At 62.5% G+C, this 56725-nt stretch carries 53 protein-coding genes, 1 tRNA gene and 1 pseudogene (2 of these 55 only partly in view); 22 read left to right on the forward strand and 33 right to left on the reverse strand.

From position 1 onward, the window contains the following. The 8 genes from FSO04_RS10720 to FSO04_RS10755 form a co-directional block, all read left to right on the forward strand. Positions 1-1278 carry the 3' portion of a sensor histidine kinase gene (locus FSO04_RS10720; RefSeq protein ID WP_168435635.1) on the forward strand. It extends 1137 nt beyond the left edge of the window, so the window shows 1278 of its 2415 coding nt (coding positions 1138-2415); its start codon lies beyond the left edge, outside the window; its stop codon occupies positions 1276-1278. Next, positions 1279-1968, forward strand: coding sequence for a response regulator transcription factor EsaR (gene esaR, locus FSO04_RS10725; RefSeq protein ID WP_054037109.1), 690 nt, complete (start codon positions 1279-1281; stop codon positions 1966-1968). A 97-nt stretch (positions 1969-2065) separates the two neighbouring features. Continuing rightward, a tRNA-Phe gene (locus tag FSO04_RS10730) sits at positions 2066-2141 on the forward strand. Between the two features lie 436 nt (positions 2142-2577). Next, positions 2578-3309, forward strand: coding sequence for a 7-cyano-7-deazaguanine synthase QueC (gene queC / locus FSO04_RS10735; RefSeq protein WP_168435636.1), 732 nt, complete (start codon positions 2578-2580; stop codon positions 3307-3309). Between the two features lie 85 nt (positions 3310-3394). Then, complete coding sequence (gene queE / locus FSO04_RS10740; protein WP_154559671.1) at positions 3395-4027, forward strand: 7-carboxy-7-deazaguanine synthase; 633 nt, start codon at positions 3395-3397, stop codon at positions 4025-4027. 9 nt (positions 4028-4036) lie between these two features. Next, positions 4037-4480, forward strand: a complete 444-nt coding sequence (gene queD / locus FSO04_RS10745) for a 6-carboxytetrahydropterin synthase QueD (protein WP_093634683.1) — start codon at positions 4037-4039, stop codon at positions 4478-4480. 215 nt (positions 4481-4695) lie between these two features. Beyond that, a complete protein-coding gene (locus FSO04_RS10750) occupies positions 4696-5478 on the forward strand; it encodes an HpcH/HpaI aldolase family protein (RefSeq protein WP_154559672.1) in 783 nt (260 codons plus the stop codon). Beyond that, positions 5475-6179: a tetratricopeptide repeat protein gene (locus tag FSO04_RS10755; protein ID WP_154559673.1), complete on the forward strand. Its 705-nt coding sequence runs from the start codon at positions 5475-5477 to the stop codon at positions 6177-6179. Before FSO04_RS10750 ends, FSO04_RS10755 begins: the two co-directional genes overlap by 4 nt. Before the next feature lie 175 nt (positions 6180-6354). Here FSO04_RS10755 and rodA read toward each other — a convergent pair whose 3' ends face one another. The 6 genes from rodA to FSO04_RS47060 form a co-directional block, all read right to left on the reverse strand. Continuing rightward, entirely contained in the window at positions 6355-7503 is a 1149-nt protein-coding gene (rodA, locus tag FSO04_RS10760; RefSeq protein ID WP_054037121.1) for a rod shape-determining protein RodA, read from the reverse strand. A 10-nt stretch (positions 7504-7513) separates the two neighbouring features. Continuing rightward, positions 7514-9907 (reverse strand): penicillin-binding protein 2, encoded by a 2394-nt coding sequence (mrdA, locus tag FSO04_RS10765; protein ID WP_154559674.1) that lies wholly within the window; start codon positions 9905-9907, stop codon positions 7514-7516. 141 nt (positions 9908-10048) lie between these two features. Continuing rightward, the gene (gene mreD / locus FSO04_RS10770; RefSeq protein ID WP_054037125.1) at positions 10049-10561 is read right to left on the reverse strand and encodes a rod shape-determining protein MreD; all 513 of its coding nucleotides are present in this window, start codon (positions 10559-10561) and stop codon (positions 10049-10051) included. Further along, complete coding sequence (mreC, locus tag FSO04_RS10775; protein ID WP_154559675.1) at positions 10558-11658, reverse strand: rod shape-determining protein MreC; 1101 nt, start codon at positions 11656-11658, stop codon at positions 10558-10560. The genes mreD and mreC overlap by 4 nt, the downstream gene beginning before the upstream one ends. A gap of 153 nt (positions 11659-11811) precedes the next feature. Further along, positions 11812-12855 (reverse strand): rod shape-determining protein, encoded by a 1044-nt coding sequence (locus FSO04_RS10780; RefSeq protein ID WP_004189550.1) that lies wholly within the window; start codon positions 12853-12855, stop codon positions 11812-11814. A gap of 232 nt (positions 12856-13087) precedes the next feature. After that, positions 13088-13237 (reverse strand): hypothetical protein, encoded by a 150-nt coding sequence (locus FSO04_RS47060; RefSeq protein WP_167378381.1) that lies wholly within the window; start codon positions 13235-13237, stop codon positions 13088-13090. Here FSO04_RS47060 and gatC point away from each other — a divergent pair. The 5 genes from gatC to FSO04_RS10805 all read left to right on the forward strand — a co-directional run bounded on the left by gatC (position 13236) and on the right by FSO04_RS10805 (position 18353). Next, positions 13236-13535, forward strand: a complete 300-nt coding sequence (gene gatC / locus FSO04_RS10785; RefSeq protein ID WP_097390900.1) for an Asp-tRNA(Asn)/Glu-tRNA(Gln) amidotransferase subunit GatC — start codon at positions 13236-13238, stop codon at positions 13533-13535. The two genes, FSO04_RS47060 and gatC, sit on opposite strands and share 2 nt — an antisense overlap. 43 nt (positions 13536-13578) lie before the next feature. Continuing rightward, positions 13579-15066: an Asp-tRNA(Asn)/Glu-tRNA(Gln) amidotransferase subunit GatA gene (gene gatA, locus FSO04_RS10790; protein WP_154559676.1), complete on the forward strand. Its 1488-nt coding sequence runs from the start codon at positions 13579-13581 to the stop codon at positions 15064-15066. A gap of 5 nt (positions 15067-15071) precedes the next feature. Beyond that, positions 15072-16547 carry an Asp-tRNA(Asn)/Glu-tRNA(Gln) amidotransferase subunit GatB gene (gene gatB / locus FSO04_RS10795; protein ID WP_154559677.1) on the forward strand — a complete coding sequence of 492 codons (1476 nt, stop codon included), beginning with the start codon at positions 15072-15074 and terminating at the stop codon, positions 16545-16547. A 132-nt stretch (positions 16548-16679) separates the two neighbouring features. Continuing rightward, positions 16680-17519 (forward strand): PPK2 family polyphosphate kinase, encoded by an 840-nt coding sequence (locus FSO04_RS10800; RefSeq protein ID WP_154559678.1) that lies wholly within the window; start codon positions 16680-16682, stop codon positions 17517-17519. Between the two features lie 54 nt (positions 17520-17573). Next, complete coding sequence (locus FSO04_RS10805; protein ID WP_154559679.1) at positions 17574-18353, forward strand: exodeoxyribonuclease III; 780 nt, start codon at positions 17574-17576, stop codon at positions 18351-18353. A 66-nt stretch (positions 18354-18419) separates the two neighbouring features. Here FSO04_RS10805 and FSO04_RS46310 read toward each other — a convergent pair whose 3' ends face one another. The 7 genes from FSO04_RS46310 to argB form a co-directional block, all read right to left on the reverse strand. Continuing rightward, positions 18420-19676, reverse strand: a complete 1257-nt coding sequence (locus FSO04_RS46310; protein ID WP_168435641.1) for a M48 family metallopeptidase — start codon at positions 19674-19676, stop codon at positions 18420-18422. A 50-nt stretch (positions 19677-19726) separates the two neighbouring features. After that, entirely contained in the window at positions 19727-21121 is a 1395-nt protein-coding gene (locus tag FSO04_RS10815; RefSeq protein WP_154559680.1) for an AmpG family muropeptide MFS transporter, read from the reverse strand. 14 nt (positions 21122-21135) lie between these two features. Continuing rightward, a complete protein-coding gene (gene metW, locus FSO04_RS10820; protein WP_054037137.1) occupies positions 21136-21744 on the reverse strand; it encodes a methionine biosynthesis protein MetW in 609 nt (202 codons plus the stop codon). Continuing rightward, a complete protein-coding gene (gene metX / locus FSO04_RS10825) occupies positions 21741-22886 on the reverse strand; it encodes a homoserine O-succinyltransferase MetX (RefSeq protein WP_154559681.1) in 1146 nt (381 codons plus the stop codon). Before metX ends, metW begins: the two co-directional genes overlap by 4 nt. 301 nt (positions 22887-23187) lie before the next feature. Next, positions 23188-23886, reverse strand: a complete 699-nt coding sequence (gene slmA, locus FSO04_RS10830; RefSeq protein WP_154559682.1) for a nucleoid occlusion factor SlmA — start codon at positions 23884-23886, stop codon at positions 23188-23190. A 17-nt stretch (positions 23887-23903) separates the two neighbouring features. Further along, on the reverse strand, positions 23904-24656 hold the full coding sequence (locus FSO04_RS10835) for a pyrimidine 5'-nucleotidase (RefSeq protein WP_154559683.1): 753 nt from the start codon (positions 24654-24656) through the stop codon (positions 23904-23906). Positions 24657-24865: 209 nt separating this feature from the next. Further along, positions 24866-25765 (reverse strand): acetylglutamate kinase, encoded by a 900-nt coding sequence (gene argB / locus FSO04_RS10840; protein WP_063494482.1) that lies wholly within the window; start codon positions 25763-25765, stop codon positions 24866-24868. A gap of 265 nt (positions 25766-26030) precedes the next feature. Here argB and FSO04_RS10845 point away from each other — a divergent pair, with 265 nt between their 5' ends. After that, on the forward strand, positions 26031-26255 hold the full coding sequence (locus tag FSO04_RS10845; protein WP_154559684.1) for a cysteine-rich CWC family protein: 225 nt from the start codon (positions 26031-26033) through the stop codon (positions 26253-26255). 42 nt (positions 26256-26297) lie between these two features. Here FSO04_RS10845 and FSO04_RS10850 read toward each other — a convergent pair. Continuing rightward, positions 26298-27943, reverse strand: a pseudogene (locus FSO04_RS10850) (hypothetical protein). 128 nt (positions 27944-28071) lie between these two features. On the opposite strand from FSO04_RS10850, the gene FSO04_RS10855 reads away from it, so the two are divergent. Beyond that, complete coding sequence (locus FSO04_RS10855; protein WP_154559685.1) at positions 28072-29382, forward strand: ATP-binding protein; 1311 nt, start codon at positions 28072-28074, stop codon at positions 29380-29382. Then, positions 29379-29921, forward strand: a complete 543-nt coding sequence (locus tag FSO04_RS10860) for a response regulator transcription factor (protein ID WP_028197735.1) — start codon at positions 29379-29381, stop codon at positions 29919-29921. The genes FSO04_RS10855 and FSO04_RS10860 overlap by 4 nt, the downstream gene beginning before the upstream one ends. 154 nt (positions 29922-30075) lie before the next feature. Here FSO04_RS10860 and hslU read toward each other — a convergent pair whose 3' ends face one another. The 9 genes from hslU to FSO04_RS10905 form a co-directional block, all read right to left on the reverse strand. Then, positions 30076-31422: an ATP-dependent protease ATPase subunit HslU gene (gene hslU / locus FSO04_RS10865; protein WP_154559686.1), complete on the reverse strand. Its 1347-nt coding sequence runs from the start codon at positions 31420-31422 to the stop codon at positions 30076-30078. Between the two features lie 9 nt (positions 31423-31431). Then, on the reverse strand, positions 31432-31968 hold the full coding sequence (hslV, locus tag FSO04_RS10870; RefSeq protein ID WP_028197737.1) for an ATP-dependent protease subunit HslV: 537 nt from the start codon (positions 31966-31968) through the stop codon (positions 31432-31434). 316 nt (positions 31969-32284) lie between these two features. Further along, a complete protein-coding gene (gene dksA, locus FSO04_RS10875) occupies positions 32285-32704 on the reverse strand; it encodes an RNA polymerase-binding protein DksA (RefSeq protein ID WP_054037155.1) in 420 nt (139 codons plus the stop codon). A gap of 659 nt (positions 32705-33363) precedes the next feature. Then, positions 33364-34467 (reverse strand): CobW family GTP-binding protein, encoded by a 1104-nt coding sequence (locus tag FSO04_RS10880; RefSeq protein ID WP_153134252.1) that lies wholly within the window; start codon positions 34465-34467, stop codon positions 33364-33366. Positions 34468-34697: 230 nt separating this feature from the next. Continuing rightward, positions 34698-35900, reverse strand: a complete 1203-nt coding sequence (locus FSO04_RS10885) for a class I SAM-dependent rRNA methyltransferase (protein ID WP_154559687.1) — start codon at positions 35898-35900, stop codon at positions 34698-34700. Between the two features lie 110 nt (positions 35901-36010). Next, positions 36011-36934 carry a tyrosine recombinase XerC gene (gene xerC, locus FSO04_RS10890; protein WP_168435637.1) on the reverse strand — a complete coding sequence of 308 codons (924 nt, stop codon included), beginning with the start codon at positions 36932-36934 and terminating at the stop codon, positions 36011-36013. Positions 36935-36968: 34 nt separating this feature from the next. Beyond that, the gene (locus tag FSO04_RS10895; protein WP_154559688.1) at positions 36969-37688 is read right to left on the reverse strand and encodes a DUF484 family protein; all 720 of its coding nucleotides are present in this window, start codon (positions 37686-37688) and stop codon (positions 36969-36971) included. A gap of 188 nt (positions 37689-37876) precedes the next feature. Beyond that, entirely contained in the window at positions 37877-38752 is an 876-nt protein-coding gene (gene dapF / locus FSO04_RS10900) for a diaminopimelate epimerase (RefSeq protein ID WP_154559689.1), read from the reverse strand. Positions 38753-38834: 82 nt separating this feature from the next. Next, on the reverse strand, positions 38835-39719 hold the full coding sequence (locus FSO04_RS10905; RefSeq protein ID WP_154559690.1) for a lipid A biosynthesis lauroyl acyltransferase: 885 nt from the start codon (positions 39717-39719) through the stop codon (positions 38835-38837). 278 nt (positions 39720-39997) lie between these two features. Here FSO04_RS10905 and metK point away from each other — a divergent pair, with 278 nt between their 5' ends. Then, positions 39998-41188: a methionine adenosyltransferase gene (gene metK / locus FSO04_RS10910; protein WP_168435638.1), complete on the forward strand. Its 1191-nt coding sequence runs from the start codon at positions 39998-40000 to the stop codon at positions 41186-41188. Positions 41189-41389: 201 nt separating this feature from the next. Here metK and FSO04_RS10915 read toward each other — a convergent pair whose 3' ends face one another. After that, entirely contained in the window at positions 41390-41758 is a 369-nt protein-coding gene (locus FSO04_RS10915; RefSeq protein WP_154559691.1) for a hypothetical protein, read from the reverse strand. Positions 41759-42220: 462 nt separating this feature from the next. Between FSO04_RS10915 and FSO04_RS10920 the strand changes: the two genes are divergently transcribed. Next, positions 42221-42982 carry a phytanoyl-CoA dioxygenase family protein gene (locus FSO04_RS10920; protein WP_154559692.1) on the forward strand — a complete coding sequence of 254 codons (762 nt, stop codon included), beginning with the start codon at positions 42221-42223 and terminating at the stop codon, positions 42980-42982. Positions 42983-43043: 61 nt separating this feature from the next. Here FSO04_RS10920 and FSO04_RS10925 read toward each other — a convergent pair whose 3' ends face one another. After that, positions 43044-43250 carry a DUF3185 family protein gene (locus FSO04_RS10925; protein WP_154559693.1) on the reverse strand — a complete coding sequence of 69 codons (207 nt, stop codon included), beginning with the start codon at positions 43248-43250 and terminating at the stop codon, positions 43044-43046. Positions 43251-43469: 219 nt separating this feature from the next. Here FSO04_RS10925 and mgrA point away from each other — a divergent pair, with 219 nt between their 5' ends. Continuing rightward, the gene (gene mgrA, locus FSO04_RS10930) at positions 43470-44513 is read left to right on the forward strand and encodes an L-glyceraldehyde 3-phosphate reductase (protein ID WP_154559694.1); all 1044 of its coding nucleotides are present in this window, start codon (positions 43470-43472) and stop codon (positions 44511-44513) included. 179 nt (positions 44514-44692) lie between these two features. Here the strand turns inward: mgrA and FSO04_RS10935 are convergent, their stop codons facing one another. Next, the gene (locus FSO04_RS10935) at positions 44693-44878 is read right to left on the reverse strand and encodes a hypothetical protein (RefSeq protein ID WP_097390922.1); all 186 of its coding nucleotides are present in this window, start codon (positions 44876-44878) and stop codon (positions 44693-44695) included. Positions 44879-45228: 350 nt separating this feature from the next. Then, positions 45229-46518 (reverse strand): MFS transporter, encoded by a 1290-nt coding sequence (locus FSO04_RS10940; protein ID WP_372342465.1) that lies wholly within the window; start codon positions 46516-46518, stop codon positions 45229-45231. A 415-nt stretch (positions 46519-46933) separates the two neighbouring features. Here FSO04_RS10940 and FSO04_RS10945 point away from each other — a divergent pair, with 415 nt between their 5' ends. Further along, positions 46934-47146: a hypothetical protein gene (locus tag FSO04_RS10945; RefSeq protein ID WP_035554043.1), complete on the forward strand. Its 213-nt coding sequence runs from the start codon at positions 46934-46936 to the stop codon at positions 47144-47146. Between the two features lie 100 nt (positions 47147-47246). Continuing rightward, positions 47247-48275, forward strand: coding sequence for a serine/threonine protein kinase (locus FSO04_RS10950; protein WP_154559695.1), 1029 nt, complete (start codon positions 47247-47249; stop codon positions 48273-48275). A 12-nt stretch (positions 48276-48287) separates the two neighbouring features. On the opposite strand, the gene FSO04_RS10955 is transcribed toward FSO04_RS10950, so the two are convergent. Further along, complete coding sequence (locus FSO04_RS10955) at positions 48288-50189, reverse strand: DUF3857 domain-containing transglutaminase family protein (RefSeq protein ID WP_154559696.1); 1902 nt, start codon at positions 50187-50189, stop codon at positions 48288-48290. Between the two features lie 331 nt (positions 50190-50520). On the opposite strand from FSO04_RS10955, the gene FSO04_RS10960 reads away from it, so the two are divergent. Further along, complete coding sequence (locus FSO04_RS10960) at positions 50521-51261, forward strand: PepSY-associated TM helix domain-containing protein (RefSeq protein WP_168435639.1); 741 nt, start codon at positions 50521-50523, stop codon at positions 51259-51261. Positions 51262-52106: 845 nt separating this feature from the next. Here FSO04_RS10960 and FSO04_RS10965 read toward each other — a convergent pair. From FSO04_RS10965 to FSO04_RS10985, 5 genes are all read right to left on the reverse strand, one after another. After that, the gene (locus tag FSO04_RS10965) at positions 52107-53132 is read right to left on the reverse strand and encodes an XdhC family protein (protein ID WP_154559698.1); all 1026 of its coding nucleotides are present in this window, start codon (positions 53130-53132) and stop codon (positions 52107-52109) included. Then, positions 53105-53701: an SRPBCC family protein gene (locus tag FSO04_RS10970; RefSeq protein ID WP_154559699.1), complete on the reverse strand. Its 597-nt coding sequence runs from the start codon at positions 53699-53701 to the stop codon at positions 53105-53107. Before FSO04_RS10970 ends, FSO04_RS10965 begins: the two co-directional genes overlap by 28 nt. After that, a complete protein-coding gene (locus FSO04_RS10975) occupies positions 53692-54954 on the reverse strand; it encodes a vWA domain-containing protein (protein ID WP_154559712.1) in 1263 nt (420 codons plus the stop codon). The genes FSO04_RS10970 and FSO04_RS10975 overlap by 10 nt, the downstream gene beginning before the upstream one ends. A 5-nt stretch (positions 54955-54959) precedes the next feature. Further along, positions 54960-55847, reverse strand: coding sequence for an AAA family ATPase (locus tag FSO04_RS10980; RefSeq protein ID WP_154559700.1), 888 nt, complete (start codon positions 55845-55847; stop codon positions 54960-54962). A gap of 170 nt (positions 55848-56017) precedes the next feature. Beyond that, positions 56018-56725, reverse strand: partial view of an FAD binding domain-containing protein gene (locus FSO04_RS10985; RefSeq protein ID WP_154559701.1) — the 3' portion only. 90 nt of this gene lie beyond the right edge of the window; 708 of the gene's 798 nt are visible here — the last part of the coding sequence; the start codon falls outside the window, past its right edge; it ends in the stop codon at positions 56018-56020.

Here is a 56725-nt window from a genome sequence, read left to right on the forward strand (position 1 = left end):
CGGCAGCTCTCCGAAGCGCGCGCGGCGGTCGAGAACAACCGGATCGCGCTCGAGCATTCGAAAGCCTATCTGGAAAGCATTCTCGCGAACCTGACCGCGGGTGTGTTCGTGTTCGACCGGCAGTTCCGTCTCACCACCGCAAACCGCGGCGCCGAGCGGATTTTCCGTCAGCAGTTCCAGGAGGTGCTGGGTTCGGCGCTCGAGCAGATTGGCGTGTTGAGCGAATTCGGCGGCATGGTGCGCAAGGCCTTCGCCGATCGCGAGGCCGCAAGCGGCGACGGTCACGACGACCGCGGCCACTGGCAGCAGCAGTTCTCGGTGCAGGTGGCGGGCGAAACCGAGCCGCTCACCTTGCTCGTGCGCGGCGCGCGTCTTGTGTCCGCCACCGATCGCGATGCGGAAGACATGCAGACCTCCGGCTACGTCGTCGTGTTCGACGATATTTCGGATGTGATCTCCGCGCAGCGTTCGATCGCCTGGGGCGAAGTCGCGCGGCGTCTCGCACACGAAATCAAGAACCCGCTCACGCCGATCCAGTTGTCCGCCGAGCGTTTGCAGATGAAACTCGCCGACAAGCTGTCGCCATCGGATGCCGATGTGCTGAAGCGCGGCGCGACCACCATCGTCAATCAGGTCGCGGCGATGAAGCAGATGGTCGACAATTTCCGCGACTATGCACGCACGCCCCCTGCAGTGCTCGCGCATCTGCAACTGAACGAACTGGTCAGCGAGGTGCTCACGCTGTACGGTATCGAAGAAGGCAAGGGCGCAATTCAGGTAGAGCTCGCGGATTTGCCGGCGATTCGCGGCGACGCGACACAATTGCGACAGGTGATTCACAACCTGCTGCAGAATGCACAGGATGCCGTGGCCGACGTCGAACAACCGCGTGTGTTGCTCGAGACGAGGACAGTAGAATACGGAGACCCCGACGCGGAAGGCAAAGTACACGTCGCGGTGCGTCTGACAGTGTCGGATAACGGACCGGGCTTCCCCGCGCGTATCCTGACACGTGCATTCGAACCTTACGTGACGACCAAGGCCAAAGGTACGGGTCTCGGTCTTGCGATGGTCAAGAAGATCGTCGACGAACACGGCGCGCGCATCGACATTCGCAACCGCATGAAAGCGGGCGATGTGATTGAAGGCGCGCAGATATCGATCCTCTTCCTTCAACTGGCAGAAGATGCCGCGGCACCTGGAGCAGGGTCGCGGCCGGCGCATGGCAATGCGTCGCAGGGAACGACAAAAGCAACAGTGCAGACAAGGGCAGCGTAAATGGCAACCATCCTGGTGGTAGATGATGAAATGGGCATCCGGGAATTGCTCTCGGAGATCCTGAGCGACGAGGGGCATGTCGTGGAGGCCGCGGAAAACGCGCAGGAAGCGCGCGAATTCCGCTTGCGCCAGGCGCCGGACCTGGTGCTGCTCGACATCTGGATGCCCGATACGGACGGCGTCACCTTGCTCAAAGAATGGGCCGCGCAGGGGCAGCTGACCATGCCGGTGATCATGATGTCCGGTCACGCAACCATCGATACGGCGGTTGAAGCAACCAAGATCGGCGCACTCAATTTCCTCGAGAAGCCGATTGCGTTGCAGAAGCTGCTGAAGGCAGTCGAGCAGGGCCTCGCCCGTGGCAATGCGGTCGGTGCACCGGGCGGCGCGGTCGCCAAGCCGGCGTTGCCGGTCAGCGCTTCGGCCGTGGCTTCGGCGGCTGCGTTGCCGATGCTGTCGTCGGATGGCATGGGCAGCGGCGCGTTGGCTGCGCAAACGGCGTCGATCTCGTTCGACATCCCGTTGCGCGATGCGCGCGATGCGTTCGAGCGTGCTTACTTCGAATATCACCTCGCGCGCGAGAATGGCAGCATGACGCGCGTCGCGGAAAAGACGGGTCTCGAGCGCACGCACTTGTATCGCAAGCTCAAGCAGCTCGGTGTCGATCTCGGTAAGAACAAAGGGGAGTGAAGGGCCTGCGCAATGCGTGCAGGTTCGGGCGCGGCAGATTTTTTCGAGAAGGGGCTTGTCGTGCTGCTGACCCTTTGATATCATTTCGTTCTTCGTTGGCCCGGTAGCTCAGTTGGTAGAGCAGCGGATTGAAAATCCGCGTGTCGATGGTTCGATTCCGTCCCAGGCCACCAGGATTCAGCCCCAGGAAATCGCAAGATTCCTGGGGCTTTTCCTTTTTTGGCGGGCTTTGTGGCGGCATGGCTTGCTTGCCCCACGGCGGGTGTGCTCGGCGGCATTGGGCGTCGCGTGATAAAATTGCGCCAGTTCAAGGACTTGCATGCGAGGGTGCTGTAGGCGTTCCACTTGCGCGCCACCGCACCAAACGCGTCTTTTCGTATCCTGAAGCGGCGCCTTTTGCGCACTCTGCCGCAACACGGCAAGGCCGCGACAGGTGCCAAACCCTTCGCCCGACGATTAACGGTATAAGCGCCCAGCGACTCTGCATGCGGAAGGCGCGGCCTATACTGCTTTGGGCCGGCAGCAGTGCCGGCACGCGTCGCGCCGCGTTGCTTGCATGGCGCACCTCGCGCAGCGCGACGTGGCACTCATCATTCACGGAGTTTCACGGTGATCCGCAAAGACGCTAAACGTAGCGCTCTGGTGCTGTTTTCCGGCGGCCAGGATTCCGCCACATGCCTCGCCTGGGCCCTCGAACGTTATGAAACGGTCGAGACGCTGGGCTTCGATTATGGCCAGCGGCACCGAGTCGAACTCGAATGCCGCGAAGGGTTTCGTAACGCGGTGACGCGGACATTTCCGGCGTGGGCCGACCGCCTCGGCGAAGATCACATGATCGATCTGTCGGTGCTCGGCTCGATCAGCGATACCGCGATGACGCGCGAAATCGAGATTCACGCCACGGCGAACGGTTTGCCGAATACGTTCGTGCCGGGCCGCAATCTGATGTTCATGACGATCGCCGCGGCCATCGCCTATCGGCGTGGTTTGCAGGTGCTGGTCGGCGGCATGTGCGAGACGGACTTCTCGGGCTACCCCGATTGCCGCGACGACACAATGAAGGCATTGCAGGTCGCGCTGAACCTCGGCATGGATACGCGCTTCCTGCTCGAAACGCCGCTGATGTGGCTCGATAAGGCCGATACGTGGCGTCTCGCGCACGAGTTGGGCGGCGACGAACTGGTCGAACTGGTGCGCGTCGAAACGCACACCTGCTATGTCGGCGAGCGCGCGGAACTGCATGCATGGGGTTTCGGCTGCGGCGAATGCCCGGCGTGCCGCTTGCGCAAGCGCGGTTTCGAAGCGTATCTGGCCGGTGAGAAGGTGACCGAGCCGGTCTGACGCTCACCGAAGTTTTACGCTGGCGCACCGTGCGAACGGGCGCGGCGCAGGCAATTATTTTCAGGAACACAAGGCAGAAAGCAGCATGACTTACGCGGTCAAGGAAATCTTCTACACATTGCAGGGCGAGGGTGCGAATGCCGGGCGTCCGGCCGTGTTCTGCCGGTTCGCCGGTTGCAATCTGTGGTCGGGCCGCGAAGAAGATCGTGCGGATGCGGTCTGCCGTTTCTGCGATACGGACTTCGTCGGGACCGATGGTGAGAACGGCGGCAAGTACCGTACGCCTGAAGATCTGGTGCAGATGATCGCGTCGCAATGGCCGGAAGGCGAGGGCGAACGCTTCGTGGTCTGCACGGGCGGTGAGCCGATGTTGCAGATCGATCAGCCGTTTGTCGACGCGCTGCATGCCGCCGGCTTCGAAATCGCCATCGAAACCAACGGCTCGCTGCCGGTGCTCGAGACGATCGACTGGATCTGCGTGAGCCCGAAGGCCGATGCGCCGCTCGTCGTCACCAAGGGCAACGAACTGAAGGTCGTGATTCCGCAGGACAACCAGCGTTTGTCCGAGTATGCGAAGCTCGACTTCGAGTATTTCCTCGTCCAGCCGATGGACGGCCCGTCGCGCGACCTCAACACCAAGCTCGCGATCGACTGGTGCAAACGCCATCCGCAATGGCGCCTGTCGATGCAGACCCACAAGTATCTGAACATTCCCTGATTTGCCGTGCTGACGATTACACGAAAACTCGAATTTGACGCGGGCCACCGCATCCCCGATCACCGCAGCCAGTGCCGTAATCTGCACGGCCATCGCTATGTGCTCGAAATCACGCTGCAAGGCGACCTGGTCGATACCGAAGGCGCGCCGGATCGCGGCATGGTGATGGACTTCGCCGACGTGAAGTCGCTCGCGGTCGAGCATCTGGTCGACAAGTGGGACCATGCGTTCCTCGTCTACGAAGGCGATACACAGGTGCGCGGTTTTCTGGAAACCATGGCGGGACACAAGACGGTCGTGCTCGATCGCATCCCGACCGTTGAAAATCTCGCCGCCGTCGCGTTCGATATCCTCGCGAACGTCTACGACGCGCATTACGGCGTGAATCTGCGTTTGCATAAGGTGCGTCTGTTCGAGACGCCGAACTGCTGGGCCGACGTGGTCCGCGATTAAGTTCAGGGCCGCACGACTCAAGCCCGCGGCCCAACCCCCGCGTTATTGTCACGGTATGATCGCTCCGATAACCACATGGAGCGAGACATGCCGGTCACCGCATTGCGTCGCAGCAGGCATTCAGGCCGTCACGGCCCGGGCGTTGGTCTTTTCGGCCACGCCAGCATTCTCACCAGCGCTTCAGGCGATGTATCCCATCGCCAGGGAGCGCGGCAATGAGCACCTTCACGAATCCCCTCAAGCAACGTCTGAAAGAAGCCGATACGCAGTTCGGGCTGTGGCTTTCGCTCGGTAGCGATTCTGCAGCCGAGGCGCTCGCGCACGCCGGTTTCGACTGGTTGCTGATCGACATGGAGCATGCGCCGAACGATAGCGGCGACGTCACGTCGCAATTGCGCGCGATCGCCGCGGCGCATCTGCCGAGCGAGCCGGTCGTACGCGTGCCTGCCAGCGAGGCGTGGCTCGTCAAGCGCGTGCTCGACGCAGGCGCCCGCACGCTGATGTTCCCGAATATCGAAACCGCGGAAGAGGCAGCACAGGCCGTGCGTCTGACGCAGTATCCGACCGCCGATGCACTCGACGGTCAGCGCGGTGTGGCCGGCGCGGTGCGGGCGGCTGCGTATGGCATGCGGCGCGACTACGTGCAATCCGCCAACGCGCAGATCGCGACCATCGTGCAGATCGAGTCGGCGCGCGGCCTGCAGGAAGTGGAGAAGATCGCGGCTACGCCGGGCGTCGATTGCCTGTTCGTCGGACCGGCCGATCTCGCCGCGAGCCTCGGCCACCTCGGCGATTCGAAGCATGCCGACGTGCAGACGGCGATGGCGCGTATTGTCAGCGCCGCCGACAAGGCCGGTATCGCCGCAGGAATTTTTGCTATGGATGTCGCGAGCGCAAAGCAGCATCGCGATGCCGGTTTTCGTTTTATCGCCCTGGCCGCCGACGTCATGTGGATGTTGCGCGCGACCCGCCAGGCGTTGCAGGAGGTGAGGACATGAAGGGGATGGTGCAGTGCGTCGTGGTGCGTCTGGCGGTTACCGCGGCGTTGATGACGAATGTGACGGCGTTTGCGCAGGACAATCGCGTCGCGAAGTCGAGCGATCCGGAGACGCAAACCGCGGTCGCCGATTACAACGCCGGCAATATGGGCGCGGCGCTTGCTGAGTTCCGTAAAGCGGCGGAGCATGGCAGCCGGCTGGCCGAGTTCAACTACGCGATGATGTTGCTCAACGGTGAAGGCACGACAGCCAATGTCGACGAAGGCAAGAAGTGGTTGCGCAAAGCCGCCGACGCCAACATGTCGCACGCGCAGTACGTGTACGGCAAGATGTACGACGACGGCGAGTTCGTCGGGCGTGATCCGGTCGAAGCGCACCGGTGGTTCCTGAAGGCCGCGCAGCAGGGGCACGTGCAGGCGGAACTCGCGTTGGCCAACCAGTTTCTCGATGGCCGTGGCACGACTCGCGATAACCAGCAGGCGTTTGTCTGGTACAAGAAGGCCGCGCAAGGCGGCGACATGACCGCGCAGTACGTGACCGGCTCGTTCTACGAACGTGGCGGCGACGGCGTGGACAAGAACCTGAACGTGGCGCGTGCGTACTACGCGGCAGCGGCGGCACAGGGCGATCCGGCGGCCAAGCTCAAGTATCAGCAACTGAGCGCGCAATTGCGGGATCAGAAAGAAGTGAAACCGCAGTAGATGAGACCGCATTAAATGAAAAAGGGGCGCTCCTGACGGTGCGCCCCTTTTCTTTATCGGGCCTGCTGTGGTCTGCTTCGACTTTGCCTCATTTGGCTCGGCATCCCTCGGTTTTGCTGCCTTCGGCTGCGCAGTCTGCACCTTGGGACCTTTGGGACCTACGCCCAGCCCCGCTCTAACTCTGCATCAACCGCTTCTGCCGCGCGACGCTCATGATGAGCCCGATCGCGACCCCCAGCGTAGTCAGCGCAGTGCCGCCGTAACTCATGAACGGCAAGGGCACGCCCACCACCGGCAAGATCCCGCTCACCATACCGATGTTGACGAACGCATAGGTGAAGAACGCCATCGTCAGCGATCCGGCCAGCAGCCGCCCAAACAGCGTCGCCCCATTGGCGGCGATATACAAACCGCGCGCGATCAACAGCATATAAAGCGTGAGCAGCACGATCCCGCCCGCCAGCCCGAACTCCTCGGAAAACACCGCGAAGATGAAGTCAGTGTGCTTCTCGGGGATGAACTCCAAGTGCGCCTGGGTACCCTTCAGCCAGCCCTTCCCGAGCGGGCCGCCCGAGCCGATTGCAATCACCGCCTGGATCGTGTGGAAACCCTTGCCAAGCGGATCGGACGTCGGATCCAGCAGCGTACAGATACGGTGCTTCTGATAATCGTGCATCAGCGGCCACTGCACTTCCGGCTGACAGATCTTGTCCTGGAACGCCGCGATCGAGCCGACCGCGATCACGCCGGCAATCAGCACCGGCACGATCAGCTTGAAACTCAGCCCCGCGAAGTAAATCACGAAGAGGCCGGCCGCGAACACCAGCACGGCGGTGCCCAGGTCAGGCTGCTTGGCGATCAAACCGACCGGCACGATCAGGATCAGGAAGCCGACCAGAAAGTCGTACCAGCGCATCACGCCTTCGCGGCGCTGGTAGTACCAGGCGAGCATCAGCGGCGTGGCGATCTTCAGAATTTCCGATGGCTGGATCACCACGCCGACGTTGATCCAGCGCTTCGCGCCCTTGCGCGTGAGGCCGAACAGCGCCACGGCCACCAGTAACGCGATCCCGAACGTATAAAGCGGAACCGCGAAGCGCATCAGTGTGGTGGGCGGCACATTGGCCAGCGCCCACATCAGCACGAACGTCAGCATGATGTTGCGCAGTTGGTCTTCCACGCGGCCGGGCATGTCCAGCGTCGCGCTGTAAAGCGTGATGATGCCGACGCACAGCAGCAGAAACACGATCAGGGCGAGCGGACGGTCGAAGCCCACGAACATCCGCTTGATGCGGTCGAGCCAGGCGCGCTTGTCGAATTGCATGCCTTTCTCCTTACTCGTCGATGCCGCCGGAAACCGGCTGGCGTGGCGACGTAGGCTGAATGCTGTCATCCCGCGACGGGGCGGCGGCAGTCGGTACCGACTCGCTGCTCGGGCGGGGTTTGTGCGGGACGCCGGATTTACGCGGCGCCGGAATCTTTGCGGCGGCGGACGCGGATGCAGCGACGGCCGCCGACGCGCTGGTTGCACCGGATGCGGAAGCAGTCGCCTTAGCCGGCGATGTCGCAGCCGAAGGCGCCGATGCCGATGCAGCAGCCGAAGCCGATGCAGCAGCCGAAGCCGATGCAGCAGCCGAAGCCGAAGCCGAAGCAGCCGCCGCTGCAGAAGCTGCCGCAGCGGCCGAAGCGGCACCCGGCATCGGCAATGCCGTGAAGCCCGCCGCGATCTTGACCGGCTGCGCCACGTCCTGCGGCGTCGGTGCGTCACCCACTTCTGGTGCGGACGCATCCTCCGTCGCCGAGGCCGCTGCTGCGACAGCCGCCGCTTCAGCGCCTGGCTTGTTCTTGCCGACCAGGTAGTAATCGAGCACGCGCCGCGCGATCGGACCGGCCGCTTCCGCGCCCCAGCCGCCGTTTTCGACGATCAGCGCGAGTGCGATCTTCGGTTGCTCGGCCGGCGCGAACGCGATGAAGAGCGCGTGGTCGCGCAGATGCTCGGCGATCGCGTGGCCCTTGTAGTTCGCGCCTTGCAGCGAGTAGACCTGCGCCGTACCGGTCTTGCCGGCGGCCAGATAGGGCGCGCCGATGAACAGCTTCGACGCCGTACCGTTGGTCACGACGCCTTCCATCGCGCGCTTGATGATGTCGATGTCCGATTGCTTCACCGCGATCTTGTCGCTCGGATCGCGCACGACCGGGCGCGTATCTTTGGTGATCGGATTTTCGATGTCGCGCACGAGGTGCGGCTTCATCACGACACCGTTGTTCGCGAGCGTGGCCGTGGCGTGGGCGAGTTGGAGAATGGTGAACGAGTTATAGCCCTGGCCGATGCCCAGACTGATCGTTTCGCCTTCATACCAGCGCTGCTGCTCCGGCTTGCGGTACGCCTTGCGCTTCCAGTCCGTCGACGGCAGGATGCCGCGCGCTTCGCCTGAAATGTCGATGCCGGTGATCTGGCCGAAGCCCCACGGCTTCATGAAGCCGGCGATCGCATTGACGCCGAGATCGTGTGCGAGCATGTAGAAATACGTGTCGTTCGACACCACGATCGCGCGGTTCATGTCGACCCAGCCCTGGCCCGAGCGCACGTCGTTGCGGAAGGTATGGCCGCCGAATGTGTACGAGCCCGGATCCTGGAAGCCCCAGCCCGGCGTGCGCTTATGCAGCGTCAGCGCGGCGAGCGCCATGAACGGCTTGTAGGTCGAGCCCGGCGGGTAGGTGCCGTGCAGCGGACGGTTCAGCAGCGGATGGTCCGGCGAGTTGTTGAGCTCGTCCCAGGTCTGCTGATCGATGCCGTCGACAAACGAATTCGGATCGAAGCTCGGCGCCGAGACGAACGCGAGCACATCGCCGGTTGCCGGTTCGATCGCGACCAGTGCCCCGCGGCGGCCCGCGAAGGCTTGCTCGGCGACCTGCTGCAGGCCGATGTCGATCGACAGTTCGAGGTTGTTGCCCGGCGTTGCCTGGGTGCGCGACAGCGTGCGCACGGGCCGGCCACCGGCGGTGACTTCGACTTCCTCAAAACCGGTCTGGCCGTGCAGTTCCGTCTCGTAGCTCTGCTCGACGCCGATCTTGCCGATGTAGTCGGTGCCCTTGTAGTTGTTCGCGTCGAGGCGCGGATCGTAGTGATCCGGATCGCTGTCGTTCTGATCGCTGGCGTCGTCGATGCGGTCCTGATCGCGCTGCGAAATCCGGCCGATATAGCCGATCACGTGTGCCGCAGTCGGCCCGAGCGGATATTGGCGGAACAGGCGCGCGCGCACTTCCACGCCCGGAAAGCGGAAGCGTTGCGCGGTGAAGCGCGCGACTTCGTCGTCGGTGAGGCGGGTGCGGATCGGCAGGCTCTCGAAGTTTTTCGAATCTTCCTGCAGTTTCTTGAAGCGGCGCCGGTCGCGTGCGTCGATCGAGACCACGGTGGCCAGGTTGTCGATTACGTTTTCGAGCGTGTCGTTCAGCTTCGACGGGGTGATTTCGAGCGTATAAGCCGAGTAGTTCTTGGCCAGCACCACGCCGTTACGGTCGGTGATGATGCCCCGGTTCGGCACGATCGGCGCGACCGAGATGCGGTTTTCGTCGGCTTGCAGCGAGTACTTGCTGTAGTGCCAGACCTGCAGGACCAGGAAACGGAAACCGATCAGCCCGAAGCAGACGAACACGAACACGCCCGCCGCCGCTACGCGCAGGCGGAACTTCGAGAGCTGTTGCTGAGTGTCCTTGAATTCGGTCATGCGATTCTGCAAAAGGCCGCGTGACGGCCATCATGAGTGTGCGCCCAAACCGGCCGGAACCGGGAGGCATGAACAGCGATGCGCGTCGAGCGGGCCGGGGGCGTGGATTCCATCGGAACGGCCGGCGGGCTCGATGCGTGATTAAATCGGCCGCGTATCGTCCGGATCGGCCGGGCGACGCTGCGGCATCAGCAGCAGCATGCTGGCGACCGGCCACAGCGCGGCTTCGACGAAGCCGTCGATCAGGTAACTCCAACCCGGAAACGCCGCGCCGGTCAGCAGACGGATCACGAACGGCACCAGTTGCGCGACGACCAGCAGCGGCATCACCGCGAAAGTCTGCACACCGAGCGACATCCACAGCACCCGGCGATGGATCGTAATCGCGCCATACGACAACAACGTATACGCCAGCGCGTGCTCACCGAGCAGGCTGGCGTTGTGTACGTCCATCAACAAGCCGAGAAAGAACGCGATGCCCATACCGACTTTGCGCGGCTGGTGCACGTTCCAGAACAGCAGCACGAGCGCTACGAAGTCCGGCACACCGGCGAGGCGCCCCCACGGCATCAGGTTCAGCAGGAACGCCGCAGCGAGGCTGAACGAGATGAAGTAGGGATTGACCGGCTGCAGGATGTATTGCGGACGGTTCATGGCTGGGCCCCCGGCGTGGCTTGCGGCTTCGCGCTCTTGTCAGCGGCCGGTTTCTTTTCGGTGGCGGTTTTCTTCTCCGCAGCCGTGGCTTTGGCCGACGGCTTTTCAGCGGGCTTGGCAGCGGCGACGGCGGGCTTTTCGGCAGGCTTGGCAGCGGATTTATCCGCTGCGGCCTTGTTGTCCGCTGGCTTGCCGCCCTTCTTCGCTTTCGCGTCCTTGGCGGTCGTGGCCGCATCGGGCTCTTCCGCCGGACGCGGCGGCACGTTGTTCAGATAGTGCAGCACGAGCAACTGACGTGCGCCGCGCACAGGCGCCACCGGCAAGCAGATCACGCGCGCGAACGCCGTATCGGCCTGTTTGTCGACCCGCACGACCTTCGCGACCGGCAGCCCCGGCGGATAAACGCCGTCGAGCCCGCTGGTCACGAGTTCGTCGCCGGTTTGCACGTCGGCGCTGATCGGCACGAAGCGCAGGTCGAGCGTATCGCCCTTCGGTGTGCCGTAAATCACGCTGCGCAAGCCGGTGCGCACGATCTGCACGGGCACGGCCTGATCCTTGTCGGTGAGCAGCGTCACTTCGGCTTGCAGCGGGAACACGCGCGTGACCTGACCGATCACGCCATCTTCGTTGACGACAGGCGAACCGTTCTGGACGCCTTGCTGGGCGCCGCGGCCGATCACGACCTTCTGCGTGAACGGGTCGCGCGTGTCGTACTGGATTTCAGCCGGCAGCGATTGCGTGGTCGAGCGCTGCGAGAGTTGCAGCAGCGCGCGCAAATGAGTGTTTTCGGCGGCCAGTTCGGCGGCCGTATTGGCTTGTTGCGAGAGCTGAAGATCTTTGGTGCGCAGTTTGTCGTTCTCGCTGCGCAACGTGGCGCTGGTCACGGCCAGGTCGGCAGCGCCCATGAAAACGTCGCGCGGCACGAGGGCTGCGCGTTGCAACGGATAAAGACCCGCGCCGAGCACGCCGCGAACGATTTCGAGCGTTCTGAAGCGTGCATCGGAGATCAGCAGGGCGAGCGCCAGCACGACGAAAAACACCAGCCGTGCGAGGGCGGACGGGCCTTGCTTGAACAGGGGCGGCGGACTGTATTCCATGGTCGGCGCCGGGGGCGTGAGCGGTTGGGTGAGACGGCGGCGCGCGAGGGACGCGCGTTCAGCGCGCGGAGGCTGGCAGGCCCAGCCAACGGCAAACCGGCCCGCAAGGGGCCGTTTGCCAGATCCGCGCTACTGACATGGAGACGGGCTCGCTTACTCGTACGAGAAGATGCTGCCGAGCTTGTCCATGCGTTCGAGCGCCATGCCCGAGCCGCGCACAACGCAGGTCAGCGGGTCTTCGGCGACGAGCACCGGCAGGCCGGTTTCTTCGGCGAGCAGGCGGTCCAGATCGCGCAGCAGTGCGCCACCGCCGGTGAGCATCATGCCGCGCTCGGCGATGTCGGCGCCCAGTTCCGGTGGCGTTTGTTCGAGCGCGATCTTCACCGACGACACGATCTGGTTCAGCGGATCGGTGAGGGCTTCGAGGATTTCGTTGCTGGAGATCGTGAAGCTGCGCGGAATGCCTTCCGACAGATTGCGGCCCTTCACTTCCATTTCCTTGACTTCGGAACCCGGGAACGCGGAGCCGATTTCTTTCTTGATGGCTTCGGCGGTTTGTTCGCCGATCAGCATGCCGTAGTTGCGACGGATGTAGTTGACGATGGCTTCGTCGAATTTGTCGCCGCCTACGCGGACCGAACCCTTGTACACGATGCCGCCGAGCGAGATCACGCCGACTTCGGTCGTGCCACCGCCGATATCGACGACCATCGAGCCGGTTGCTTCCGACACCGGCAGGCCTGCGCCGATTGCCGCTGCCATGGGTTCTTCAATGAGGTAAACCTGCGAAGCGCCCGCACCGTGAGCGGCTTCTTTAATGGCGCGACGCTCGACTTGGGTCGAACCGCACGGCACGCAGATGATGATGCGCGGCGACGGCGAGAACATGCGCGATTCGTGAGCAGTTTTGATGAACTGCTTGATCATCTGTTCGGTGACGGTGAAGTCGGCGATCACGCCGTCTTTCATCGGGCGGATCGCCTCGATGTTGCCCGGGACCTTGCCAAGCATCTGCTTGGCTTCCTTGCCGACTGCCTGAATGGTTTTCTTACCGTTGGGACCGCCTTCCTGGCGGATCGAGACCACCGACGGTTCATCAAGAACGATACCCTTGCCACGCATGTAAATGAGCGTGTTGGCAGTGCCAAGGTCAATCGCCAGGTCGTTGGAGAAGTAGCTGCGCAGAAAACCGAACATTCAAAATCCTGTCTCGCTTGGGGCCAGCCCTCGCGACGGTTGCGCAGGGCGGCAGCGGAAAAAATAACAGCTTCAACCGGGCGGAAGCGGCGCCACAGGAACTTGAAGCTGCGAGGGAGTCTACCGGAGGCCGGTGCAAGGCCCAGTCAGAAAAATCCGAACTATCTTTGGGAATTGTTCAGAAAGGCCTTGGTAAGTCGGTCCGGGTTTGGGTCGAACGCGTAATGATACCTTATAATTTTGGATGTTTTGAAGGAAACGGACGGCACTTTTTGCCGCCGCTGGCCCCTTTTTCGAGGTCTTCCTCCAGTGTCGTAACCCGCTGTCGCAGCATCGTTTTTCCCGCGCTGCGGCGGTCCACCACATTTTCCGGTGACTGCATGGCTCTGACCCTGACCGATGTTAAACGCATCGCGCACCTCGCGCGGCTCGAACTGGCTGATGCCGAAGCTGAGCACACGCTTGCCCAGCTCAACGATTTCTTCGGCCTCGTCGAGCAAATGCAGGCGGTCGATACCACCGGCATCGCCCCGCTTGCCCATCCGATCGAGCAGATCGAAGACGTCGCGCTGCGTCTGCGTAACGACGCGGTGACCGAAACGGTCGACCGTGAAGCCTTCCAGCGCCCGGCGCCGGCCGTTCAGGACGGCCTGTACCTCGTGCCGAAGGTGATCGAGTAAGTGATCGACCAAGACTCGCGAATCAAGCCCAGGATAAAACGCAATGCATGAAAAAAGCTTGACCGAACTGCGCGCCGCACTGGCAGCCAAGGAATGCTCCGCAGTCGAACTGGCGCAGCTCTATCTGAAGCGGATCGACGCGGCCAACAGCCTGAACGCCTTCATTCAGGTCGACGCCGACCTGACGCTCGCGCAGGCGAAAGCGGCCGACGCGCTGCTTCACACCGGCCACGCCGGCCCGCTGGTCGGCCTGCCGATCGCCCACAAGGACGTGTTCGTCACCAAGGGCTGGCGCTCCACGGCCGGCTCGAAGATGCTGTCGAACTACGAAAGCCCGTTCGACGCGACGGTGGTCGCGCGGCTGCAGAACGCCGGCATGGTGTGCGTGGGCAAAACCAACATGGACGAGTTCGCGATGGGCTCGTCCAACGAGAATTCGTACTTTGGCCCCGTGAAGAATCCGTGGGATCGTTTGGCTGTGCCGGGCGGTTCGTCGGGCGGTTCGGCTGCTGCGGTCGCGGCGCGCCTCGCGCCCGCTGCCACCGGCACGGATACCGGCGGCTCGATTCGTCAGCCGGCGTCGTTCTCCGGCATCACCGGCATCAAACCGACGTATGGCCGCGTGTCGCGCTACGGGATGATCGCGTTCGCATCGTCGCTGGATCAGGGCGGTCCGTTGGCCCAAACAGCCGCGGATTGCGCCACGCTGCTCAATGCCATGGCCGGTTTCGACGAGCGCGATTCGACCAGCCTCACGCGCGAAGACGAAGACTTCACGCGCTACATCGGCAAGACGTGGAAGGAAGACGGCGCGGACAAACCGCTTGCCGGCCTGCGCATCGGCCTGCCGAAAGAGTATTTCGGCGCTGGCCTTGCCGACGACGTGCGCGCATCGATCGACGCTGCATTGAAGCAATACGAAGCTTTGGGCGCCACGCTGGTGGAAGTCTCGCTGCCGAAAACTGAACTGTCGATCCCAGTGTACTACGTGATCGCGCCGGCGGAAGCTTCGTCGAACCTGTCGCGGTTCGACGGCGTGCGCTTTGGTCATCGCGCGGCGGAATACCGCGATCTGCTCGACATGTACAAGAAGTCGCGTGCGGAAGGCTTCGGTCCGGAAGTGAAGCGCCGCATTCTGGTGGGTGCGTACGTGCTGTCGCACGGCTATTACGACGCGTACTACCTGCAGGCGCAAAAGATCCGCCGCATCATCGCGCAGGACTTCCAGGAAGCGTTCAAGCAGTGCGACGTGATCATGGGCCCGGTGGCGCCGTCGGTAGCGTGGGACCTCGGCGCGAAGGGCGACGATCCGGTGCAGATGTATCTGGCCGACATCTACACGCTGTCGGTGAGCCTCGCCGGTCTGCCGGGCATGAGCGTGCCGTGTGGCTTCGGCGCGGGCGCGAATGCGCAGCGCCCGGTGGGTCTGCAGATCATCGGCAACTATTTCAATGAAGCCCGGATGCTGCAAGTGGCCGACGCGTTCCAGCGCGCGACCGACTGGCACCGTAAAGCACCGGCAGGAGTGTGAGCACCATGGCCAAGCAATGGGAAGTCGTGATCGGTCTGGAGACCCACGCGCAACTGTCGACCCAATCGAAGATTTTCTCGGGCACCGCCACGCAATTCGGCGCTGCGCCGAACACGCAGGCCAGCCCCGTTGATCTGGCATTGCCGGGCACGCTGCCGGTGATGAACCGCGGCGCCGTGGAGCGCGCGATTCAGTTTGGCCTCGCGATCGGCTCGACGATCGCGCCGCGCAGCATTTTTGCGCGCAAGAACTACTTTTACCCCGATCTGCCGAAGGGCTATCAGATCAGCCAGTACGAAATCCCCGTCGTGCAGGGCGGCCAGGTGACGATCCAGGTCCCGGCTAACGAAAAGGCGGGCAAGGAAGCGTACGAGAAGGTCGTCAACCTGACGCGCGCTCACCTCGAGGAAGACGCGGGCAAGTCGCTGCACGAAGACTTCGCGGGCATGACCGGCATCGACCTGAATCGCGCCGGCACGCCGCTGCTCGAAATCGTCACCGAGCCGGAAATGCGCAGCGCGGCTGAAGCGGTCGCGTATGCCAAGACGCTGCACACGCTGGTCACATGGCTCGGCATCTGCGACGGCAACATGCAGGAAGGCTCGTTCCGTTGCGACGCGAACGTGTCGGTGCGCCCGGTTGGTCAGGCGGAATTCGGCACGCGTGCCGAGATCAAGAACCTGAACTCGTTCCGCTTCCTCGAAGAAGCGATCCAGTACGAAGTGCGCCGCCAGATCGAATTGATCGAAGACGGCGGCACGGTGGTGCAGGAAACGCGTCTGTACGATCCGGACAAGCGCGAAACGCGGTCGATGCGCAGCAAGGAAGACGCGCACGATTACCGCTATTTCCCCGATCCCGATCTGATGCCGCTGGTGATCGACGCAGCGTGGGTTGAGCGCGTGAAGGGCGAAATGCCGGAACTGCCGGTTGCGATTCAACAGCGCTTCGTCACGCAATACGGCCTGACGCCGTACGACGCTAACGTGCTGACGTCGAGCAAGGCCATGGCTGCGTACTACGAAGCGGTCGTCCTCAAGGTCGGTCCGTCGAACGCGAAGGTCGCGGCGAACTGGCTGATGGGCGAGGTGTCGTCGCAACTGAATCGCGAAGACCTGGACATCGCTGACAGCCCGGTTTCGTCCGCGCAACTCTCGTTGCTGCTGCAACGTATCGCCGACGGCACGATCTCGAACAAGATCGCCAAGGAAATTTTCCTCGCGATCTGGGAAGAGAAGGCCACCGACGAAGCCGCTGCCGATCGCATCATCGAAGCGAAGGGTTTGAAGCAGATTTCGGATACCGGCGCGCTGGAAGCGATCATCGACGAAGTGCTCGCCGCGAACCAGAAGTCGGTTGAGGAATTCCGCGCCGGCAAGGAAAAAGCGTTCAACGCGCTGATCGGTCAGGCGATGAAAGCGACCAAGGGCAAGGCTAATCCGGCGCAGGTGAACGAACTGCTGAAGAAGAAGCTGTCCTGAGTTGAAGTCATGTGACCGGTGCGAGTGCGCCGGTCATCGCGGGCTGTTGCCGGAAACGAAAGTGGGGCAACGGCCCGTTTCATTTTGCGGGCCTGCTTTTATGTACCGCTGAACGCAGATCACGGAGTGTGAATGGCGAAGCAACCCGAACTCGACGATTTCCGCGTACCGTATTTCGACGACGGCAAGAAGAGCAGCAAATTCTCACTCGACGCTTTCGACCCGGCCGCGAAGCCTTTTTCGAGCGGTTCGAAAGATGCCGACCGGGTGCGATTGTCGGAGATCGGCGCGATCCTCGACACGCAGCAGGAGTGCCTGCACGCGCAGCAGAAACGCCGGGTATTGCTGGTGTTGCAAGGCATGGACACGAGCGGCAAGGACGGCACGATCCGCGCGGTGTTTCATGAGGTCGATCCGCTTGGTTTGCGCATCGTGCCGTTCAAGGCGCCTACGCCTGTGGAGCTGGCGCACGATTTTCTCTGGCGCGTGCATGCGCAGGCGCCCGCTGCCGGGGAGTTGACCATCTTCAACCGTAGCCACTACGAAGATCTGCTGGTGCCGACCGTGCTCGGCAATCTGGACGCCGAAGCATTTGAGCAGCGCTGTGGCCACATTCGCCAGTTCGAAAAGCTGCTGGCCGACAGCGGTACGGCCATCGTCAAGTGCATGCTGCATATTTCGAAAGATGAGCAGCGTGAGCGTTTGCAAGCGCGCATCGACGATCCGAGCAAGCACTGGAAATTCGACGTCTCCGATCTCGAAGCCCGCAAGCAGTGGGACAAATATCAGGCGGTGTACCGCGATACGCTGGCCGTGACGTCGACCGAATACGCACCGTGGTACGTGGTCCCGGCCGACTCGAAGACCCATCGCAATGTGATGGTCGCCGAGTTGTTGCTACGCACGTTCGAAGCATTAAAGCTCGAATATCCGCCTGCCAAGGAATCGCTGAAGGGCATCAAGGTCGAATGACCCTGCGCCTTCGGTCATGTGCTCCAGAAACGAATTGAACATAAAGGAAACGACATGTTGCGTGTGATTACCGCCAACCTGAACGGCATCCGCTCAGCGGCGAAGAAGGGTTTTTTCGACTGGTTCGGCGAACAGAAAGCCGACGTGCTGTGCGTGCAGGAAATCAAATGTTCGCAAGACGACATGACGCCCGAATTCATGGCGCCGCACGATTACACCGGCTATTTCCAGCATGCGGTGAAGAAGGGTTATAGCGGCGCGGGCGTGTACACGCGCCATGAACCGGATGAAGTGGTGATCGGATTCGGCAGCGAAGAATTCGATCCGGAAGGGCGCTATGTCGAATTGCGCTTCGGCAAACTTTCGGTGATTTCTGTGTATGTACCGTCGGGATCGAGCGGTGAAGATCGCCAGCAGGCCAAGTTCCGCTTCATGGACGAGTTCATGCCGCATCTCGCGGAACTGGCCCAGGAACGGGAAGTGATCGTGTGCGGCGACGTGAACATCGTCCACAAAGAGATCGACATCAAGAACTGGAAGAGCAACCAGAAGAATTCAGGCTGCCTGCCGGAAGAGCGTGAGTGGCTCACCAAGCTGTTTGACGAAGTCGGTTACGTCGACGTATTTCGCACGCTCGATCAGCGGCCCGAGCAATACACGTGGTGGAGCAATCGCGGTCAGGCGTATGCGAAGAACGTGGGGTGGCGGATCGATTATCAGATCGCGACGCAGGGCATCGCCGGCAAGGCGAAACGCACCGACGTGTTCCGCGATATCAAGTTCAGCGACCATGCGCCGCTGACGGTTGATTACGATCACAAGGTCAAGAAGTAAGCACGGCTGACCCGAGCCGCAAGGGAACTGCGCAAGCCGCAAGCCAAGCGCTGCGGCTCGCGCAACTCACTCGCTGACCGGTTTGCGGCGCGGGCGGCCCATGCCGGCATAGTCCGGCAGCGCATCGACGGTCTTGCCGATTGCCTTCGCATAGAGCGGCAACATATCCGGCAAACGCTTAATAATGTCCTGACGCCGCGCCGGCGTGTACGGGTGCACGTAGATATAGCCCTGCTCGCGATTGCTGCGAGTCGCCGTGGCCAGCTTGTCCCACAGCGTGACTGCCGCGCGCGGATCGAAGCCGGCGCGCGAGGCGATATCGCTGCCGATCACATCGGCCTCGGTTTCGTCGGTGCCCTCATACTTCATCTCCAGCAAGCGCGAACCGATGCCGAGCGGCGCGGCACCCAGATCGGCGAGCCCGAAGAGCTGCGGGATCGTGCCGGACGAGTCGAGCTGGCTCGACTGCAGTTCGCCGAGCCGCTCACGTGCATGTTCGCGCAGTGCGTGCGCGATCTCGTGACCGATCAGCATGCCGAGTTCGTTGTCGTTCAAACGCGTGCGGTCGAGTAGGCCGCTATACACCACGATCTTGCCGCCCGGCAGGCAGTACATGCGGATATCGGGCGAGCGCACCACCGCCACATCCCACTTCCAGCCCTTGGCCCGCTCGTTCCATTTCAACGAGTAGGGAATCATCTTGTCGACGATCGACCGTACCCGCGTGACGTGGGCGTCGGTGTCGCCGTACAGGCGGTTTGCGTGGTCCGCGCCGTACGTGATCTGGCTGAACTCTTCGGCCGCTTGCGCCTCGAGCATCGGTGACGGGATCAGGTTGCGAAACACGAGGTAGCCGCCGTAGCGCAACTGCGTGTTCGGCGCACTGTAAGTCGGCGGCGTGGGGGTGTTGGCGGCTGCGGCGGGCGACGACGTTGCGGCAGGCGCTTTTGCGGCCGTAGCCGGCGTCGAGGTGGCGGCCGGCGTTTTGGCCGTTACTGGCGCCGGTGGCGGCTGTGTTGAAGCGGGCGGCGTGGCGGCTGCAGGTGCGCTGCCGGCGTTCGTGGCGCTGGTCGCGCCGGCCGCAGCCGGTGTCGCGTTTTCGGGATTTGAAGTGTTCGGTGCCGATTTCGCCGCCGGTGCCGGTGCCGGCGCCGGCGCCGCTGCCGGAGCCGGTGTGGTGGTGGCCGCCGCTGTTGCACTGGAGCCGACCGCAGGCATCGCTGTCGCGTAGGCGCTCAACGGCGCCGCCAACGTCATCAGGCTCGCACAACCGAGCGCCAGCACCGCACGCTGCCCCGCGCGTCCGGCCTTCAGCGAAGAGATCCCGAAGGTGTCCGAAACCGGGCGCACCCCGCGCTTTGACTGACGCACCGTCACGACCGGGTTCTCCAGGGCGCGATGCGCAGCAGAAGTAGCATGCCGGGCAGCCCCAGCGCGGTACACACAATGAAATAGTCGAACCAGCCGATCTTTGCGACCACATAGCCGCTTGCCGCCGATGCCAACGTGCGCGGCACGGAAGCCAAACTCGTGAAAAGTGCGAACTGCGTGGCCGTGTAGCGCGGATCAGTGGTGCTGGCGATATAGGCGACGAAGGCAGACATCGTCAGGCCGGTCGCAAAGGTTTCAAGGCCGTAGACGAGCGCGAGCGCCACCGAGCGCGGATCGAGTTGGACGGTCCAGTCGATGCCGAACACCGACAGCAGTTTCGTCGTACCCTGGCTCAGCCCAACCGCGATGTCATAGACGACAGCCAATCCAGGCGAGGTTGGGCCAATATGCGCGAGCCACGCGAAGCCGAGCGTCGACACCATCTGCAGGACGCCAAAAATCCACAGTCCACGGCCGATGCCAATACGCATCAGCCAGATCCCGCCGACGATCCCACCCGCGAGACTCGCGCCGAACGCGGTAGTCTTGGCGATCACACCGATTTGCGTGCGCGAGAAACCGATGTCGAGAAAGAATGACGTCGATAGCGTGGTGGCCATCGTGTCGCCGAGTTTGTACAGAAAGATGAACGCCAGTACAAAGAGCGCGCCGCGCCAACCGTCGCGCTGGATAAATTCGCGGAACGGCAGCACGATCGCATCACGCAGGTTTTTCGGCGGCGCGCCGTGTATCTCAGGCTCGCGCACCACCAGCGTCATGATCATGCCGGGCAGCATGAAGGCGGCGGTGACGATGAAAACGGTGGTCCACGGCAGGTGGTCAGACAGAATCAGCGCCAGCGAACCCGGCACCAGTGCGGCAATCTTGTACGCGTTCACGTGCACCGCATTGCCGAGACCCTGCTGCGTGTCGCTCAGCAACTCGCGCCGGTAGGCGTCGATCACAATGTCCTGGCTCGCGCCGAAGAACGCGACCAGCGCCGTCAAAGCCGCTACCGTCCAGATCGAATCCTTCGGCGACACGAAACCGAGCGTGGCAATCGCACCTGCCACCAGAATCTGCGTGACCAGCATCCAGCCGCGCCGTCTACCCGGACGCCAGCCCGGAAAGCGCGGCACGTAGCGGTCCATCAGCGGCGCCCAGATGAATTTCCAGGTGTACGGGAACTGAATCAGCGCAAAAAGGCCGATTTCCTTCAGATTGACGCCTTCGGAGCGTAGCCACGCCTGCACCAGATAGACGAGCGTGAACAGCGGCAGTCCCGACGTAAAGCCGAGAAAGACGCAGATCAGCATGCGCGTATTCAGGAACGCGCGCCAGCCGGGATGTTCTTCGTGAGCGGTAAGTGCAGGCGCCTCGTGCGGCGGGTTCGACATGTGGATAAGTGGCGTTAGCTTTTCTTGACGCGATAGACCGCAAGACTACCACGCCAGTTCACGCCCCATCGCACCACCTGGCCTTCGTGCAGCACCACGCGGTCGAGGATCTCGATGCCGACTTCCGGCGCCAGCGCCTCGAAATCCTTGATCGTCAGCACCCGCACGTTCGGCGTGTTGTGCCACTGGAAAGGCAGCGACTTCGACACCGGCATGCGGCCCTGCAGCACGGACAGCCGATGCGCCCAGTAGCCGAAATTCGGGAACGAAACGATGCATTCCTTGCCGACCCGCACCGTCTCGCGCAGGATCGCGGCCGTCTGATGAATGGTTTGCAGCGTTTGCGACAGAACCGCAAAGTCGAAGCTGCCGTCTTCGAACAGGCGCAGGCCGTCTTCCAGATTCTGCTGGATCACGTTGACGCCGTTCTGCGTCGACGCCAGCACGCCGGCGTCGTTGATTTCGATGCCGTAGCCCTGCACGTCCAGTTCTTCGGTCAGGAGCGACAGCAGCGAGCCGTCGCCGCAACCCAGATCGAGCACGGTGGCGCGCGGTTCGACCCAGCGGGCGATCGCGCGGAAGTCTGGGCGTAGGGCCAGATAATCGAGTGCTCGCTGGTTCATGCGTTCACCTCGTTCGTAATACGTTCGTAATAGGCGCGCATCAGGTTGTGATAGCGCGCGTCGTCGAGCAGGAAGGCGTCGTGGCCGTGCGGCGCGTCGATTTCCGCGTACGTCACCGTGCGCTTGTGGTCGAGCAGCGCCTTCACCAGTTCGCGCGAGCGGGCCGGCGCGAAACGCCAGTCGGTCGAGAAACTGGCGATCAGGTACTTCGCCGTGGTGTGGGCGACGGCGGCGGTCAGATCGCCGTCGAAGGCCTTGGCTGGATCGAAATAGTCGAGCGCGCGGGTGATCAGCAGGTACGTGTTCGCGTCGAAGTAGTCGGCGAACTTGTCGCCTTGGTAGCGCAGGTACGACTCCACTTCGAATTCCACGTCGAAGTTGAAGTTGTACGCGTCCACCGCGCCTTCCGCGCGGCGCAACGAGCGGCCGAATTTCTCGGCCATGTCGTCGTCCGACAGATACGTGATGTGGCCGATCATGCGCGCGACGCGCAAGCCCCGCTTCGGCTTCACGTTGTGCGCGTAGTAGTTGCCGCCGTGGAAGTCGGGGTCCGACAGGATCGCCGAGCGTGCTACCTCGTTGAATGCGATGTTCTGCGCGGAGAGCTTCGGTGTGGACGCGACCACGATGCAATGGCCTACGCGGTCCGGATACATCATGCTCCACGCGAGCGCCTGCATGCCGCCGAGGCTGCCGCCCATGACCGCCGCGAAACGCGTGATGCCGAACTCATCGGCGACGCGCGCCTGGGCGTTCACCCAGTCTTCAACCGTGACGACTGGAAAGGTCGCGCCGTACGGATTGCCGGTCGCCGGATCGAGGCTCATCGGCCCGGTCGAGCCGAAGCACGAACCCAGGTTGTTCACGCCGATCACGAAGAACCTGTTGGTGTCGAGCGGCTTGCCCGGGCCAACCATGTTGTCCCACCAGCCGATGTCCTTCAGATTGTCGGCGTACACGCCCGCCACGTGGTGCGACGCGTTGAGCGCGTGGCATACCAGCACGGCATTGCTACGCGCGGCGTTGAGCGTGCCGTAGGTCTCGACCATCAGGTCGTAACCGGCCAGCGAGCTGCCGTTCTGCAGCAGCAGCGGCTCGGTGAAATGCATTTTTTGGGGAGCGACGATACCGATCGATTCCATTCATTCCGCCATTTAACAAATACAGGGCGGCTAGATTGGCGTCGGCGAAGCACGGAGGAGAAACGGTGTGCGCGGCTGACGACCTCTTTAGCCGCATTTATAGTGAACCGCGGGATCGTATGTTCCCGCTAGTTCGCGCGCCCGCAATCGAGTCAGCAAATCGGCGCGTAATAGGTGTTCAGGGTGCTCTGGGCCGCGGTCCCATGTGGTTCGGTAAGCCGCAGTCAGGCGCAAAGTATAGCGGAAAATTTCATGCGGCAGCGTCGCGGGCGGCGCCTTGCCGCTGCGCCTGCCGCGCTGACTACTGAAGAATCAGCAGCAGTTGCGCGTCGGCGTGTTCGGCGGGCGGCCGCGCAAAGCCGCTGCGTACATACCGATGCCAGCGGCCGATGATGTAGCTCAGCAGCAGGCTCGCGCGGATCGCGGGATCGTAGCCGGCGGGCAGCGGGGCAGCGTGTGCATTGGCGCTCAGGCCGGCGTTTTCCGCCATGCTTGCGTTTGCCTCCATCTGAGCCAGCCGCAAACACTGCTTCAACGACGCCTCGACTCGTTCCAGCATCTGATTGACCCGCTCGGTCAGCCGTTCGTGCTCGCCGACCAGCGCCTCGCAGGTCAGCACGCGCGTCATGCCGGGATTCTTCGCGGGGAAGTTGAGCAGCATCAGGGCGATCGCGCGGGCTTGCAGCACGCCGTTGCTTTCCTTGTCGGCGATCTGGTTGATCAAGCCGAAGATGGTCTGCTCGATGAACTCGATGAGCCCTTCGAACATTTGCGCCTTGCTGGCGAAATGGCGGTACAGCGCGGCTTCCGAGACGCCGAGCCGGGCGGCGAGCGCCGCCGTGGTGATCTTTTCGCTCTTCGGCGCCTCCAGCATCGCGGCAAGCGTCTGCAGGATATGCACGCGGCGCTCGCCCGGCTTCAGGCGCGGCGCACGCGGGGCGCCCGACGGCGCGGGTTCGTGTTCGGCTACGGCTTCGTCCGGCTTGTCGATCGGCTGCATGGCTGTCGCCCCGTCTGCTATCTCTTCAAACGAACCGAGCGGCTGCCCAGTCGTAGTGATTTTAACGAACGAATGCATCGATCGACATAGTGCGGCCGACCGGTGCCCGGCAGACGCGTCGGCACGCCGTCCGCGTGCGGCTTGCGCGGCAGATGGCCGGTGATCCACACGGTGCGGATGCCGAGCCGCCGGTAGTTCTTCAGATGCGAGCGCGTGTCTTCCACGAGGATCACGTTCTTGAGCGAGACGTGCGCGTCGCGCATCGCCTTGCGCAGCATCGATTGGTCGGGTTTGGCGCGCCAGCTGCGGCGATCGCGCATATGTTCGATCGCAATCACCTGTTCGAACAGACGCTCGATGCGCAGTTCCGAGAGCACCGCGCGCGCATAGGCCTCGGGGGCATTGGTCAGCACGAGCTTGCGGCCGGGCAGCGATGCGACGAGGCGCGCGACGCCGCGTTCGTGACGGATCATCGAGCCGAGATCGGGGAACGTGTGGACGACTTTCAGGAAGTCGTTCGGGTCGAGCGGATGATGGCGTGCCAGACCGAGCAGCGCCGCGCCATAGCGTTGTGTGTAACCGGTGCGCAGACGGTTGGCCTCGTCGATGTCGACTCCCAGCGAGTCGATGATGTACTGCGTCATGCCCTGATTGATCGCCGGAAAGATCGCGTGCGAGGCGTGATGCAACGTGTTGTCGAGATCGAACAGCCAGACCGGACTGCCGCCTGCGATGTGCGGACGACGGCGTCGGGAAGTGGGGGTGCGCATGATGGAGGACGCCGTTCAGGCGCGGGCAGTCGCTTCACGCAGCAAACGCGGACGACGCTTCGCGATGCGGAAGGCGATAAAAGAAGGGAGAGCGTTTTTGCGCCAGAGGGTAGCGCGTTGTGTACCGCTTGAAGCAGCGGCAGTGCAACTGCACGGCCCACATGGCACGCCTGATTGGCGTACCGTGTGGGCCGGGTTTGAGACAGGAATCAATGCGAGCGGATCATCGTGCCGAACGGCTGTTCGGTGAGAATTTCCAGCAGCACCGAGTGTTCGATGCGGCCGTCGATGATGTGTACCGAACGTACGCCGCTCTTCGCAGCATCCAGCGCCGACGAGATTTTCGGCAGCATGCCGCCGGAGATCGTGCCGTCTGCGAACAGGCCGTCGATTTCGCGCGCCGACAGATCGGTCAGCAGATTGCCTTCCTTATCCATCACGCCCGGGATATTGGTCATGATCACGAGCTTTTCGGCGTTCAGCACGACCGCCAGTTTGCCCGCGACCAGATCCGCATTGATGTTGTACGACAGGCCGTCTTCGCCGAAGCCGATCGGCGAGATCACCGGAATGAAGGCGTCGTCCTGCAGCGCTTTCACGACCGCGGGATTGATCGCTTCGACTTCGCCCACCTGACCGATATCCACGTACTGGCCCGGATTGTCGCGATCCGGCATCTGCATCTTGCGCGCGTGGATCAGGCCGCCGTCTTTACCCGTCAGGCCGACCGCGTGGCCGCCGAAATGGTTGATCAGCGTGACGATGTCCTGCTGCACTTCGCCGCCGAGCACCCATTCGACGACTTCCATCGTCTCTTCGTCGGTGACGCGCATGCCCTGAATGAACGTGCCCTGCTTGCCGATTTTCTTCAGCGCCTGGTCGATTTGCGGACCGCCGCCGTGCACGATGACCGGATTGATACCGACCAGTTTCAGCAGAATGACGTCGCGCGCGAAGCCTTGCTTGAGTCGCTCCTCGGTCATGGCGTTGCCGCCGTATTTGATGACCACGGTCTTACCGTGATACTGGCGAATGTAAGGCAGCGCCTCGGCCAGGATTTCAGCCTTCAGGGTGGGCGCGATCTGCGAAAGGTCAGGGATCTCGGACATGGCGGCAGGCTCAGGCACGGAACAGTTAAAACACGGCGAATTGTACAGGACTGGCGCGCTGCAACAGGGTTTTCGATAGCGGCGCCGGTGACGGGCGGCGCCGGCTTTGCGCACTGCGCAATGAGCGGCCCGAAGCGGCGAGCGACAATCAAGCTTACCGCCGTTCAGAACTGCCTGTGAATTGGCCGAACGGCCGACTCACGGCGGCGCGCGAGTCGTGGCATCATTTCCTGATCCAGGCTGAAGCGAGATCATCCGGCACCTCATGAAACCGTCAGCTTCCCGCTCCGCAAGCAGCGCGCTTTGCCCGCGCTGCGGTCATGCATTCGATTGCGCCATGCATGGGGTGCCATTCGACTGCTGGTGCCGTGAGATGCCGGCCCTTCCGGCAGACCGGCTCGATGCATCTGGCCGCTGTCTGTGTCCTGAATGCCTTGCGGCGGAGATTGCGCGAGCCGTGCAACCGGGGCCGGGAGCCGGTTCAGTTTGAACGCGGCGCGGCCCTGATGGCCGCTTTGCAGTCCATGGCGGCCTATGCCGCGTGGTGCCGGGCCGCAAGCGCGCTCAGATCACGTGCAACAGCTTCCAGCGCCGGATCCCATTGACCGAACTGCGGCTGCCTGTAGAGCATCGCACTCGGATACCACGGGCTGTCGGGCCGGTCGAGCAGCCAGACCCAATGCGGATTGACGTCGAGCAGCACCCATGTGCGCTGGCCGAGCGCGCCGCTCAGATGCGCCACGGACGTGCAAACCGTGATGACGAGATCGAGCGCGCTGACAAATGCGGCTGTGTCGTCGAAGTTGGAGAATTCGGCGGTGTGGTCCGACATTGGCAGGCCCACCGCCCGGGCGGCCGCGACATCCGCCCCGGCACCCGGCTGCAGCGAATAGAACGCCACGCCCTGCATGCCGCCGAAATGTTTTGCATAGCGCTCCCAACCTACCCGTCGGAATGGGTTGCGCTGATGGCCAAGGCTGCCGGTCCATGCCAGCCCGACTTTGAGCCTTGTTTCGCCGGCAAGTCTCTGTTGCCACGACGCACGCGCTGCAGCGTCCGCACGCAAATACGGAGTCGCAGCGGGGATCGTCTCCTCGCGCGTGTCGAATATCAAAGGCAGGCTGAGTAACGGGATTTCGTAGTCGAACGGAGGTAAAGATTCGACGCCACCGCCGGCCGAAAAATCGTCCACATGATTGCCGAGGCTGCGGGCGAGCAACGCACCCATCTGCGGAAATGAATTCCAGACGAGACGGCCACCCTCGCGATGAACGCGCTCGGCCAGCAGTGGGATATAGCGGCTGAACTGCAAGACGTCGCCCATGCCCTGTTCGCCCCACACCAGCAGCGTTCTCCCGGCGAGCGGTTCACCTCGCCAGGTCGGCGCCGGCATTGCCGGACGGTTACCGCCCAATTCCAACGAGCCATCCCAACGCGCTTCGTGGGCTTGCCAGCCGTGCGCGTAATCGCCGCGCATGAGCTGCAGCATGCTGAGATTGGAGCGCATAGCGGCGTCGTTGGGCGCTAAGGCACAGGCGGTTCTTTCGGCGTGCTCCGCTTCGTCCCAGCGTTGCGCTTCACGCAGCGCCAGCGCATAGTTGTTGTGCGCCAGCGGGCTATGCGGCGCGCATTGCACGGCTTTTGCGCCGGATTCGAGCGCGCGCAGGAGATTCAAATTGGCGCGGCTCGCCTGAGTGAGATTGGTCCATGCGTCGCCGTTGCCGGGTTCGTCATGAACTGCACTTTCCAGTAGTGCGAGTTGCTCGTTGAGGTCGCCGCCAGTGAGCGCGAGGGCGCCAGCGAGATTGTTGCGCAGCCGCGGCAGTTTCGGATCGATGGCGAGTGCGCGACGATAGGGCGCGATTGCCTCGCTATGCCGGTTTGCCATTTGCAGCACGTAGCCGAAACGGAAGTGTGCAAGCGCGCGGTGGGGATCGAGTTGGGCAATAATGGCGGCGAGTTCGATCGCGTCGTCATGACGATGTTCTGCGAGCAAAGTGATGACGAGCGAATCGATGGACTCGTCGTCGAGCGGGTGGCGTTGTGCAGCGGCATCGAGCCATCTGGCCTCTGCTTCTGCGGTGCCGGTTTGCCGGTTTGCCGGGCTGCGGCGGCATGTCGCAGGAAAGTCAGGAAAGCTGATGAGGCAGGGATCTCGCAATCAGAGATTGGCGGCATGGATGAGTTTGGGTGGCGCGAGAACGGATGATGAGCAACCGGCTCGCACAACGCTGTCGCAAAATTCCATGTTACCGACGCAAGGCCGTGAGGTAAGTCAGACTAGTCCGAACAGTTAAACTAAAGTCATGCATCGTATAACTAACACCGGCCGCGTCAACCTCGGTCATCTGTTCTGGCTGCGCAGCCTCGCCATCATTGGCCAACTGGTGACGATTGCGTTTGTGCAGACCTTCTTCGGCGTGCACTTGCCGTTGCCCGCGATGTTGCTCGTGATCGCTCTCGAAGTGATCTTCAATGGCCTCACATGGTGGCGTGTCTCGCAGCAGCGGCCCGAGTCCAATCTCGAACTGTTCGGCCAGATCTGGGTCGATCTCGGCGCGTTGTCGGCGCTGCTGTTTCTTTCCGGTGGCACTACCAATCCATTCGTTTCGCTGTACCTGCCATCGCTCGCCATTGCTGCCGCCGTGTTGCCATGGCATCTGATGGCGTGGCTCGCCGCGTTCGCCGTGGCCTGCTACGCCGTGCTTGGCTTCGATTCCGTACCGCTCAATCTCGACAACCCGGCGAACCTGTTCGACTACTTTCGCGCCGGCATGTGGGTGAACTTCATGGTCAGCGTTGGCCTGATTGCGTGGTTCGTCGCACGCATGTCGCGCGCTCTGCGACTACGTGACGCAGCGCTCGGAGATGCGCAGCAGCGTTTGCTTCACGATGAACGGGCCGTCGCGCTCGGTGTGCAGGCCGCCACTGTCGCGCACGAAATCGGCACGCCGCTGTCTACAATTGCGATGTTGTCCGAAGAATTGCGCGACGCCGCGCGAACCGACAAGGGGCTCGCGCCATACAGCGCCGACCTGGATCTGCTCGAGCAGCAAATGACGCTGTGTACTTCGGCGCTTGCACGGCTGCGCAGCCGTGCATCGACCGCGACCAACCGGCAAACGGTCAGCGAATGGCTCGAGTCGTTTGGCGAACAATGGCGCTTGCGTCATCCGCATGTGAAGTTCGAACGGATCGGTGTGCCGCCTAAGGGTGTCAGTCTTGACGATACGGTTGCCGTCAGTCAGATTCTTACGATTCTGCTCGACAACGCCGCGCGTGCGAGCCGCGATCACGTCACGCTATCGTGCACGCTCGCGGCGCGCGGCGACCAGATCGCATTCGAGGTATGCGACGCGGGCCCTGGCATTCCCGCCGCGTTGCGCGGGTCGCTCGGCGCGATGCCGGTCGACAGCACACAGGGTGGACACGGCGTGGGCCTGTATCTGGCATTTTCAGCGGCGGCACGTCTGAAGGGATCGATCGAGCTGGCCGATGTCAGCGAGATCAAGCCGCGTGGCACGCGCGCAGTGTTGAGACTGCCGCTTGCGGCGCGCAAATTATCAGGTGTGGGCCGTCAAGGCACTTCGCCATCCAACACGGAGAAACAGGCATGAGCGATATGAATTTTCTGGTGATCGACGACGATGAGGTGTTCTCCGGCATCCTCGCCCGCGGTTTGACGCGGCGCGGTTATACGGTGGCCGAAGCGCACAACGCGGATGAGGCGATCAAGTTGGCGAACCAGCAGAAGTTCAGCCAGATCACGGTAGACCTGCATCTGGGCAATGATTCCGGTCTCACGCTCGTCGCTCCCCTGCGTGATTTGCAGCCTGACGCGCGCATGCTGGTGTTGACCGGTTATGCCAGCATCGCCACGGCGGTGCAGGCTGTGAAAGACGGCGCCGATAACTACCTGGCGAAGCCCGCCAACGTGGAAACGATCTTGTCGGCGCTGCAAAGCGAAGCGAGCGCGCTGCAAGCTGAAGAGGCGATTGAGCATCCCACGCCGTTGTCGGTTGCGCGCCTGGAGTGGGAGCATATTCAACGTGTGCTCGCGGAGCACGGCGGCAACATTTCGGCTACTGCGCGCGCGTTGAACATGCATCGTCGAACGCTGCAGCGGAAATTGGCGAAGCGGCCGGTCAAGCAGTAAGCGCTGGGGCCTGCTTACGCTTGCGGGCCGGAAAACAAAACGGGCTGTCTTTCACAAGACAGCCCGTTTTTTTGCGCCTCACACATGATCGGCTGCGTGCGAGGCGCGCGGCTTTAACGCGGCGTTAGTATCGGCATCGACGTCTACATCAGCATCACAGCACGTAGCGCGACAGATCCTCATCTTCCGCCACTTCGTTCAGCGCGCGATCGACATACGCCGCGTCGATCTGCACCGTCTTGCCCGAATGATTGCCGGCTGCGAACGAGACATCTTCGAGCAGTTTTTCGATCACCGTATACAGACGGCGCGCGCCGATGTTTTCGGTCTTCTCGTTGACCGAGTACGCGATTTCGGCCATACGGCGAATGCCGTCGTCGGCGAATTCGAGGTGCACGTCTTCGGTGGCCAGCAATGCCTGGTATTGCTTCACGAGGCTCGCGTCGGTCGACACCAGGATCGATTCGAAATCGCCCACCGACAGCGAATCCAGTTCGACCCGAATCGGGAAGCGGCCTTGCAGTTCCGGAATCAGATCGCTCGGCTTGGCCAGATGAAACGCGCCACTCGCGATGAACAGAATGTGGTCGGTCTTCACCATGCCGTACTTGGTGTTGATCGTGGTGCCTTCGACGAGCGGCAGCAGATCGCGCTGCACGCCCTGACGCGACACTTCGCCACCGCCTGCTTCATTGCGCGATGCGATCTTGTCGATTTCGTCGAGGAACACGATACCGTTCTGCTCGACGTTCTGCACCGCTTTGGCTTTCACCTCTTCGTCGTTGAGCATCTTGCCGGCTTCTTCGTCGGTGAGGACCTTCAGCGCTTCCTTCACCTTCAGCTTGCGGCGCGTTTTCTTGCCGCCGCCGATGTTCGCGAACATCGAACGGATCTGCTCGGTCATGTCTTCCATGCCCGGCGGCCCCATGATGTCCATGCCGACTTGCGGTTGTTCGACGTCGAGTTCGATTTCCTTATCGTCGAGCAGACCTTCGCGCAGGCGCTTGCGGAAGGTCTGGCGCGTGGTGCTGCCTTCGTCGGCGGTATCCGCCGCGCTCGAACTCGCACCGAAACCGACCGGGCGGGCGCTCGGCAACAGAATGTCCAGAATGCGGTCTTCGGCCTGATCTTCAGCCTTGGTCCGCACTTTGCGCATTTCCGTTTCGCGCGTCTGCTTGATTGAGATCTCCATCAGATCGCGCACGATGCTGTCGACGTCGCGGCCCACGTAACCGACTTCGGTGAATTTGGTGGCTTCGATCTTGATGAACGGTGCGTCGGCCAGTTTCGCCAGACGTCGCGCGATTTCGGTTTTACCGACGCCAGTCGGTCCGATCATCAAAATGTTCTTCGGCGTGATTTCCTGACGCAGCGGGTCTTCAACCTGCTGACGGCGCCAGCGGTTGCGCAACGCCACGGCAACCGCTTTCTTCGCGCGGCCTTGGCCGATGATGTGTTTGTCGAGTTCCGAGACGATCTCGGCAGGGGTCATAGTGCTCATCGTGGGTCCTTACTCGATCGTCTCGATGACGCGGTTATGGTTCGTATAGATGCACATGTCGCCGGCAATCTCCAGCGACTTCTCCACGATCTCGCGGGGCGACAGCTCGGTGTTGTCAACGAGCGCCTTGGCCGCGGCTTGCGCGTAAGCGCCACCCGAACCGATCGCGCAGATGCCGCCTTCCGGATCGAGCACGTCGCCGTTACCGGTAATGACGAGGGTGGTGGTGGCGTCCGCCGCGATCAGCATGGCTTCGAGGCGGCGCAGCATGCGGTCGGTGCGCCAGTCTTTGGCGAGTTCGACGGCGGCGCGAGTCAGATTGCCCTGATGTTTTTCCAGCTTCGCTTCGAAGCGGTCGAGCAGCGAGAAGGCGTCGGCCGTGCCGCCGGCGAAGCCGACCATCACCTTGCCGTTATAGATGCGCCGGACTTTCTTTGCACCGCCCTTCATGACGATGTTGCCCAGCGTCACCTGGCCGTCGCCGCCGAGCGCGACCTTGTCGCCGCGGCGCACGGAAACGATCGTTGTGCCGTGAAATTGCTCCATATGCGTTCCTCTTTGCAAAACGGGTAGGACACGGCAGCACAAGGTAATGCACCACCGCATGAATCCTGGAAGCGGACGGCGCGCAACGCTGAAACGATCAACCGGCCGGCGCGCGCTCGTGCAACGCATGTTCGACTTATTTTAGGGCGTGCGCGGTCATATCAAGAGCCGGCAAACGGCATAAGACAAAAACACGGGGTTCAGAGCGGGGGATTGTGCGGAGGAGCACACAAAAGAAAAAAGGCGCACAGATCACCGTGCGCCTCTCGACGAAGCAGCTTAAAAGGGCGCGGAGCCGAAGCCGCGCCGTTGGCGTTCAGTCGCCGAACAGCTTCTGGCGCAGTTCGCGGCGTTCCTGCGCTTCGAGCGACAGGGTTGCCGTGGGCCGTGCGAGCAGACGCGGAACACCAATCGGCTCACCGGTTTCTTCGCACCAGCCGTAGTCACCCGAATCGATGCGCGCGATCGATTGCTGCACCTTCTTCAGCAGCTTGCGCTCGCGGTCGCGCGTGCGCAGTTCCAGCGCATGCTCTTCTTCGATCGTTGCACGGTCGGCCGGGTCCGGCACGATTACTGTTTCGCGCAGGTTCTCGGTCGTCTGGCCGGCATTGCGGAGAATGTCCGCCTGCAGCTGTTCGAGCTTGTTCTTGAAGAAAGCGAGCTGATCCTCATTCATGTAATCCTTGTCGCTCATCTTCAGGATTTCGGCTTCAGTCAAGAGTCGTTTCGTCGTCATCTGGCTTGCTTCTTCAATGTGAGGCAAAACTCTTACATAGTGCCCGCACTTTCGTATTGCCCGCAAAGGCGCCACGAGGACGCTGAGCGCTGGGCGGGCACGGACGATGGGCTGTCGGTGACGCCGAAGCGCCTTGCGCCCACGCGCCGGGCGTCGCTACGCCAATGCGGGGCCGAACTCCTCTGGAAACCGTTTCTCAAATGCTCCTGAGGCATTGCTTGCCGGCAGCGAGCATTGTCTGCTGTGCCAGCCGGCATTGTCGGCGTGAGTTCCGGATAAGATTTTCCGGCGCCGTTTCAGGCCCGGCGCGGAATACGCGCTGACCGGGCAATTCGTTGTCATTCTCCAGTGGGCACGTATTGTAACTGAATCACAATCCAGCACCGCAACTGGTGAAAATACCCCGGCGGCGCACTGATATCCCGAAAATATAACGCGCGCACGGTCAAAAAGCGATGGTCGTGCACGCTTTAATACAGCAGGGTTTTCACGTGCTTTTCACACAGCCGACATTTCAGCAGGCTTTCGGGGCGCTCCTCTCGGTATTCTGCAGACGATTACCGCGATGCCCGCCGGACACACGCTCATGATTAGCGCGCTCCAGCATGCCGCGTGCCGTGCCATTTGCCTGACCCAGTAAGGCGCGGCACACGTGACGCTTACGCCAGACAGGCGTCCAGGCCATCGGTGATCAGGTCTTGCGGCAGTTCGATGCCGATGAACACCATCTTGTTGGTCTTCTTCTCGATCGGCTGCCATTTCGCGGCCAGATCGCTGCCCATCATCTGGTGCACACCCTGGAACACCACCTTGCGGTCGACGCCCTTCATATACAGCACACCCTTGTAGCGCAGCAGGCGCTCGCCGTAGATCTGCAGGATGCCGCCGAGGAAGTCCTCGAGTTTGTTCGGATCGAACGGACGGTCGCTGCGGTAGACGAACGATTTGATCTTGTCGTCATGGTGCGCGTGATGGTGATGCGCGTGATCGTGGCCTTCGTGGTCGCACTTGCCGTGATCATGATCGCAGTTTTCGTGATCGTGATCGTCGTGATCGGCATGGGTGTGGCCGTGCTCGTCATGCGCGTGAGCGTGGCTGTGAGCATGTTCGTCTTCAGCGAGGAAGTCCGGGTCGATTTCGAGCTTCGAATTGAGGTTGAAGCCGCGCAGATCGAAGATTTCCTTGATGTCCGCTTCGCCGAAGTTGACGACCTTGATCGCCGCACGCGGGTTCATGTGCAGCAGGCGATGGCGCAGATCGTCCAGGTGCTTTTCGTCGACCAGATCCGACTTGGTGATGAACAGGCGATCGGCGAAGCCGACCTGGCGTTGCACCACTTCGTGCTCGTCCAGTTGATGGTTCGCGTGCTTCGCGTCGACCAGCGTGATGATCGCGTCGAGCAGGAATTCGTTGGCGATCTGGTCGTCCATGAAGAACGTCTGCGCGACCGGGCCCGGATTGGCGAGACCGGTGGTTTCGATCACGACACGGTCGAAATCCAGTTCGCCGGACTGCTTCTTCGCCGCCAGATCGCCGAGTACGCGCGACAGGTCGCCACGGATCGTGCAGCAGATGCAGCCGTTGCTCATCTGGATGATCTGCTCGCTCGTGTCTTGCACGAGAATTTCGTTATCGATGTTCTCTTCGCCGAACTCGTTTTCGATCACGGCGATCTTCATGCCGTGCTTTTCGTTCAGGATGCGCTTGAGCAGGGTGGTTTTGCCGCTGCCGAGAAAGCCGGTCAGGATGGTGACTGGGATCATATTGGTCGCCTTGTACGTGAGTCTGTGCGTAATCGAATTTACAGCGCGAATGTGCAACAGCCGCGCAAGCTGCGGCGAATGCGTCTGCGAATCCGGTTTGCCGGGCGCGGCAGCCTGACGGCGCGCGACCCGATCTAGCCGGATATTGAAACATATCTGTCAAGCCGGCGCTGGCAGCGGGGGCGAACCCCTTCGCGGCACGTGGGAAATAACCCTGAAGCTATGGGCGATCAGGCAATTTGCAACAGCAGGCCTTTCAGGTATTCGCCTTCGGGGAAGGCGGTGAGCAGCGGATGGTCGACCCCGGCGCCGAGGCGCTTGAGAATCCGCGCATCGACACGCGCATCGGCCGCCGCGCCTGACACGATCTTCTGGAACAATTCGGAGTCGATCGCGCCGGAGCAAGAGTAGGTGAACAGCAGGCCGCCCGGGCGCAGCAGCTTCAGGCCGGTCAGGTTGATGTCCTTATAGGCGCGCGAGGCGCGGTCCACGTGTTCACGCGACGGCGCGAATTTCGGCGGATCGAGCACGACCAGGTCGAAGCGTTCGCCTTCGTCGTACAGGCGGCGCAGGGTTTTGAACGCGTCGGCGTCGAGCCAGGTGGCGCGTTCGGCGTCGAAACCGTTGGCGGCCACGTTCTGCTGTGCGATCGCGAGCGCGTCGCCGGACGAATCGATCGACACCACGCGCTTTGCCCCGCCTTTCAAGGCCGCCAGCGAAAAGCCGCCGGTGTAGCAGAAGCAGTTCAGCACGTCGCGATCCTTCGCCAGCTCCTGCACCAGCAGGCGGTTGTCGCGCTGGTCGACGTAGAAGCCGGTTTTGTGGCCGTTGCGCACGTCGACGTGATAACGCACGCCGTTTTCGCTCGCGATCAGCGCTTCCGACGGGGCTTCTCCGGCCAGTACGCCGGTGATCTGCTCGAGCCCTTCTTTCTGGCGAATCGACACGTCCGAGCGCTCGTAGACGTTCGGGCAGCCGGTCGCGTCGGTCAGCGCCGCGACGATCGCTTCCTTCCATGCTTCGACGCCCGCCGCCATGAACTGGCACACCAGCTGGCTGCGCTGGCCTGCGTCCTCAGCGACGTAGTGATCGACGATCAGGCCAGGCAGGCCGTCCGCTTCGCCGAAAATCAGCCGCACCGCGCCGGTGTTGTGCACCATCGTTTGACGATGCGCGAGCGCGCGCTGCACGCGGCGCTTGAAGAACGCGTGATCGATCGGCTCCATTTCGTCGAAGCTCCACACGCGTGCGCGAATCTGCGAATGCGGGCTGTAGGCCGCGCGGGCGAGGAAGCGGCCGTCGTGCGCGCGCACCAGCACGGTCGCGCCGGGCGCGGGATTGCCGTCGACGCGATCGATCACGTTGGCGTAGACCCACGGATGGCGGCGCAGCAGCGATTTTTCTTTCGACGGTTTGAGCGTAACGGTATTCATCAGGGTGTCAGCAGGAGCAGTAAGCCGCGTGGACAAAGAGGCACACGGCAGGTGAAGCGAAGGCGGAGACCGCAAGCCGCAAAAAGCAAAACAACAAGCAAAGAGCGGAATCAGTCGCGTTTTTTGGCGCGCGGATGCGCCTGATCGTAGACGTGCGCGAGATGCTGGAAATCGAGCGCGGTGTAGACCTGCGTGGCGGTGATGCTGGCGTGCCCGAGCAGTTCCTGCACAGCCCGCAGATCGCCGCTCGATTGCAGCACGTGCGTGGCGAACGAATGCCGCAGCACGTGCGGGTGCACATTGGCGGGAATGCCGGCGACCAGCGCCGCGCGCTTCACGCGATCACGCACGACATTCGGCGACAGCCGATTACCGCGCGCCGAGAGAAACAGCGGATGCGGATCGTGTTTCACCATCTGATCGCGCACCGCGAGCCACGCGTTCAAGGCGTCGATCGCTTTGCGGCCGACCGGCACGATGCGGCGCCGGTTGCCTTTGCCCAGCACTTCGACTTCGGCGGAATCGAGCTTGAGCCAGCCCGCGGAGCGGTAGCCGTCGGCGTCAGCAAAGCGGGCGTCGAGGCCGACCAGTTCGGACAAACGCAGGCCTGACGAGTAGAACAGTTCGAGCATCGCGTGGTCGCGCAAACCTTCGGGCGTCGCAGCGGGCGGGCTTTCCATCAGGCGCGTGGCGTCGTCGACGGAAAGCGCTTTCGGCAGTGCTTTGGCCTGCTTCGGCGCCCGCACGGTGGCGACCGGGTTAGCCGGCAGATCGACACGACCCGCGAACCAACGGTAGAACGCCCTCCAGGACGACAGCCGATGGCTGATCGAGCGCGCCGTCAGGCCGCCGGCGTGCGCCCGCGAAACCGCGCCGCGAATATCGACAGCGGTGAGGCTTTCGAGCGGCCGGCCTTTGGCCAGCAGCTTGAGCTCTTCGAGTTCGTGGGTGTAGCCGCGCAGCGTGTGCGCCGACAGTCGCCGCTCATGTTCGAGATTCGACAGATAGGCGGCGATCGGGTCGGCTTCGGTCACGATGGCCTTTGGCGGGATCGGCGGATCAGCGGCTTTAGCGCGGCAGCAGACGGCTCAGCGCCGCGCTTGCCAACGCGCCGATCTGCGTCAGGAAATCGGTCGCCATGCCGTCATGGAAGCGGCGGGCGTCGGCCGAACCCATGACCAGCAGGCCGAAGGTAGGCGCTTCTTCCTTGCCTTCGGGGTCGCGCAGTGCGAGCAGCGCAATCGACTCAGTGGCGTGCGCGGACTCGCCTGTACCACCTGCGGACCCGTCGTCGCTCACCGCCGACACCGCCGGCACCAGCCACTGCGCCGCTTCGAAGCCGGTGTTCGCGCCACAGTACGGCGTGGTGAGGCTATTCGCGAAGATTCGCACTTCCTCGCCGACATGGCGCGCGAACTCAGCCTGTGCATACGGCTCGGAGACATCCCACACGCGCAGTGCGGCTTGCGGCACGTCGAAAATATCGCGCAAGCCGTTGGAGATCGTGCGCGGCAAGGCGTACGGATCGCGCTCGGCCATCACGCGGATGGTCCAGCGATTGAATTTCGAGGCGATGCTGTCGTTTTCGTGACCGTAGCGCAGCAGTTCGGCCAGACGCCGTTCGAGATGCTTGTTCTTGTCGCGCAGCATTTCCATCTGCCGCTCCTGCAGCGACACCGCGGCTTTGCCGTGCGGGTTCGCAAGCCGGATGGTCGCGAGCATTTCCGCGTGTTCGGCGAAGAATTCGGGGTTGGCGAGCAGATATTCGGCGACTTCGCGATCGTTCATGGTTTCGGCTAAAGGACTACGGGACGACGCCTTCGGGCGGCGCATCGGTCATGAGTTCGGTCGGCCGGTGAAAGCGTTGTTTCGTCCGGCCTTTCATCGGCTTCTTCATAGGCCTGTTCGAGGCCACGTGTCTGGTACTTCCTGGGCCGATCGCTCGGCCGCTGAATCGGGTAGTGCGCTGGCGCGGGTCAGTCGGCCAGTTCGATCTCGCCTTCGAAGACGGTTGCCGCGGGGCCGGCCATCAGCAGCGGCGCGCCGTCTTGCGCGCCGTCTTGCGTGCTGTCCCACGTGATGGTCAGCTTGCCGCCGTGCGTGTGCACCTGCACTGGCGCATCCAGCAGTCCGCGGCGAATGCCGGCAGCGACTGCCGCGCACGCGCCCGTGCCGCACGCCAGCGTTTCGCCGGCGCCGCGTTCGTAGACCCGCAGCTTGATTTCGCTACGGCCGACGATCTGCATGAAACCCGCGTTCACTCGCTGCGGGAAACGTGCATGCCGTTCGATCACCGGACCCTCGACGAGGACCGGAAAATCTTCAACATCGTCGACCACTTGCACCGCGTGTGGATTGCCCATCGACACCACCGAAATCCAGCGCGTCACGCCGTTCACGTCGAGCGGCCAGAGCGTGTCCGCACCTTCGCGGCGGCCTTCGAGGCCTTTGGTGGCGAACGGTACGCGCTCCGGTTCGAACACGGGGGCACCCATGTCCACCAGCACCTCGCCGTTTTCCTGCATGGTCAGCAGGATGGTGCCGTTCTGCACTTGCACGCGCACGCTGCGCTTGTCGGTCAGGCCGTTGTCGCGCACGAACTTGACAAAGCAGCGCGCGCCATTGCCGCAATGCTCGACCTCGCCGCCGTCGCAATTGAAGATGCGATATCTGAAATCGACGCCGTCCACGGTGGGCTTCTCGACCAGCAGCAACTGGTCGGCGCCGACGCCGAAATGCCGGTCCGCGAGCGCGCGCACCTGCACCGGCGTCAGATTGACCGGTTGGGTGTAGCCGTCTAGCACGACGAAGTCGTTACCCGCGCCGTGCATTTTGGTGAATTTCAGTTTCATCGCGCTATTGTAAGTGACGCGCCCGCAGGTGCGGCCGAACGCCGTTTTATTTAAGCGTTCGGGCGCTTTTTTCGAAGGCCGCTCAGTAGACGCTCGGCTCGCCCGGCGGCCGGGTCTTGAAGCGCTTGTGCACCCAGTAGTACTGCTCGGGGATCAGCGGAATCTGCTCTTCGAGGAAGGCGTTCATGCGGCGCGCGTCGGCTTCGTCGTCGCCGGTGGGGTAGTTGTCCCACGGCTTGAAGACCTTCAGCCGGTAGCCCTTGTAGTTCGGCAGCACCTCGCCGATGAACGGCACCACTTGCGCATGGCCGACCCCGGCGAGCCGCCCGACGGCCGTCAGCGTGCAGGTCGGTACGCCAAAGAATGGCACGAACGTCGAATTGCGTGCGCCGTAGTCCATATCGGCGCCGAGCATGACCGGCTTGCGGTCGCGCAACCAGCGCAGAACGATGCGCGCACTGTCGGCGCGGCTTGCCATGTCTGCGCCGAAGCGGCCGCGCGCGGCGATCGCCACGTCGTCGAGCACCTTGTTGGACATCGGCTGGTAGAGCGCGCCACACTGCCGGCGCAGCGCGTGATTGATGAACACGGAGCCCGCCTCAATGCCGACGAAATGCGCGCCGAGCAACAGGGTGGGCGGCATGTCGGGATCCAGCAGATCGATCTCGCTATCCACCTGCACGAGCTTCTCCAGCTTCTTTGCGGACCCGAACCACTGAACGCTGCGTTCGACATAGCTGCGGATCGCGTGGCGGAAGTGTTTCTGCGCGATCTCTTCGCGATGCTCGGCGCTCCACTCCGGGAAACACAAGCTCAGATTGATGTGGACGATGCGCTTACGGTTGCTGGGGATCTGATAGAGCAGCCAGCCCAGCCCGTCGCCCAGTCGCGCAACGAAACCGTACGGCAACAATGCCAAAAATTTCAGCAGTCCAATGGCCAGGTAGGCACCAACACGACTTAGCATGCCTCCCCTCCGTGTAGGGCGTCGAGCGACGCTTTGCTCAAGAAACCTGAAGACGGGTCGAAATACACCACGGGTGATCACTCTGTGACAATCGAAGGAAGTCGCTATAATAATGGCTTCGCCGAGTTAATAGACAACTTGCGGGGCGAAGCTGGCGGGTGCGATCCATGGGATAGGCCCCCTGCCGGTAAGGTAATCCGCTAAAGCGTCGCCGCTTCAAGGCTCCCGAAGCTGGCTACGTGAAACTCAACCGTAACCACACAACAGGAGTCTGCAACGTGGCAAACGACTATCTCTTCACTTCCGAATCCGTCTCCGAAGGCCATCCCGACAAAGTCGCGGACCAGATCTCGGACGCAATCCTCGACGCCATCCTGACCCAGGACAAGTACTCGCGTGTCGCAGCCGAAACGCTGTGCAACACGGGTCTCGTCGTGCTGGCCGGTGAAATCACCACCACCGCGAACGTCGATTACATCCAGGTCGCGCGCAACACGATCAAGCGCATCGGCTACGACAACACCGATTACGGTATCGACTACCGCGGCTGCGCGGTGCTGGTGGCTTACGACAAGCAATCGCCGGACATCGCCCAGGGCGTGGACCGCGCGCACGACAACAACCTCGATCAAGGCGCCGGCGACCAGGGCCTGATGTTCGGTTATGCGTGTGAAGAAACGCCGGAACTGATGCCGCTGCCGATCCACCTGTCGCACCGTCTGGTGGAGCGTCAGGCGAATTTGCGCCGCGACGGCCGTCTGCCCTGGCTGCGTCCGGATGCGAAGTCGCAGGTTACCGTGCGTTATGTCGACGGCAAGCCGCATGCGATCGACACGGTCGTGCTGTCCACGCAACACTCGCCGGACATCGATCTGGCCACGCTGCGCGAAGCCGTGATCGAAGAAGTCATCAAGCCGACGCTGCCGGCTGACCTGATCAAGGGCGACATCAAGTTCCTGGTGAACCCGACCGGCCGGTTCGTGATTGGCGGCCCGCAAGGCGATTGCGGTCTGACGGGCCGCAAGATCATCGTCGATACGTACGGCGGCGCGGCTCCGCACGGCGGCGGTGCGTTCTCGGGCAAGGATCCGTCGAAGGTCGACCGTTCGGCGGCTTATGCCGGCCGTTATGTCGCGAAGAACATCGTGGCGGCTGGTTTGGCGTCGCGCTGCCTGATTCAGGTGTCGTACGCGATCGGCGTTGCCCAGCCGACGTCGGTCATGGTCAACACGTTCGGCACGGGCCGCGTGTCGGATGCAACGATCACGCGTCTGGTGCTGGAGCATTTCGACCTGCGTCCGAAGGGCATCATCCAGATGCTCGACCTGCTGCGCCCGATCTACGAGAAGAGCGCGGCCTACGGTCACTTCGGCCGCGAAGAGCCGGAATTCACGTGGGAAGCCACGGATAAGGCTCTGGTGCTCGCCGAAGCAGCAGGCACCGAACCGGTTGTCGCGCTCGCCGAATAAGCGCACGCAGTCCGCTTCAGCAAAAAACCCCGCCGGCGCAAAGCCGGGCGGGGTTTTTTTATTGCCTTCGAATCCGCTGTACGGTGGGGCGATGACGGCGTCAACGCCGCAACGGGATGTGCTCGCTGCAGCCGGAATGCTGACGTGGGGCCGTTCGAGGCTGAATTGGCGCCTCGCTCAACGGCTCATTCACCTGCTGATTTAGCGGCTAGCAAACGCGAACGCAAACCAGCCGGTGCTACCACTCGTCGACATCCGGCGCGGGCGGCGGCTCGTGCTCTGGGGAGCAGCGACCGGCGCATTGCGCGTGGCGGTGAGACGCAGCGGCGTCGGTTTGCGCAGCAGCGTGCGCAGCGAAAAGCGGCGCGAACTGCCTTGCAGGCGCAGTGCGGAGAAGAAGGTGTGGAACCACGTGCGAATGCCGTCGACCGCTTTGGCTTCGCGCCATTGTTCGCCTAAGGCGCGAGTGCGGGTGGCATGGTGACGCAGTGCACGCACGACATGGCGGCGCGCCGGACGCGCCGCTTTCAATGCGGCGCGGGTAAGACGGGTGCTCAGAAGAGTATGCATGGCTTCACAAGTAGGCAACGTGTCGCGCGACGGAGTGTGCGCCAGAAGGAGCACCAAATGTGCCAACGGCGGTGTCGCGATGGACGGCGCGAAAGCCCGGAATTCGACTGGAAAGGACACGGAGGACGGCGGAGTCGGCCCTGGCGGCCTGTGCGTGCCGTAAAAGTGCGGGAGGAACGATCAACATGTGTGCAGGCTACACGCGATTCATGACGTCAGAAAGTCGGTTTTTACCCTGCGAATACGGGTTTTTACGGGGTGAACGCGACGTGCGTGTTTGCGGGGTCGCGCCCTTTGCGATCGATTTTCGTGCGTGCGTGCCCTGACAGCGTGCCATGCAAACCGCCCATTCGCGTGAAAGTAGTGCGTAAGGTCATGGCTTCCCGACAGGTGAAACAGCGCACGGTCCGATCGCGCCCGTTTTACAATCGAGCATCAGTCAGTCGAAAGTAACGGAACACCATGTCACTTCACTCGAAGAAAGAGCAGATTCAAACGTTGCGGGAGCAGGGATTTGTCGTCGTGCCGGGACTGGTTTCGCCCGAGCGTTGCGCTGAACTGAAGCAGATTGCGGAGCGCCAGTTGCAGGAAGCGGCGGCGCCGATCGAGTTCGAAGCGGATCTGCGGTATCCGGGCGCACCGGAATCCAAACACGCGCCGGGCGGACATACGGTTCGCCGCCTGCTGGATGCGTACGGGCGCCATCCGCATTTTGCGCAATGGGCGACCGCGCCGGAAATTCGCGGCTGGATGGAGTTGTACTTCGGTGAGGAGCCGCGCCTATCGCGGGCGCATCACAATTGCATGATGACCAAGCACCCTGCCTATGGCAGCTTGACCGGCTGGCATCGTGACGTGAGGTATTGGTCGTTCGAGCGTGACGACCTGGTGTCGGTGTGGCTTGCGGTCGGGTCGGAGACGGTGGATAACGGCGCGTTGTGGTTGGTGCCGAAATCGCACAGCGCGGTCTTCACGTCCGACCGCTTCGACGAGGCGAAGTTTTTTCGCTCCGATCTGGAAGAGAATCAGGCCTTGATTCGCACCGCGGTTTCGCCCGAACTGAAGGCCGGCGACGTGGTGTTCTTTCATTGCAACACGCTGCATTCGGCTGGCAAGAATCTCAGCGATCAGGTGAAATTTTCTTTGGTGTTCACCTATCACGGAGCGAGCAATGTGCCCCTGCCGGGATCCCGCTCGGCGGCCAAGCCCGAAATTGCCTTTTAGGTTTTTTGCCTTGCGCGGCGCGGATGTCCGTTGGTCCCGCGCCGCGCAGGCAATGAACGCTCTACCGCTTGCGTCCGGAAATAGCCACCCCGGTCAGGCCGGCAATCGTCGCGATAACGCCGCCCACAATCAGCATGATCGCCTTGTTGGTCGGAGATCCGGTGAACACGCGGGACACTTCGCTGCTGACCGAGTTGAACGCCTGCCCGCCGAAATACAACAACACGATACCGCCGACAATCAGCGCGATTGAAATCGCTTTCGTCATGAATCCATCCCTCCGCTAAGCTTTGATCGGCCAAAGTGTAGGGGAGCCGCAAGCCGCCGTCCATCCCGCATAGTGGGCGCCTGCACGCATCACGGCGATTGGCTACCATAGCGGTCTGGCCTCACCCATACCTGAATATAAAACCTGCACGCCTCCCGCAGCATGTGATTTCCTCACGCCCGTGATCGCCGGGCGACTTCAACATCAAGGACACTAGCAATGGCTTACGAAGCAGCTTCAGAACGCTATTCGGACATGCAATACCGCGTCTGCGGCAAGTCAGGTCTCAAACTGCCGGCGCTGTCGCTGGGCCTGTGGCACAACTTCGGCGATACCACGCCGATCTCCACGCAGCGCGACATTCTGCGCACGGCCTTCGATCTGGGCATCACGCACTTCGACCTCGCCAACAACTACGGCCCTCCGTACGGCAGCGCCGAAACCAATTTCGGTCGGCTTTTCAAGGATGACTTCAAGCCGTATCGCGACGAACTGCTGATTTCGTCGAAGGCAGGTTGGGACATGTGGCCGGGTCCGTACGGGCAAGGCGGTGGCTCGCGTAAATACGTACTCGCGAGTCTCGATCAGAGCCTGCAGCGCATGGGCCTCGATTACGTCGATATCTTCTATTCGCATCGTTTCGATGCCGATACGCCGCTCGAAGAAACCGCCGGTGCATTGGCGACCGCGGTGCAGCAGGGCAAGGCACTATACATCGGGATTTCGTCATACTCGGCCACCAAGACGCTCGAAATGGCGAAGCTGCTCGCTGAGTACAAGGTGCCGCTCCTGATTCATCAGCCGGCGTACAACATGCTCAACCGCTGGATCGAACAGGAATTGCTGGACACGCTCGAGAAAGTCGGCGCGGGCGCCATCGCGTTCACGCCGCTCGCGCAGGGCTTGCTCACCGGCAAATATCTGAACGGCGTGCCGGAAGACGCGCGCGTCAACAAGCCGGGCGGCGGTTCGTTGAAGCAGGAGCATTTGAGCCCGCAAAACATCGAGCACGTGCGCAAGCTCAGCGACATCGCGCAGCGTCGCGGACAAAGCCTCGCGCAGATGGCGCTCGCCTGGGCGCTGCGCGATCCGCGCGTCACGTCGGTGCTGATCGGTGCAAGCCGCGCGGAACAGGTGCGTGAGAACGTTGGCGCGCTGAAGAACCTCGCGTTCTCGAAGGAGGAGCTGGCGGAGATCGATCGCTACGCGACCGAAGGCGGCATTAACCTGTGGGAAAAACCGTCGACGGATCAGGCGATCTGATCCCGTGGCGTTTCAGGTCGTAGTTAGAGACACGCCTTAGAAACGAAGAAAGCCGCCCGTGAGGCGGCTTTTTTTCAACGCAGTTCAAGCGCACACGCTTCCCGCGCAATGGCCGAAGCGACTGCGTTCAGTCGACCGAACCATCGGCGAAGCGCACAGACCGCCTTCGCCGGACCCCGTTACACTAGCGCAGGCAAGCCTTCGACCAGCACGACCGCGAACACCACGCCGATTAGCGCGCCAAGCACGCGTAACGCGTTGTGCCGAAATTCCGTCTTGCAGGGGAGCGCGCCGACAAACAGGGCACCGGCCAGCGCCATCGGAATGACCAGGATTAAATCGCCAATCGTGAAGTAGGTCGTCATACCCGTCTCCTTATGTAGTTCCAACGCGGGCAGCGGCTCGATTTCTGGAGTCATGCACTGCCAACGGTCGATTCGAGTATAGGCGACGGTTAGATCAACATAACAACGTCTTGCGGCGCTGCAGCGCGTCTTCGCAGACTGCTGAACCCAGTACCGCAAGGGCCGCCGCGATTGGCGCGTTGCAGCAAAAACCCCGTAAAAAGTGAAGTGTTTGCTTACACAGGCCTTACTTTCCAGGCCTGTTCGATGCGCTGCGGATAGTTCTCGCCTGACTGGGGTACACCCCATGCAGGCCACGTTTCACGCTGCGTCCAGGCCATGTTTCCCCAAAGCCGATTAGCAGCGTTCCCTCATACCGTGATCCGTTCGCGTTGACGCAGGCGCGTGGCCGCAACGAGGCCTACGACAAGCAGCACGCCGACCAGTCCGGCGACACCGTTCCAGCCATCACTTGCCCATACGCGCCCGCCATAAGAACCGACCACGCTCGAACCGATGTAATACGCGAGCAGATACAGCGCGGCCGCCTGGCCTTTGGCTTCCTTGGCGAGGCGTCCGACCCAGCCGCTCGCCACCGAGTGTCCGGCGAAAAAGCCGAACGTCACGAAAGCAATGCCGGTCGCAATGGCTGCCAGCGGATGCAGCATCGTGAGCACGAGTCCACATGCCATCAGCAGCAAGCTGGCGGTCAGCACGCGCGCCCGGCCGAAGGTGTCGGCCATGCGGCCCGACCACGGCGAGGCAACCACGCCCGTCAGATAGACGACGAAAATCGCACCGATCTCCGTCTGACTCAGCAGATACGGCGGCGCGAGCAGCCGGTAACCGATGTAGTTGTAGAGCGTGACGAAGCTGCCCATCAGCACGAAGCCGAGCAGAAACAGCAACGGCAAGCCGGGTCGCGTGAATTGTTTGAGCAGGGCGGTGCGGTGATGGGAAAAGCCGAGCCCGCGACGCGGTACGAAATGGTGCGACGGCGGCAGCAAAGCGCGAAACGCGAGCATCGACAAAATGCCGAGTACGCCGATCGTACCGATTGCCACGCGCCACGAAAACAGATCCGCGACCACGCCGGTGATCACACGCCCAGCCATCCCGCCGATCGCTGTGCCACCGACATACAGCCCCATCGCCAGACCGAGTCCATCCGGGTGTACTTCTTCCGCGAGGTACGCCATCGCGACGGCGGGCACGCCACCGAGCGCGAGGCCCTCGAGCGTGCGCAACACGAGCAGTTGATGCCAGTGCGGCGCGATCGACACGCCGATCGTCAGCAGCGCCGACAGCGTGAGCGATGCCGTCATCAGCTTGTGACGGCTCCAGCCTTCCGAGACGAAACCGGCGATAAATATGGCGAGCGCGAGCGCGGCTGTCGTCAGTGACAGCGACAAGCTGCTTTGTGCCGGCGTTACGTTGAACGCCGTAGATAATGCAGGCAGCAATGGCTGTACGCAATACAGCAGTGAGAAGGTGGCGTAACCCGCGAACAGTAGTGCGATGCTGGCGCGCCAATAGGCATGCGTGCCGCGTTCGAGATAGGGAATGTCAGGGACGGCAGGCACAGCAGCGGAGGTAAAAGAAGCAGACGAAACAGGAACAGCCGAAGCAGCAGTCCGGTGGGAATCCGGCGATGCGGTCACGAAAAATCTCCTTGAGGAGCGGAAAGTACTCAAAGAGGCCAAGGATACGCTGGAGAGACTGAACGGGTGCGCGTGCCGCGAGGTCAGCGGACCTGAATACGCTCCTTTCGCGCTGACGGCATGATTTTGATATATCGCCCCGGCTGGGTTTATGATGGTCTCGTTACGACGCTTTACGCCCAGATCATCGGCCCGGCGCGCTGTAATGGGAATAGGGCGAAACGACGGGTGAAGAGCCCCGAGTTCGCGCTTTCCATGGCCCCGCAAAACGGGAACAATGACTCGAACCTCTCACGCGTCTTACGCGCAGCAGATTGGGTGCGTACGCAACGTTATCGGCGAAGCGGCGCTTTTATCATCACCTTGACCGGCGCGGAAACCATAAAGCCGGCTATGGGAGAAACGGGGAAACATCATGCAAATCGGTTCCATTGTCCGATCGGTGCATATCGCGGTGCCGCAGGGCGCACGCGGGATTGTCATGCGCATTCTCGGCGACATGGCTATGGTGGCCTGGTATGCCGGCGAACCCGGCACATCGGAGCATCTCAATACTGAACCCTTTTTCCTTGAAGATCTGATCGATACGGGCGAGCAGGTTCGCCCGTCTAGCGCACAGGTGCATTGAAGCTGGTTTGAGTCCGATTCATGGTGGTTGCAGGTGGCTGTAAGCCGCAAGGTGAGCCGACGTCCTCGTCTTTGACGGCGGCGCGGCGCACAATGCGGACATGAACGACGACAATTTCGACCCACAGGACGGCGCCGATAGCGCCGTACCTTTCGCCCGGCTCAAGCCGGAAATCGTGCTCGACGCGCTCGACAGCGTGCTCAGCAGCGTCGGTGTGTACACCGACGGCCGCATGCTGCCGCTCAACAGCTACGAGAACCGCGTGTACCAGGTCGGCGTGGAAGACGGGCCGCCCGTGGTCGCCAAGTTCTATCGTCCCGAGCGTTGGACCGACGCCGCCATTCTCGAAGAACACGCCTTTGTCGCCGATCTCGCCGCGCGTGAGATTCCGGCGGTGCCCGCGCGTGTTTTCGAAGGCCGCACGCTGCATACCTTCGACGGTTTCCGTTTCTCGATCTTCGAACGCCGCGGCGGCCGTGCGCCCGATCTGGACCGGCGCGATACGCTCGAATGGCTGGGGCGTTTCATCGGCCGCATCCATGCGGTTGGACAGACGCAGAACTACACCGAACGCCCGACGCTCGACATCAACACGTTCGGCTACGAGCCGCGCGACTTCCTGCTGTCGCACGACTTTGTGCCTGACGATGTACGCACCGCCTGGCAGACCGTGGTGAATCTCGCGCTTGAAGGCGTCGAGCGCGCCTTCGAGCGTGCCGGCGATATTCGCATGCTGCGAATGCACGGCGATTGTCATCCGAGCAATGTGTTGTGGACCGACGCGGGTCCGCATTTCGTCGACTTCGACGATAGCCGCATGGGTCCGGCAGTGCAGGATTTATGGCTGCTGTTGCCCGGCGATCGCGTCGAGGCTTCGCGTGCGCTGGCTGATCTGCTCGCCGGTTACGAAGACTTCTGCGATTTCGAGCCGCGCGAACTGTATCTCGTCGAAGCGTTGCGTACGTTGCGGCTGATTCACTACCAGGCGTGGCTCGCGCGCCGTTGGGACGACCCGGCGTTTCCGGCGGCGTTTCCGTGGTTCAACACGCAGCGCTATTGGGAAGACCGCATCCTCGAACTGCGCGAGCAGCTCGGCGCGATGGAGGAAGGGCCGCTCTGGCCGGTTTGAGCGGTAGCTGTTCTACGGCGCCTGCGACGCCACGCTCGACGATTCCACCAGCGTCGATTTGACGATTACTTCGGCGCGTACGTCGCGCCCGATCGCTTCGATCGCGGGACGCATCTGCGCGAAGTCGTCGGGCGTGCAAACTTCGCTATCGAAATGGGTGGCGCCGTCGCGCGTCATCGTCACCACGTTGCTGAGCGGATCGAACGTGTACTGCGACTGGAAATCGACGAAGCGGTCCTGGGTTCGCTTCGCTTCCGGCATCTCGAGCACGTGAAAATTCGCAGGCAATGTAATGCGCGCGCGTTCGTGCAGCGCCAGGTTGTGGCAGATGAATGGCTGCGTGCGCTGCCGTTCGCCGAGCCAGTAGCGGGTGCCCGCCTCGAAGCCGCCGGCCAGACTGGTCAGCGCCGGAATCGATGCCGCGGCGCCCGGCACCACCAGACTTTCGAGCGTGCCTTTCATCGTGATCGTCAGCGGGCCGTCGCCAACGCTGAGGTCGCTGGTGGTCAGCGTCGCGGTGCCGCGCAGGTTGGCGCTGCGCAGTTCCGCCTGGATCGAGTCCTCACGTTGCGCGGGCGTCTGCGTGCGCAACATCGCGCGCGCCTGTTCGGCTGTGGCGCCCGATGCTTCCAGCCGATAGGTGAAACTCGCCGAGCCATCCGGTTCGACCTTGATCGACAGGTCGGTGCTGCGCGTTATCAGCTCGGAGGCCGGCGTTTGCGCGACCACCCCCTGATTGACGAGGACGGTAGGCCGGTTCATATCGGACGACGGCAAAAAGCCGAATTCGACATTCGATGCGGTCGAGTCCGCGTATTGCTGCAAATCCGGCAGCCAGGTGATTACGTGATTGATGACGCCGTAGCCCGGCACGCTGGGCAACGTATAGATCGAGCCGCTGCTGATCAGGGCCGGCTCGTTGCGAACGCCGACGGCGTCGAGCATCGCGCCGTACAGCGCCACGTGATCCTTGCAGTCGCCATAACGGTTCGCGAGGATCGCGCTTGCACTGTGCGGCACCACCGAGTCGCGCCCAACATAGATCGCTACATAGCGGACGTTCCGGCGCACCCAGTCGTACAGCGTTTTGGCCTTGTCGTGCGGGGTGTGGTCGCGTGTGGTGAGGTTTTGCGCAAGGCGCGTGACGGCTGAGTCGCGCGCGCTCGGGTCGGCGGCGGACGCCCTGTAACTCGCGGCGAAAGCGGCGTAGTCCGGAAAGGTCGAGACCATTAGCCGGTCGCCGTACGACACGTACGCGATCGAGCCGCGCTCCAGCCGGCTGAAATGCGCCTTGTCGTAACGGTATTCGTAGCGTGTGCGGCCGTCGCGCGTAACCGGTTGAAGCGCGGTGAAGCCGCGTGCATCGGCATAAAGCGGCTTGCCGGCGGGCAGGTCGTAGATGAGGTGAAAGTTGTGGGTCGGCGCGAGATCGGGCGGCGTGAAGTCGCTGAATTCGCCCGGCTCGATCGGCTGCTTTTGCGTCTTGCGATAGGTGAGGTGCACGCGCGCGCCGGGTTCGACGGCGGGGAACACGATCACCTTTTCCTGGATGTCCTGAAACATCGGTGCGTCGAACGAGCGGGCTTCCTGCACGTCGCGGATCTGCTCGGGCTGCACGTCGTGACGCACGCCGTCGGCGGTGGTCGTGTAGGCCTCGATGATCTGCACGTCCGCCATATTGCGGTTGAACCAGACGTATTGCTGCGCCACTCGCGCGACGCCTGCTTCGTTGTTCACGCGCAGCGTCATCGAATCGAGCTTCGAGAAGGAGCCGTCGGCGTTGACGGTGAAGGTCTGCGTTTCACCTTCGTTGGTATAGGGATCGTCCAGTTTGGCCGCGATGCTCGCGCTCGCGCCATGAACACCGGCAAGCCAGCCGAGAGCGGCAAGACAGACCAAAGAGGTGAGGCGCATGGCGGGCAGGTATCCGGAACGGCAACGTTGACAGGATCGCCAGCTAGAGTCGGTTTGCGCCGCCTGGATGTCAAGCGGATACCGAGCATTGCGATTGAGCAAATGCCTTAATTGTGTAATGATAGCCATTCTCAATTGAAAGGCACCGCCAGCTTTCTGTCACATTTCTCCTCCTCTGTGACTGCCAGCCAGCCTCTCAGCCGGACGGCCTGGACCGCAAGCCGGGTCTGTCCGGCTTTTCTTCTCGAACTTTCCTTTACCGCTGGTGAGAGCGAGCGCTTCGTCGCCGCCCGTCGGCGAGGGTTTAACTTGCTGCGCCTGGAGCATGGATGTGAACGCGCCTGATTCAATCGATATGAAACCTGCTGCTGGTGGCGGCACGCAATACACGGCACATAGGCCGGAGCGCGGCCATCCTCTGATGGACGACGCCGAGCAGGCGGCGCGGCGCCAGCGTTCGCGGCGGGCGAATTTCATCAAGTGGTTGCGCAAGGTGCACGGCTGGGTCGGCCTGTGGGGCGCGGTGTTGGGGTTGATGTTTGGCGCGACGGGGTTTTTGCTGAATCATCGGGGTGGACCGTTGAAGGTGTCGTCCGGTGAGCCGCAGGTCGAAGAGATGCAGCTTCCCGTACCGCAGAAGAAACTGGGTTCGCCGATGGAGATGGCGAAGTGGCTCAAGGGCGAGTTAAAGATCGACGGCAAGCCGGGGCGGGTGAAACGCGAGCCGGCGCATCCGGTGGCATGGGGGGATCGCAGCGCGATGCAGCCGGAGTTCTGGCAAGTCGGGATTTTTGGGCCTGCTCAGAATGTGCAGGCTGAGTATTGGGTTGGGAATGGGTTTGTGGCGGTGAAACGCACGCAGAATTCGTTTCTTACTACGATGAATAATTTGCATCGTGGTGTGGGGTTGAGTGTTGGGTGGGTTTTGTTGATCGATACGATTGCGGGGGGGATGATTTTGCTTTCTCTGACCGGTGTCTTGCTGTGGACTGAGTTGAATAAGCGGCGCGTGGTGGGTGTCGTGCTGATTGGCGGCTCGGTGGTTGCCGCTGTGGTTTGTGGGTTAATGTGAGTTGGGTTTTTTCTTTGCCTGCGCGGCGCTTTTGTCCGTGTTCTTGGGGCTTTGGCCTTTCCTTGAATTGTTAGTGGTCTATTAGCGTTGCCCCTGTGCGGGGCGGCACCTACTTCTCTTTGCCGGCTGCAAAGAGAAGTAGGCAAGAGAAAGCAGCTCAAACCGCTACTACTAAGTGGGTCCCGTAGTTTGCAACGGGTAGTGGTGCATCTGGAATCTGTGTTCGTGCACCTGCATACGCCAGTGACAAGGGCGTCATACTTCCGGCGGCGCTGCGCGCGCCGACGAGTACTTCTTCAAACCACCCCCTACGTTGTGACGCTCACGCCTCGCCACCGACCGTGGCTCATCATTGCACCGCCGCCACCACCGCGATTGCGATTGGAGCGGCAACTGCAACCGCCCATCGCAGCCGCGACTGTGATCGTGACCAGGACGGTGATTGCGGTACGCGACATATCATTGAGGCGGGGTTCCCGGCGACGTGCAGGAGCGCGTCGCCGAGGCGAAGCCGATGGCTCAGACCGCGCTCAACCGAAGCCGGTGGTTTCCCATGCAGACCCGTCCGCGACGCACGTAGTGCGGAGTGGGAGCTGATGAGTCCTTTGTCACTCACGCGGAATGTGCGAGAACACGGATTCCAGATGCACCACTACCCTGTGCGAGCCACGGTGCCCACTTAGCAGTAGCGGTTTGAGCTGCTTTCTCTTGCCTACTTCTCTTTGCAGCCGGCAAAGAGAAGTAGGTGCCGCCCCGCACAGGGGCAACGCTAATAGACCACTAACAAATCAAGGAAAGGCCAAAGCCCTAAGAACACGGCCAAAAAGCGCCGCGCAGGCAAAAAACTAAACACTACAAGCAGCCGCCCCACCAGAAGCCGCAATCTCCCGCGCTGCCTTAGCGCCCTCAACCTGCAATAAAGTCGGCAACGAAACCCCATTCTTAGCCGCAGTAACCTCAGCAAGAATAGAAACAGCAATCTCAGGCGGCGTCCGGCTGCCAATATAAATCCCAACCGGCCCATGCAGCCGGGCCAACTCGGCATCGTTCAGATCGAACTCCTTCAACCGCTCGCGCCGCGCCTGATTGTTCCTTCTCGACCCCAAAGCACCCACATAAAAAGCCGGCGTCTTCAACGCCTCCATCAACGCAAGATCATCCAGCTTAGGATCATGCGTCAGTGCAATCACCGCACACCGCTCGTCGAGCTTCATGTCGATCACCGTATCGTCCGGCATCGTCCGCACGATCTTCGTGCCGGGAATGCTCCACTCCTCGGTGTACTCCTCGCGCGGATCGCATACGGTGACCTGATAGTCGAGCCCAACCGCGATGTTGCACAGATAGCGCGACAACTGCCCCGCACCGATCACCAGCATCCGGTAACGCGGACCGTGAATCGTCAGCAGACGCTCGCCGTCGAAATGCACGCCGTCGGTTGCCAGCGCCGCATCCAGCCGCACTGCGCCCGTCACCATGTCGACTTCACGCGCCACCAGACGGCCGTCCTCTACCGCATGGCACAGATCGGCAATGCCGCTTTGCGGCGTCAAAGGCTCCAGCACCAGTTGGATCGTGCCGCCGCAAGGCAGGCCGAAGCGATGCGCTTCTTCCGCGGTAATGCCGTACTTCACCGCCTCCGGGCGTGTCTGCTCAATACCCCTTTGCCGCACGCGGTCGATCAGGTCGTCTTCGATGCAGCCGCCCGATACCGAACCCACCACGAGGCCATCGTCACGCACCGCGAGCATCGCGCCCTCGGGACGCGGCGACGAGCCCCACGTCTTCACTACCGTCACCAGCAGCGCGCGATGTCCCTCTTCCAGCCAACGTGCACTGGACTTCAGAACTTCGAGATCCACGCTCTCCATGATTTCTTCCTTTTGGTTCCGTCGCCGCCGGACTCAGTGTCCGCAGCCTCATCCGATTCCGTATTTTGCGCCGCTGCTTCAGTTACTGCAGTGACGCCGTCATCCGGGGCCGTCGCGCCGTCAGCGTCGCCGCCGACCTGCGCGCCGAAGCGCTTGAAAAATTCGCCCGCGAGTTTACGCGCAGCGCCGTCGACCAGCCGCGAACCGATCTGGGCGAGCTTGCCGCCGACCTGTGCAGTCGCCGTGTATGTGAGCTTCGTCGCGGCGTCGCCCTCGGGTTCGAGCGTGACGCGCGTATTGCCCTTGCCGAAGCCCGCCGCACCACCCTGACCTTCGAAAACGATGGTGTAGCTGTTCGGCGCCTCGATGTCGGTCAGCAGCATACGCCCTTTGAAGCGCGCCTTCACCGGACCGACCGAAGCGCTCAACACCACCGCATACGCGTTTTCGCCATCCGGGTCGATGCTTTCGCAGCCGGGAATGCACGCGCGCAGGATTTCGGTATCGTTTAGCGCATCCCACGCGCGCTGCTGGGAAACGGGCAGCATATGGGTCTCATTTAATTCCATGGCGTTGCTCCTGCAGTTGTCGTGGCGCAGACGCTCAAACGAGGCGCGCGCGTGAGTTGCGCGAGGTCGCGGCCGAACGCCGTCAGACTGTCCAGATTGTGAACCGGGCGATGTGCGTCGACGTACGGCAGGATCGCCTGCACGCCGCGCGCTTTCGGTGAAAAACCGCTGAAACGCAGCAGCGGGTTGAGCCACACGATACGGTGTGCGAAGCGGCGCAGGCGGGCCATTTCGGTGTCGAGCACGTCGATCGCTTCGTGATCCAGGCCGTCGGTGACGAGCAGCACCGTGGCTCTGCCGGTCAGCACGCGACGTGCCCAGCGCCGGTTGAATTCGGCAAGCGCCGCGCCGATCCGCGTGCCACCCGACCAGTCGACCACCTGATCGGTGAGCGTCGCGATCGCCACGTCGGGATCGCGCTCGCGCAGCGCGCGCGTCGCGTTGGTCAGGCGGGTGCCGAAAAGAAACACCTGCAGGCGCTCACGCGATTGCAGAAGCGCGTGGCAGAAGTACAGGACGGCGCGCGAATAGCTGCTCATCGAGCCGGAGATATCCAGCAGCAACACGAGCGGCGGTTTGCGTTCCACTACCGCGCGATACTTCCACACCGTCCAGTCGCCACCGGCGCGTACCGCTTGCCGTGCGCTCGCGCGCAAATCGGCATGCGTGCCGTGCGACGCGGCCTTCAGGCGGCGCGTCGGCTCGGTGGCAAGCGGCAGACGCTGGCCGCGGATCAGATGCCGCAAAGTCCGCCATTCGTCAGCGGAAAGCGTTTCGAAATCGCGATGACGTAGCCGCTCTTCAGCACTGAACGTGACGTGCGCGCGTAGTTCGTGTTGTTCGGTTTCCTGTGGCGCCTTGCTGTGCGGCGAGGGTGGCGTGCGCACGGCAAGCGCGTCGGCGAGACGGTTGTTGCGTTTGGGTGGCGGCAACCCATCGCGGACTTTCGGCAGCAGCAGCGCGCGCAGCTTGCCTTCCCAATCCGGGTCGCGCCAGAACAGATCGAAGGCGGCGTTGAAGAGGTCGCGTTCGTCTGGCGCGGAGACGAGGAGCGTGGCGAGCGCGGCGCGCACATCGTCGCGCCGGCCGAGGTCGATCCAGTGCAACGCGGCGAGTGCGTCGACCGCTTGCGCCGGCGACATCGGCAAGCCCGCGCCGCGCAGCACACGCACAAAGTGGACGACGTTGTGGGCGAGCGTGGGCGTATCGATCGGTGCGGCCGACGCGCTCGAAGTATCGGCGGAGGCGGTCATCACCGTCATCCCGGAGTCGCGAGGCATTGCGCGATCTGCGCGGCGTCGATGCGCGCCAGATCGTCCTGATACTTGAGCAGCACACCCAGGGTGTTCTGCACCGATTCCGGATCGAGTTCCGTTACCGACAACGCTTCCAAAGCGCGGCACCAGTCGATCGTTTCAGCGATACCAGGCGCCTTGAACAGATCCATGCCGCGCAGTCGATGCACGAAATCGACCGCACGCCGTTGCAATTCAACCGACGTCTGCGGCGCGCGCGCGGCGACGATCTCCAGTTCACGATCGCGCTCGGGATAGCCGATCCATTGATACAGGCAACGGCGTTTCAACGCGTCGTGCACTTCGCGCGTGCGGTTCGACGTCATCACGACGAGCGGCGGCTGCTCTGCGCGCACCGTGCCATATTCGGGAATCGATACCTGGAAGTCGGACAGCAGTTCCAGCAGAAACGCTTCGAACGGTTCGTCGGCGCGGTCGATCTCGTCGATAAGCAGCACGCGCCGCGCGCCCGGATGATTTTCGTCGGGCATCAGCGCCTGCAGCAGCGGACGCTTCAACAGGAATTCGCTGCGATACAGCGTGTCGTTGCCAGGCCGCTCGCCGGCAGCTTCGGCCAGACGCAGCGCCATGATCTGGCGCGGGTAGTCCCATTCGTAGAGCGCGCTGGCGGTGTCGAGTCCTTCGTAGCATTGCAGCCGCAGCATCGAGGTGCCGAGCATCCCAGCCGCGGCTTTGGCGAGTTCGGTCTTGCCGACGCCCGGCTCGCCTTCGACGAACAACGGCCGCTCCATGCGCAGGGCGAGATACAACGCGGTCGCGAGTTCGCGGCTGGCGAAGTAGTTTTGGGCGGCGAGTTGCGCAAGAGTGTCGTCGATTGAAGCAGGCTGCATGGTGCTCCTGACTCTGCATGGTGAAGAGCAAAACGGCGCGCTCGCCCGTGTTACTCATACCGTCGGCGGAACCGAGCGGATGAGCGCGAGCGTCGCGCCACACCGCGTGCGTGATCGAACACGGCTGACGCGCTCCGCCGAGGCACGTCAGCCGCAAACTGCAAGGATCGCTAACCGTTTGCCTTCGTCACCGCTCGCGCGGCCAGCACCGGAATCAGATGCGCGCGATACTCCGCGCTCGCGTGCATGTCGGTGTTCAGGTCGGCGTCGGATACGGTTACCGCGCGTGCGGCCTCGGGCGTGAAATTTGCCGATAACGCGCTTTCCAGGTCCGGCACGCGAAATACCGAAGACGCCGCTCCTGTCACCGCAACGCGTACACCGTTTGCGAACTTCGCGACGAACACGCCGACCAGTGCAAAGTGCGACGCCGGATTCTCGAATTTCACGTAGGCCGCGCGTTCGGGCACTGGAAACTCGACGGCCACGATCAACTCGTCGGGTGCTAACGCGGTCTCATACATGCCGACGAAGAAATCGCTCGACGAAATCCGTCGCCGATCGGTGACGATGGTCGCGTCCAAGGCCATCGCGGCAGCCGGATAGCAGGCGGCCGGATCGTTGTTCGCGAGCGAACCGCCGATGGTGCCGAGCGCGCGCACCTGGCGATCGCCAATGTGCCCGGCGAGGTCCGCGAGCGCCGGCAGCACGCGCCGAAGCTCGCCGTGATCGGCGACGTCCGCATGGCATACGGCGGCACCAATCGTCACCTTGCCGGCATCGACGGTGATCGATTTGAGCGCGGGAATTCGCGTCACGTCGATCAGTTGCGACGGCTGCGCGAGCCGCAGACGCATGGTGGGCAACAGGCTTTGTCC

The sequence above is a fragment of the Paraburkholderia madseniana genome (assembly GCF_009690905.1).
Lineage (GTDB): Bacteria > Pseudomonadota > Gammaproteobacteria > Burkholderiales > Burkholderiaceae > Paraburkholderia > Paraburkholderia madseniana.

Excerpts from the sequence above, each read along its gene's own strand:
- esaR (WP_054037109.1), top strand. The coding sequence starts at position 1,279 with ATGGCAACCATCCTGGTGGTAGATGATGAAATGGGCATCCGGGAATTG.
- queE (WP_154559671.1), top strand. The coding sequence starts at position 3,395 with ATGACTTACGCGGTCAAGGAAATCTTCTACACATTGCAGGGCGAGGGT.
- FSO04_RS10750 (WP_154559672.1), top strand. The coding sequence starts at position 4,696 with ATGAGCACCTTCACGAATCCCCTCAAGCAACGTCTGAAAGAAGCCGAT.
- FSO04_RS10755 (WP_154559673.1), top strand. The coding sequence starts at position 5,475 with ATGAAGGGGATGGTGCAGTGCGTCGTGGTGCGTCTGGCGGTTACCGCG.
- rodA (WP_054037121.1), bottom strand. The coding sequence starts at position 7,503 with ATGCAATTCGACAAGCGCGCCTGGCTCGACCGCATCAAGCGGATGTTC.
- mrdA (WP_154559674.1), bottom strand. The coding sequence starts at position 9,907 with ATGACCGAATTCAAGGACACTCAGCAACAGCTCTCGAAGTTCCGCCTG.
- mreD (WP_054037125.1), bottom strand. The coding sequence starts at position 10,561 with ATGAACCGTCCGCAATACATCCTGCAGCCGGTCAATCCCTACTTCATC.
- mreC (WP_154559675.1), bottom strand. The coding sequence starts at position 11,658 with ATGGAATACAGTCCGCCGCCCCTGTTCAAGCAAGGCCCGTCCGCCCTC.
- FSO04_RS10780 (WP_004189550.1), bottom strand. The coding sequence starts at position 12,855 with ATGTTCGGTTTTCTGCGCAGCTACTTCTCCAACGACCTGGCGATTGAC.
- gatC (WP_097390900.1), top strand. The coding sequence starts at position 13,236 with ATGGCTCTGACCCTGACCGATGTTAAACGCATCGCGCACCTCGCGCGG.
- FSO04_RS47060 (WP_167378381.1), bottom strand. The coding sequence starts at position 13,237 with ATGCAGTCACCGGAAAATGTGGTGGACCGCCGCAGCGCGGGAAAAACG.
- gatA (WP_154559676.1), top strand. The coding sequence starts at position 13,579 with ATGCATGAAAAAAGCTTGACCGAACTGCGCGCCGCACTGGCAGCCAAG.
- gatB (WP_154559677.1), top strand. The coding sequence starts at position 15,072 with ATGGCCAAGCAATGGGAAGTCGTGATCGGTCTGGAGACCCACGCGCAA.
- FSO04_RS10800 (WP_154559678.1), top strand. The coding sequence starts at position 16,680 with ATGGCGAAGCAACCCGAACTCGACGATTTCCGCGTACCGTATTTCGAC.
- FSO04_RS10805 (WP_154559679.1), top strand. The coding sequence starts at position 17,574 with ATGTTGCGTGTGATTACCGCCAACCTGAACGGCATCCGCTCAGCGGCG.
- FSO04_RS10815 (WP_154559680.1), bottom strand. The coding sequence starts at position 21,121 with ATGTCGAACCCGCCGCACGAGGCGCCTGCACTTACCGCTCACGAAGAA.
- metW (WP_054037137.1), bottom strand. The coding sequence starts at position 21,744 with ATGAACCAGCGAGCACTCGATTATCTGGCCCTACGCCCAGACTTCCGC.
- metX (WP_154559681.1), bottom strand. The coding sequence starts at position 22,886 with ATGGAATCGATCGGTATCGTCGCTCCCCAAAAAATGCATTTCACCGAG.
- slmA (WP_154559682.1), bottom strand. The coding sequence starts at position 23,886 with ATGCAGCCGATCGACAAGCCGGACGAAGCCGTAGCCGAACACGAACCC.
- FSO04_RS10835 (WP_154559683.1), bottom strand. The coding sequence starts at position 24,656 with ATGCGCACCCCCACTTCCCGACGCCGTCGTCCGCACATCGCAGGCGGC.
- argB (WP_063494482.1), bottom strand. The coding sequence starts at position 25,765 with ATGTCCGAGATCCCTGACCTTTCGCAGATCGCGCCCACCCTGAAGGCT.
- FSO04_RS10845 (WP_154559684.1), top strand. The coding sequence starts at position 26,031 with ATGAAACCGTCAGCTTCCCGCTCCGCAAGCAGCGCGCTTTGCCCGCGC.
- FSO04_RS10855 (WP_154559685.1), top strand. The coding sequence starts at position 28,072 with ATGCATCGTATAACTAACACCGGCCGCGTCAACCTCGGTCATCTGTTC.
- FSO04_RS10860 (WP_028197735.1), top strand. The coding sequence starts at position 29,379 with ATGAGCGATATGAATTTTCTGGTGATCGACGACGATGAGGTGTTCTCC.
- hslU (WP_154559686.1), bottom strand. The coding sequence starts at position 31,422 with ATGAGCACTATGACCCCTGCCGAGATCGTCTCGGAACTCGACAAACAC.
- hslV (WP_028197737.1), bottom strand. The coding sequence starts at position 31,968 with ATGGAGCAATTTCACGGCACAACGATCGTTTCCGTGCGCCGCGGCGAC.
- dksA (WP_054037155.1), bottom strand. The coding sequence starts at position 32,704 with ATGACGACGAAACGACTCTTGACTGAAGCCGAAATCCTGAAGATGAGC.
- FSO04_RS10880 (WP_153134252.1), bottom strand. The coding sequence starts at position 34,467 with ATGATCCCAGTCACCATCCTGACCGGCTTTCTCGGCAGCGGCAAAACC.
- FSO04_RS10885 (WP_154559687.1), bottom strand. The coding sequence starts at position 35,900 with ATGAATACCGTTACGCTCAAACCGTCGAAAGAAAAATCGCTGCTGCGC.
- FSO04_RS10895 (WP_154559688.1), bottom strand. The coding sequence starts at position 37,688 with ATGAACGATCGCGAAGTCGCCGAATATCTGCTCGCCAACCCCGAATTC.
- dapF (WP_154559689.1), bottom strand. The coding sequence starts at position 38,752 with ATGAAACTGAAATTCACCAAAATGCACGGCGCGGGTAACGACTTCGTC.
- FSO04_RS10905 (WP_154559690.1), bottom strand. The coding sequence starts at position 39,719 with ATGCTAAGTCGTGTTGGTGCCTACCTGGCCATTGGACTGCTGAAATTT.
- FSO04_RS10915 (WP_154559691.1), bottom strand. The coding sequence starts at position 41,758 with ATGCATACTCTTCTGAGCACCCGTCTTACCCGCGCCGCATTGAAAGCG.
- FSO04_RS10920 (WP_154559692.1), top strand. The coding sequence starts at position 42,221 with ATGTCACTTCACTCGAAGAAAGAGCAGATTCAAACGTTGCGGGAGCAG.
- FSO04_RS10925 (WP_154559693.1), bottom strand. The coding sequence starts at position 43,250 with ATGACGAAAGCGATTTCAATCGCGCTGATTGTCGGCGGTATCGTGTTG.
- mgrA (WP_154559694.1), top strand. The coding sequence starts at position 43,470 with ATGGCTTACGAAGCAGCTTCAGAACGCTATTCGGACATGCAATACCGC.
- FSO04_RS10935 (WP_097390922.1), bottom strand. The coding sequence starts at position 44,878 with ATGACGACCTACTTCACGATTGGCGATTTAATCCTGGTCATTCCGATG.
- FSO04_RS10945 (WP_035554043.1), top strand. The coding sequence starts at position 46,934 with ATGCAAATCGGTTCCATTGTCCGATCGGTGCATATCGCGGTGCCGCAG.
- FSO04_RS10950 (WP_154559695.1), top strand. The coding sequence starts at position 47,247 with ATGAACGACGACAATTTCGACCCACAGGACGGCGCCGATAGCGCCGTA.
- FSO04_RS10955 (WP_154559696.1), bottom strand. The coding sequence starts at position 50,189 with ATGCGCCTCACCTCTTTGGTCTGTCTTGCCGCTCTCGGCTGGCTTGCC.
- FSO04_RS10965 (WP_154559698.1), bottom strand. The coding sequence starts at position 53,132 with ATGGAGAGCGTGGATCTCGAAGTTCTGAAGTCCAGTGCACGTTGGCTG.
- FSO04_RS10970 (WP_154559699.1), bottom strand. The coding sequence starts at position 53,701 with ATGGAATTAAATGAGACCCATATGCTGCCCGTTTCCCAGCAGCGCGCG.
- FSO04_RS10975 (WP_154559712.1), bottom strand. The coding sequence starts at position 54,954 with ATGACCGCCTCCGCCGATACTTCGAGCGCGTCGGCCGCACCGATCGAT.
- FSO04_RS10980 (WP_154559700.1), bottom strand. The coding sequence starts at position 55,847 with ATGCAGCCTGCTTCAATCGACGACACTCTTGCGCAACTCGCCGCCCAA.